This window comes from Pseudoflavitalea sp. G-6-1-2 (genome assembly GCF_012927185.1).
Classification (GTDB): domain Bacteria; phylum Bacteroidota; class Bacteroidia; order Chitinophagales; family Chitinophagaceae; genus Pseudobacter.
In genome coordinates this window covers 807400-865070 of record NZ_JABBGB010000002.1, presented here as the reverse complement: position 1 = coordinate 865070, position 57671 = coordinate 807400, and the positions used below count along the sequence as shown (strand labels likewise).

42 protein-coding genes and 1 tRNA gene are annotated in these 57671 nt (G+C 45.6%); 20 read left to right on the top strand and 23 right to left on the bottom strand.

Annotated features, from left to right (window positions below; genetic code table 11):
- Positions 1-33: 33 nt before the first annotated feature.
- From HHL16_RS13130 to HHL16_RS13120, 3 genes are read left to right on the top strand one after another with little or no spacing between them, the layout of a single operon-like run.
- Complete coding sequence (locus tag HHL16_RS13130) at positions 34-729, top strand: class I SAM-dependent methyltransferase (RefSeq protein WP_169425652.1); 696 nt, start codon at positions 34-36, stop codon at positions 727-729.
- Positions 726-1901: a glycosyltransferase family 4 protein gene (locus HHL16_RS13125; RefSeq protein ID WP_169425651.1), complete on the top strand. Its 1176-nt coding sequence runs from the start codon at positions 726-728 to the stop codon at positions 1899-1901. The genes HHL16_RS13130 and HHL16_RS13125 overlap by 4 nt, the downstream gene beginning before the upstream one ends.
- Before the next feature lie 10 nt (positions 1902-1911).
- Positions 1912-3408, top strand: coding sequence for a hypothetical protein (locus HHL16_RS13120; RefSeq protein WP_169425650.1), 1497 nt, complete (start codon positions 1912-1914; stop codon positions 3406-3408).
- Positions 3409-3417: 9 nt separating this feature from the next.
- On the opposite strand, the gene HHL16_RS13115 is transcribed toward HHL16_RS13120, so the two are convergent.
- A complete protein-coding gene (locus HHL16_RS13115; RefSeq protein ID WP_169425649.1) occupies positions 3418-4251 on the bottom strand; it encodes an FkbM family methyltransferase in 834 nt (277 codons plus the stop codon).
- 65 nt (positions 4252-4316) lie between these two features.
- On the opposite strand from HHL16_RS13115, the gene HHL16_RS13110 reads away from it, so the two are divergent.
- Together HHL16_RS13110 and HHL16_RS13105 are read left to right on the top strand one after the other, a co-directional pair.
- Positions 4317-5189 (top strand): glycosyltransferase, encoded by an 873-nt coding sequence (locus HHL16_RS13110; protein ID WP_169425648.1) that lies wholly within the window; start codon positions 4317-4319, stop codon positions 5187-5189.
- A gap of 5 nt (positions 5190-5194) precedes the next feature.
- The gene (locus HHL16_RS13105) at positions 5195-6115 is read left to right on the top strand and encodes a glycosyltransferase (RefSeq protein ID WP_169425647.1); all 921 of its coding nucleotides are present in this window, start codon (positions 5195-5197) and stop codon (positions 6113-6115) included.
- 1 nt (position 6116) lies between these two features.
- On the opposite strand, the gene HHL16_RS13100 is transcribed toward HHL16_RS13105, so the two are convergent.
- From HHL16_RS13100 to HHL16_RS13070, 7 genes are all read right to left on the bottom strand, one after another.
- Positions 6117-7298 carry a glycosyltransferase family 4 protein gene (locus HHL16_RS13100; protein WP_169425646.1) on the bottom strand — a complete coding sequence of 394 codons (1182 nt, stop codon included), beginning with the start codon at positions 7296-7298 and terminating at the stop codon, positions 6117-6119.
- Entirely contained in the window at positions 7295-7984 is a 690-nt protein-coding gene (locus HHL16_RS13095) for an NAD-dependent epimerase/dehydratase family protein (RefSeq protein ID WP_169425645.1), read from the bottom strand. Before HHL16_RS13095 ends, HHL16_RS13100 begins: the two co-directional genes overlap by 4 nt.
- Positions 7985-8001: 17 nt before the next feature.
- Positions 8002-10533 (bottom strand): YfhO family protein, encoded by a 2532-nt coding sequence (locus HHL16_RS13090; RefSeq protein ID WP_169425644.1) that lies wholly within the window; start codon positions 10531-10533, stop codon positions 8002-8004.
- 75 nt (positions 10534-10608) lie between these two features.
- Positions 10609-10887 (bottom strand): DUF1905 domain-containing protein, encoded by a 279-nt coding sequence (locus tag HHL16_RS13085; protein ID WP_169425643.1) that lies wholly within the window; start codon positions 10885-10887, stop codon positions 10609-10611.
- Positions 10884-11675, bottom strand: coding sequence for an alpha/beta hydrolase (locus tag HHL16_RS13080; RefSeq protein ID WP_169425642.1), 792 nt, complete (start codon positions 11673-11675; stop codon positions 10884-10886). The genes HHL16_RS13085 and HHL16_RS13080 overlap by 4 nt, the downstream gene beginning before the upstream one ends.
- 105 nt (positions 11676-11780) lie before the next feature.
- Positions 11781-12683, bottom strand: coding sequence for an AraC family transcriptional regulator (locus HHL16_RS13075; RefSeq protein WP_169425641.1), 903 nt, complete (start codon positions 12681-12683; stop codon positions 11781-11783).
- A 28-nt stretch (positions 12684-12711) separates the two neighbouring features.
- Positions 12712-13821: a glycosyltransferase gene (locus HHL16_RS13070; RefSeq protein ID WP_169425640.1), complete on the bottom strand. Its 1110-nt coding sequence runs from the start codon at positions 13819-13821 to the stop codon at positions 12712-12714.
- Between the two features lie 64 nt (positions 13822-13885).
- Between HHL16_RS13070 and HHL16_RS13065 the strand changes: the two genes are divergently transcribed.
- Together HHL16_RS13065 and HHL16_RS13060 are read left to right on the top strand one after the other, a co-directional pair.
- The gene (locus HHL16_RS13065) at positions 13886-14170 is read left to right on the top strand and encodes a hypothetical protein (protein WP_169425639.1); all 285 of its coding nucleotides are present in this window, start codon (positions 13886-13888) and stop codon (positions 14168-14170) included.
- Between the two features lie 14 nt (positions 14171-14184).
- Positions 14185-14961, top strand: a complete 777-nt coding sequence (locus tag HHL16_RS13060) for a queuosine precursor transporter (RefSeq protein WP_169425638.1) — start codon at positions 14185-14187, stop codon at positions 14959-14961.
- On the opposite strand, the gene HHL16_RS13055 is transcribed toward HHL16_RS13060, so the two are convergent.
- Both HHL16_RS13055 and HHL16_RS13050 read right to left on the bottom strand, forming a co-directional pair.
- Complete coding sequence (locus tag HHL16_RS13055) at positions 14958-15479, bottom strand: GNAT family N-acetyltransferase (protein ID WP_169425637.1); 522 nt, start codon at positions 15477-15479, stop codon at positions 14958-14960. The two genes, HHL16_RS13060 and HHL16_RS13055, sit on opposite strands and share 4 nt — an antisense overlap.
- 11 nt (positions 15480-15490) lie before the next feature.
- Positions 15491-16210 carry a PrsW family glutamic-type intramembrane protease gene (locus tag HHL16_RS13050; RefSeq protein ID WP_169425636.1) on the bottom strand — a complete coding sequence of 240 codons (720 nt, stop codon included), beginning with the start codon at positions 16208-16210 and terminating at the stop codon, positions 15491-15493.
- A 60-nt stretch (positions 16211-16270) separates the two neighbouring features.
- Between HHL16_RS13050 and HHL16_RS13045 the strand changes: the two genes are divergently transcribed.
- Together HHL16_RS13045 and HHL16_RS13040 are read left to right on the top strand one after the other, a co-directional pair.
- A complete protein-coding gene (locus tag HHL16_RS13045; protein WP_169425635.1) occupies positions 16271-19096 on the top strand; it encodes a hypothetical protein in 2826 nt (941 codons plus the stop codon).
- 119 nt (positions 19097-19215) lie between these two features.
- Positions 19216-20778: a bifunctional GNAT family N-acetyltransferase/carbon-nitrogen hydrolase family protein gene (locus HHL16_RS13040; RefSeq protein ID WP_169425634.1), complete on the top strand. Its 1563-nt coding sequence runs from the start codon at positions 19216-19218 to the stop codon at positions 20776-20778.
- A gap of 85 nt (positions 20779-20863) precedes the next feature.
- Here HHL16_RS13040 and HHL16_RS13035 read toward each other — a convergent pair whose 3' ends face one another.
- Positions 20864-23494 carry a valine--tRNA ligase gene (locus HHL16_RS13035; protein ID WP_169425633.1) on the bottom strand — a complete coding sequence of 877 codons (2631 nt, stop codon included), beginning with the start codon at positions 23492-23494 and terminating at the stop codon, positions 20864-20866.
- A 450-nt stretch (positions 23495-23944) separates the two neighbouring features.
- On the opposite strand from HHL16_RS13035, the gene HHL16_RS13030 reads away from it, so the two are divergent.
- Both HHL16_RS13030 and HHL16_RS13025 read left to right on the top strand, forming a co-directional pair.
- Positions 23945-25327 (top strand): exonuclease domain-containing protein, encoded by a 1383-nt coding sequence (locus HHL16_RS13030; RefSeq protein WP_240966129.1) that lies wholly within the window; start codon positions 23945-23947, stop codon positions 25325-25327.
- 27 nt (positions 25328-25354) lie between these two features.
- On the top strand, positions 25355-25831 hold the full coding sequence (locus HHL16_RS13025; protein WP_169425632.1) for a hypothetical protein: 477 nt from the start codon (positions 25355-25357) through the stop codon (positions 25829-25831).
- A gap of 360 nt (positions 25832-26191) precedes the next feature.
- Here the strand turns inward: HHL16_RS13025 and HHL16_RS13020 are convergent, their stop codons facing one another.
- From HHL16_RS13020 to HHL16_RS13000, 4 genes are all read right to left on the bottom strand, one after another.
- On the bottom strand, positions 26192-26455 hold the full coding sequence (locus HHL16_RS13020; protein ID WP_169425631.1) for a helix-turn-helix transcriptional regulator: 264 nt from the start codon (positions 26453-26455) through the stop codon (positions 26192-26194).
- A gap of 1629 nt (positions 26456-28084) precedes the next feature.
- Positions 28085-28357, bottom strand: a complete 273-nt coding sequence (locus HHL16_RS13010; RefSeq protein WP_169425629.1) for a helix-turn-helix transcriptional regulator — start codon at positions 28355-28357, stop codon at positions 28085-28087.
- Between the two features lie 329 nt (positions 28358-28686).
- Positions 28687-32862 (bottom strand): hypothetical protein, encoded by a 4176-nt coding sequence (locus HHL16_RS13005; RefSeq protein ID WP_169425628.1) that lies wholly within the window; start codon positions 32860-32862, stop codon positions 28687-28689.
- A gap of 125 nt (positions 32863-32987) precedes the next feature.
- Positions 32988-33977 carry a helix-turn-helix domain-containing protein gene (locus HHL16_RS13000; RefSeq protein ID WP_169425627.1) on the bottom strand — a complete coding sequence of 330 codons (990 nt, stop codon included), beginning with the start codon at positions 33975-33977 and terminating at the stop codon, positions 32988-32990.
- A gap of 156 nt (positions 33978-34133) precedes the next feature.
- Here HHL16_RS13000 and HHL16_RS12995 point away from each other — a divergent pair, with 156 nt between their 5' ends.
- Positions 34134-34475 (top strand): hypothetical protein, encoded by a 342-nt coding sequence (locus HHL16_RS12995; RefSeq protein WP_169425626.1) that lies wholly within the window; start codon positions 34134-34136, stop codon positions 34473-34475.
- Between the two features lie 13 nt (positions 34476-34488).
- A complete protein-coding gene (locus HHL16_RS12990; RefSeq protein WP_169425625.1) occupies positions 34489-34890 on the top strand; it encodes a DoxX family protein in 402 nt (133 codons plus the stop codon).
- 98 nt (positions 34891-34988) lie between these two features.
- On the opposite strand, the gene HHL16_RS12985 is transcribed toward HHL16_RS12990, so the two are convergent.
- Both HHL16_RS12985 and HHL16_RS12980 read right to left on the bottom strand, forming a co-directional pair.
- Positions 34989-35708 carry an ATP-grasp domain-containing protein gene (locus HHL16_RS12985; RefSeq protein WP_169425624.1) on the bottom strand — a complete coding sequence of 240 codons (720 nt, stop codon included), beginning with the start codon at positions 35706-35708 and terminating at the stop codon, positions 34989-34991.
- A gap of 29 nt (positions 35709-35737) precedes the next feature.
- Positions 35738-37954 carry a hypothetical protein gene (locus HHL16_RS12980; RefSeq protein ID WP_169425623.1) on the bottom strand — a complete coding sequence of 739 codons (2217 nt, stop codon included), beginning with the start codon at positions 37952-37954 and terminating at the stop codon, positions 35738-35740.
- 654 nt (positions 37955-38608) lie between these two features.
- On the opposite strand from HHL16_RS12980, the gene HHL16_RS12975 reads away from it, so the two are divergent.
- Positions 38609-43417, top strand: coding sequence for a RecQ family ATP-dependent DNA helicase (locus HHL16_RS12975; protein WP_169425622.1), 4809 nt, complete (start codon positions 38609-38611; stop codon positions 43415-43417).
- Between the two features lie 164 nt (positions 43418-43581).
- Here the strand turns inward: HHL16_RS12975 and HHL16_RS12970 are convergent.
- Positions 43582-43656, bottom strand: a tRNA-Val gene (locus HHL16_RS12970).
- 209 nt (positions 43657-43865) lie between these two features.
- On the opposite strand from HHL16_RS12970, the gene HHL16_RS12965 reads away from it, so the two are divergent.
- Complete coding sequence (locus tag HHL16_RS12965) at positions 43866-44165, top strand: ATP-dependent Clp protease adaptor ClpS (RefSeq protein ID WP_169425621.1); 300 nt, start codon at positions 43866-43868, stop codon at positions 44163-44165.
- A gap of 16 nt (positions 44166-44181) precedes the next feature.
- On the top strand, positions 44182-44829 hold the full coding sequence (aat, locus tag HHL16_RS12960; RefSeq protein WP_169425620.1) for a leucyl/phenylalanyl-tRNA--protein transferase: 648 nt from the start codon (positions 44182-44184) through the stop codon (positions 44827-44829).
- On the opposite strand, the gene HHL16_RS12955 is transcribed toward aat, so the two are convergent.
- The 4 genes from HHL16_RS12955 to HHL16_RS12940 form a co-directional block, all read right to left on the bottom strand.
- Entirely contained in the window at positions 44809-45543 is a 735-nt protein-coding gene (locus tag HHL16_RS12955) for an alpha/beta hydrolase-fold protein (protein ID WP_169425619.1), read from the bottom strand. The two genes, aat and HHL16_RS12955, sit on opposite strands and share 21 nt — an antisense overlap.
- Positions 45544-45695: 152 nt before the next feature.
- Positions 45696-47186: a RagB/SusD family nutrient uptake outer membrane protein gene (locus HHL16_RS12950; RefSeq protein WP_169425618.1), complete on the bottom strand. Its 1491-nt coding sequence runs from the start codon at positions 47184-47186 to the stop codon at positions 45696-45698.
- 25 nt (positions 47187-47211) lie between these two features.
- Entirely contained in the window at positions 47212-50244 is a 3033-nt protein-coding gene (locus HHL16_RS12945; protein WP_169425617.1) for a TonB-dependent receptor, read from the bottom strand.
- A gap of 195 nt (positions 50245-50439) precedes the next feature.
- Entirely contained in the window at positions 50440-51270 is an 831-nt protein-coding gene (locus tag HHL16_RS12940) for a metallophosphoesterase (protein ID WP_169425616.1), read from the bottom strand.
- An 83-nt stretch (positions 51271-51353) separates the two neighbouring features.
- Here HHL16_RS12940 and HHL16_RS12935 point away from each other — a divergent pair, with 83 nt between their 5' ends.
- From HHL16_RS12935 to HHL16_RS12920, 4 genes are read left to right on the top strand one after another with little or no spacing between them, the layout of a single operon-like run.
- Positions 51354-52820: a DUF3375 domain-containing protein gene (locus tag HHL16_RS12935; protein ID WP_169425615.1), complete on the top strand. Its 1467-nt coding sequence runs from the start codon at positions 51354-51356 to the stop codon at positions 52818-52820.
- Between the two features lie 25 nt (positions 52821-52845).
- Positions 52846-53424, top strand: coding sequence for a DUF4194 domain-containing protein (locus tag HHL16_RS12930; protein WP_169425614.1), 579 nt, complete (start codon positions 52846-52848; stop codon positions 53422-53424).
- Complete coding sequence (locus HHL16_RS12925) at positions 53396-56794, top strand: SbcC/MukB-like Walker B domain-containing protein (RefSeq protein ID WP_169425613.1); 3399 nt, start codon at positions 53396-53398, stop codon at positions 56792-56794. Before HHL16_RS12930 ends, HHL16_RS12925 begins: the two co-directional genes overlap by 29 nt.
- A gap of 29 nt (positions 56795-56823) precedes the next feature.
- The gene (locus HHL16_RS12920; protein ID WP_169425612.1) at positions 56824-57180 is read left to right on the top strand and encodes a hypothetical protein; all 357 of its coding nucleotides are present in this window, start codon (positions 56824-56826) and stop codon (positions 57178-57180) included.
- Positions 57181-57197: 17 nt separating this feature from the next.
- Here the strand turns inward: HHL16_RS12920 and HHL16_RS12915 are convergent, their stop codons facing one another.
- Positions 57198-57665, bottom strand: a complete 468-nt coding sequence (locus HHL16_RS12915) for an Lrp/AsnC family transcriptional regulator (RefSeq protein ID WP_169425611.1) — start codon at positions 57663-57665, stop codon at positions 57198-57200.
- Between the last annotated feature and the right edge of the window lie 6 nt (positions 57666-57671).

The window sequence follows — 57671 nt, the reverse complement described above, 5'->3', positions numbered from 1 at the left end:
ACCATTTCTTTGCGCAACATTATCCATTAAAGTATGCTCAGTCCGGAGTTCAGGCCATCCATATTCTTCCCATACTATTTCATCAGAAAGGGATTGATGTCTAAAATCGATCAGTACAAGCATGTATTGCATGGTAAGATGATGGATTTTGGCTGCGGCTCCAAACCCTACAAATCCATTTTTACAGTGGATGAATACGTAGGTGTGGACTTCATGAACGAAGGCCATCCCCACGATCAGGAACAGATCGATGTTTTTTACGATGGCAAATCCATCCCCCTCCAAAGCAATTATTTCGATTCGGTGCTCAGCAGCGAAGTATTCGAACATATCTTCAACCTCGAAGAAATTCTCGACGAACTGAATCGCGTACTCAAATCCGGAGGCCGGATGCTCATCACCTGTCCGTTCGTATGGAAAGAACACGAAGTGCCGCATGACTATGCCCGTTACACGCGGTTCGCACTCAAACACCTGTTCAATAAACACGGGTTCGAAGTAATTCAGGAAGACAAAAGCGGTAACTTCATCGAAGTGATCTTTCAACTGATAGTACTGTATTTTCACGACTACTGGTTTCCGAAAGTCAGCCGTATTCCCGTTGCCAGACAACTCTTCCAGTTCTTCTTCTTTGCCCTCCCCAATCTTACGGGAGCAGTACTCAGCAAACTGTTCCGCAAACGAAAAGAGGTCTATTTCAATAATATTTTCATAGTGGAGAAACGATGAAGGCAGGCAGAAAAAAAATGGTAGTGCTGGCGCACGATGCCAGTTTAAGTGGAGCGCCCGTACTGCTGTACAACCTGCTGCTTTTGCTGAAACAATCCGACGATATAGAAATTTCGCTGATGGCCATTCAGCGGCCCGGACCATTGCTGCCTCAGTTCGAACAACATTTTCCGGTGCTGCTGCTGAAGCCCGCCGGGTATGCGAAAGAAGGCAGTATCCCTAAAAGACTCATCGGCATTATCCGCAACCGCATCAGATTAATGAAACTGATGCGGAAAGCAGCTGCCGCCGACCTGATATTCAGCAATACCATCGTTAATGGAGATCTGCTGAAAACCATGTCCTTCCTCCGGAAGAAATCCATCACCTATGTGCACGAACTGGAGCAGGTGCTGGCATTTTATGCCCAAACCGGACAAACCACCAATACGCTTCAATACAGTACTTTGCTGGCTTACCCTTCCATGAAAGTGAAGCAGGTACTGCAACAGCAATATGGTGTTGCCGATCAGAAACTGGGCAGGCTGAGTTATTACATGCCCGTGAATCAGCAGCAATTGCAGCCGTCTGCTTCGAGAGCAGATTTTGTTCAGCATTTCAAAACAACATACGGTCTGCAAAATGCCGGTATGCTGGTAGTAGGCATGGGCAAGATCGGCCGAAGAAAGGGAACTGATATATTTGTTCATATTTGTGAGCTGGTAAGCAGGCAGAACAAGGATATCCGGTTCTGCTGGATTGGTGATGCAGAAAGCAGCGAAGAGCAGGAGTCCATCCACAAACTGGTGGCAGAAAAGCAACTGGATAATCAACTTGTATTTACCGGTGCACTGGCACACGATTATTATAATCTGGCAGCATTCGATATCTTTCTGCTCAGTTCGAGGGAAGATCCATATCCGCTGGTAGTGCTCGAAGCTGCATTGATGGGAGTGCCTTCCATCTGCTTCGCAGAATCGGGAGGCATTGCAGAGTTTGTAGGCGCTGATGCCGGCTGGACCATCCCCGGTTTCGATGTAGAGCAGGCCGCAGCAAGCATTCTGCAATTGTACCATCAAAAAGAGGTACGCATCGAAAAAGGAAACAATGCGCGTGAGAAAGCGCTCCGGCAGCATGTGAATCCGGAGCTGGTGAAAGAGCAATTCAACGTTTTACTGAAACAAGGCAACTGATATTTTTATTATGGGCGAGATTCGCAAACAGGTACTTCAGTCTTCTTTTCTATCGTATGTCGGCTTTCTGATCGGAGCCGCCAATACTTATTTCTTTGCCCGTGCCGGTTTCTTCACTACTGAACAATACGGTCTCACACAAGTGATTCTTAGTTTGTCCCAGATCATTGCTCCGCTTGCTACACTGGGCATGACGGGCTTCATGAACCGTTTCTTTCCCTACTACCAAAGTCATCTGGACAATAAGAAGAATGATATGCTCATGCTCACTGTGCTGGTGAGCGGAATAGGCATTGTGCTGATGTTTGTGGGCTGCTTCATCTTCGAGCCACTGGTGATCAGGAAGTTTCAGGCCAAGTCTCCTTTGCTGGTTGAATATTATTACTGGACCTTGCTCTTCGCCTTCTTCTTTACACTTTTTACCTTACTTGAATCTTATCTGTACACGCTGAAACGCTCGGTGCTGCCGAGTTTCATGAAAGAGACCTTCTACCGGTTATGCGTAACAATTCTGATTGCGCTCTATCTGTTCAGAGTGATCGATTTCGGCATATTTGTAGTACTGTTCTGTTGCACCTACCTGCTGATTGTAGCAATACTGCTTGTATATCTGGTGAAAACCAAACAGTTTCATTTTGCTACCAGTTTCAGTTCAGTAACAAAACGATTCAAAAAGAATATCAGGGTATACGTGAGTTATGTGTATACAGGGCTGGCAGTGAACAGCATTGCACGCCAGATCGATACTATTGCACTGGCTGGTGGACAAAACCTTGCAACTACAGGTATTTACTCACTCAATCAGTTTGTGGCGGCCATCATACAGGTGCCTTATCGTGGGGTAATTGCCGTTGCGGGGCCGCATATCGCAGAAGGCTGGAAGAACAAGAATTATCAGGAGATAGCGCGTATCTATCAACGGTCTTCCATCAACCTGCTGTTGATCGGTGCTTTTCTTTTCTGCAATATCTGGCTCAATTACGATGATGGACTAAAAGTGGTACATATCGATAATGATTTCGCTGCAGGCAAAACTGTTTTTCTATTGCTGGGGATCTGCAATGTTTTTGAACTCTCCACCGGCAGCAATTCTGCCTTGCTCAGCACTTCACCCGCATGGCGTTTCGAGTTCTACAGTGGCCTGTTGCTGCTTGCATTATCCATTCCTTCAAATATTTTCGCGGCCAAATTTTACGGAATGGATGGGGTAGCATTTGTTACTTCAGCCACTTTGGTTTTGTACAATATTGTGAGATTGATCTTTATCTGGCTGCGGTTCAAAATGTGGCCCTTCACTGTTAAAACCATTTACGCGATACTGTTGCTGCTGGCATGTCACCTCATCACCTGGTACCTGCTCTCGGATATGCACAGTTTGCTGGGCATCATTCTGCGTGGTTTGCTTTTCAGCACCATTTTCTTTGCCGGCGTTTTCTACCTGAAACTTACGCCGGATCTCACCCAGTTTCTGGAGGTAATGAAGAAGAGATTGATGAAAAAGAAGTAAGCCGAAGCCTTATTTTTTTCTGAAACAGAATATATTCAATTGCACATCGTAAGGCACTATTCTGTCAGACCTGTAGAATGGTGTGGGATATACATTGGCAGACTCCTTAATATAGTATACAAATCCACTTTGCTCCATCCATTGGAATATATCAGTGAGTTCATTTACTTGTTTGAATGAACCGTGATACTCCAGAAAAAACTGATCTACATTCTTTAATTCTTCCCGGCAATCTTTGAGAACCTCATATTCCGCTCCTTCAATATCCAGTTTCAAAAAATCTACTTTTCTGCCGAGCAGGTCTTTCAGTCTTCTGGCTTTTACCTGAATGGTATTGCGTTTGCTGGATTCTCCAATCTTACTGTCCTGCGTTCCATCATTGATAAAACTCAGTGTGGTATTCTCTTTCCAGATAGCCTCATTGTGCAGTCTGATTTTATTATTCGCAGGCGCATTACTTTTTAATCTGGCAAAATTCGCGGGATCTGGTTCAAACGCATCCACTTCTGCATTGGGGTAATGGAGACTGAAGTACAGTACAGACAATCCGATATTTGCTCCGCAATCCAGAATGTATGGAGTGGGGGTATCAAAACTTGTTTTGTAAACTTCATCACCAAAAATTTCGACAAGACTATGCAGCAGTTCCGGTCCATTGGTGAAATGGATAGCCTGTCCCTTCAGATTATAGATATGCTCCCTGTCGGCAGGCAGATGTTTCAGCCGTTTAATGGAAAACCAGTTAAGACCGGCTTTTTTGTAACTTCCTGCATCCTTTACTTTTAACCTGTTGAGTATTCCTTTCAGCAGATTTGATGAAAATTTATTTTGGGATTTTTGCATATTATTACGGATGTTTGCCAGATTTTATTTTCCTGTAATATATTGATTTCTAATTATTAATAAGGATGATTTCAGTTGTAATCTGCTCCATCAATGCTGATTTCGCACGGCAAGTTAAGCGAAATATTGATGAAACAATTGGAGTACCCGTTGAGGTGATACTGATCGACAATGCGATATTGAAGAAAAGTATCAGCGAGGTCTACAATATGGGAGCGGCACAGGCAAAATATGATATCATCTGTTTTGTGCATGAAGATGTGCTGTTCCGTACCAATCATTGGGGACAAATCATCGTATCTCTTTTTCAGCAGCATCCTACATTGGGCCTCGTAGGCCTCGCAGGAGCCAAATACAAAAGCCGCACTTTTTCAGGATGGAGCACCAATAACAAAGCATTAGATTGTGTGAACATCCTTCATCTCGATCCACACGGGAATGAGCAACTGTTCAGTGTAAATCCTCAGCCAGGTTCGAAGCAGCAGGAGGTGGTAGTGATCGATGGTGTTTTTATGTGCACCACCAGAAAAGTATGGCAACAGTTCCCGCACAATGAAGCACTGATCACCGGATTCCATTTGTACGATATCGATTTTTCCTTCGCCATTTCTGAGCAATACAAAGTGCTGGTGACCTATGAAATCGATCTCACGCATCTTACCACCGGAGGAAGTTTTGGAGATAACTGGCTGGAACATACGATCAACTGGCACAGGCATCATAAGAACAAACTTCCAAGAAGTATCCTGCCTGCTGCGCAGCTACCCGGGCGCATAGAAGCAACTATCCGTAAAAGTTGGATGCACAGGCTGCGCACTGAGAAGATCAGCTGGGCCAATAAATTTAAATGGATATTCGGGTCAGGAATTATTACGGATCCGTATTACTGGCCCTATGCCGGACTATTTTTCTTTTACAGAATCTTCAATAAAAAATAAGAGGGATGGATACTGTTGCCGTTTCAGTCTGCATACCTGCCTATCGCAAACCCGATCAACTGATCAGGCTGCTGGAATCCTTGCTGTTGCAGCGTTTCAGCAATTATGAAGTGATTGTTTCCGATGATAGTCCTGATAATAGCGTGCGCATTATCTGTGAGCAGTACCAGCATAAACTTCCTCTTCAATATTTTCATAACCAACCAGCGTTGGGCAGTCCTGAAAACTGGAACAACGCCATCCGTAAAGCCAAAGGAAAATGGATCAAGCTCATGCATGATGATGATGCATTTGCAACCCCCGACAGCCTCGGAGCACTTTATGCACTCACTTCCGGCGGAGCTGATTTTGTTTTCAGCGGCTACAATGTTGTGGAAGAAACTTCGATCCGCTCTTCGCATCATATTGCGCCATCATGGGTTGAAAAACTGAATCAGGATCCGCGGCTGCTGCTGTCCAATAACGTGATCGGACATCCCAGTGTTACCATGCATCTCAACAACGGCCGGCTCTGGTACGATAAACGCATGAAATGGATGGTGGATATCGATTTCTATGTCCGTTGCATGCAGCAGGGCAGCTTCAACTACAGCACTGAACCGCTCATCAATATAGGCCATCACGAAGCACAGATCACCCGCTCTGTATTCCTGGACAAAAAAGTAGTGGTTCCCGAAAACATGCTGCTGCTGCATAAACTGGGAGAAGAGCTGCTGGGGAATGTGCAGATCTACGATTATTACTGGCGATTGCTCCGCAATTACAATATCGGCAGTGAAACAGAGTTGCAGCAGTTATCGCCCGTAGCTGTTCCGGAAAAGATTAAAAAGATGCTGAAGTTTCAGCGGATGTTCCCGCAGTGGCTTCTAAAGATCGGGCCAGTATCTAAAGTATTGATGGTACTCAGCCGGATGCTGAACAGGTAGGTCAGAAATTATTATCGGTATACAAAAAGTTAGTGTACTCTCTGCAAAATACTTCCCCGCTGAATTTTTCAATGGCGATCTCGCGGCCACGTTTGCCAAATCTTTCCTTTGCTTCGGGATGTTCTGTAAGCCATTGCAGCAATGATGCGCCTTCCTCTATAATTTCCGCTTCATCGGTGGCTTTGATCAGCAGGCCGTTTTCCATATGCCGCACATAATCGGGTATTGCGTTCACTGCCGTGCTCATGATGATGCGGCCATGTGCCATCATCTGCATCACCACAAGGGGGAGTCCTTCATAGGCGGAAGTAAGTATCAGTACATCGGAGTTGTGGTAGATCTGCTGCATCAGGGCTTCATCCCTTACATTTCCATAGAATTTGCAGTAAGGATATTTTGCCGGGTCGATCACATTCTCCACGTCGCCCACAAACGAAAAATGAACAGGTGCGTTCCGCTGATGGAGTTTCTCCGCAATGCCGGCAGTAAGCGGAACCCGCTTCTGTGGCGCTCCGCGGCCGATGAATACCACTTCGAGCTGCGGATTGTGAACGGGTTCGTAAGGTCCTATCGGAATCATGTTCTCCGCAAAACGAAGGCGTTTTGCATATGTGGCATCCACTCCGTTTTGTTTGTATTGTTCTTCCACGTCGTGCATCAGCTTAATGGTGCTGAATATGCGCAACGTAATGAGATCTATGAATCCAATGGAGTAGTGCAGCCAGGTATCGAGATGACAAAGCTCTATTCTTCTTACACCGGGCTTCACATGCGCGAGCATCTTGTAGAAGAACAAAGACTCTCCACCGAAGATCACTGCATTGGGGGCACTGTTTATCCATGATGCGAGTACTCCACGCCAGAAGAAGTTTACGAAATGAAAGAGCTTGTTATCGATCTTTTTATGCAGGTCGAGACAATCGAAATCTTTGAAAAGCTCGGCATGGCCATTGTTGCGCGGCTTCTTGGAGAAGATTATCAGCGGACGTTTGTCTTTGATGCAGTCAGCGATATCTGCATTTACTTTGATGGCGCCACCGATATCGGCAGAAGGGTAGAAGAGAAAAGTACTGGTTTTCTTTTTCAGCGGAAAGAGTTTGCCATAGATCAATCCGGCCAGTACAAAGGGAAACATCCCGATGTATTCCAGTCTGCGTTTCAATACTCCTTTGCGATGGCTCATGCGCTGTAATATTTTTGCAGCAGTTGCTGCAGGTACCCTTTGCCGAAATGTATGTTCAGCGCGTCGCAGGCTGCTTTGATGGCCTCTGTGTGAATGGTTACTGCTGCGCCTTTGTCTGCAAGGGTGTAAATGCCTTTCTTTCCGCAGACGGCTTCCATACTGTCGACAATCAACTGAACCGGATAACTTTCGGTATTGGCGATATTCACTGTCTGGTTGGTAGCCTCCCCATGTTGCAACAGATAATCAGCAATGCGGAATACGTCTTCTGCATCGATAATGTTTCTTTCAGAATGTTGCCAGAGCTGAAAAGGAATGCCCTGAGAAATATGCTGGTAAAAATAATTCAGTATCGTGTTCGGGTTTTCCGATCTCCCTGCCAGATTCGAGAGCCTGAAGATCGAATAGCGGTGCGCGACAGACCTGATCAGTTCTTCCATATTCAGTTTGTGCTGAACATAGGCTGTATGCTGCAGATCGGCATCTTCCACACTGGTGGTGCTGAAGTACACGAGCTGCATATCAGCATGCGCTTTCATTGCCTGTCGCAGCATGTCTTCTTCTCTTCTGAAATCCGCATCTGTACTTGTTTTGGAGTTGGAAACTCCAGATGCGAAAATCAGAAACCGCTCATCCTGCGCATAACTGCTGAAACTCCCGGCCACTAGTCCTTTTCCGATAACCATAAGTAATGTATCCTTGTTTACTGCGCTTTTTTCTTCCAGAGCCACCAGCATCCACCCAGCACCAGCAGAATGGAAATGATTCCGCTGATCAATGTGATGGTATTGCCGGTTTTATAAGATTGCGGTTCGAATTTGAATTCAATAGTATGCTTGCCCGATGGAATGCTCATGCCACGCAGTGTATAGTTCACTTTCGCAATCTGCGCTGGTTTACCATCGATGGTAGCCGACCATCCATTGGGATAATACACTTCACTGAACACTGCAAACTGATTGCTCGCTGCATTGGTTTCGTACGAAATGGCATCGCTGGTATTGCTGATCAGTTTGATGGTTGCCAGCGAATCGAACTGCGGCTCGAATGCCACTTTGCTCTTCTCACGCTGATCCATGATCGCTGTATCTGCAGGATGGAAACTGTTGAGTGCCGTCATCTCTGCATCTGCATTGGGAACATATTGGATGCTCTTTACAAACCAGGCTGCTCCGAGTGCACCGGGATTCACCTGCGCAACAGGTTGTCTGGTCTGCGGATCGGCCACGATGAAATATTTTGTATTGAGCATATTGAACACTGCCATATTGCCCCTGTTCAGCTGATAGGTTGCAATATCATCGTAGGTAGCGAGCCTTGCAGGCAGATAACCGCCGATGGAGTGGTGGTGGTACGATGCTCTTGAGTCTGCAAAAGGATTGCCTGCTGTCTGATCGAATACACGATAATAACCAGTATCCTGCTTTATCTGAAGATCAGCGGCTGTTGCATTGAATGGCGCGAGGAAATCTTCTTTGGCAATATAGTTCTCGTCTTTCAGATACCTGCGGTCTACAGGCAGCAGATCGATGAGATTGAGCACTATGAAAATGGCCATTATGTATTCGCCTTTCAGTTTCTTTTTTGCACCCAGCCATACCAGTGCTGCTGCCAGTGCAAAAAATAGGAGCGTGCGGAGCAGATCGCCTTCGTACAAGGTTTTGCGGTCGGCAGACAGTCCGTTCATGATGCCCGAAGAAATAGTTCTGGCTTGTTGCTGCACCTGCTCATTGGGTTGACCACCCTGTGCGGCCATTTGCATGATCGCTCCTGCAATGCCTTCTCTGAGCTGGTTATCGCCTTTCGCTTTGAAGCTTCCGGTGAAATAAGTGCCGAGCAGAATAGCCACAACAACCAATACTCCAATGCCCGCAAATTTGATTTTCTTCATCAGCTCTGCTTTATCCCAGTCTTTGAACAACAGATCGTTCAGGGCCATGGTTGCCAGCAGGGCAAAAGTGAGTTGCGGTATCACCAGGGCCGTTGTTACTGCCCTGAATTTATTGTAGAAAGGAAGATAATCGAAAAGGAAATAGTTCACTGCCTGGAAATTGCTTCCCCATGCCAGCACTATGCCGATGATGCTCGCAGCAATGATCCATCCTTTGTGCGGCGACTTCACTACAAATATGCCCACGATGAAAAGCAGGCAGATGATTGCACCGAGATAAACAGTTGCCGAAGTGCCGGGCTGTGCCCCCCAGTAGGAGTTAAGTGCAGGGTAAATATAATTGGCGAATTCCTGTGGCAACTGCGATTCCTGCAATGCCTGAATAGCTTTGCCATTTTCGGGCAGTTCACGTGGACCATCACTGCCGCCATTGTAAGCGGGCATGGTGAGGGTCATGGTTTCCGCAATGCCATAGCTCCAGTTGAATGCATAATCTTTATCCAGTCCACCTTTCGAGCGGTGATCCACTCCCAGTTTTTTCCCGTCTGGTCCGATGGTGAGTTCAGATCTTCCTCCACGCATCGACTCTTTGGAGTAGGAGTTGGTAGGAAGCAATATCACTGCATAGTTGGCTACGCCGAGCAACAGCGAAGCGATGGCCAGTGCAGCTGTTAGAATTACCGGTTTGAAATCTTTTTCGCGGATTGCACGAATCAGCAAAGACACACCAAAACAACCTGCAATCAGATAAGTGTAATACAATATCTGCAGGTGATTCTGCCAGGTGAGCAGGGTACTGAAAGTGAGTGTTACCAGAAAGCCCAGCACATATTTCCGCTGGCTCAGCAATATCAAGCCAGCAAGCAATGCCGGTGCATAACCCATCGACATCAGTTTGGTATTGTGACCAATTGCCGCAATGATGGCATTATAGGAAGCGTAAGCATATCCCAGCGACCCGAAGATGCCGGTGATGCTGCGCAATCCCAATGTTTGCGTAAGAATGTAAAATCCGATACAGCTCAGAAAGAAGAAGCTGGCCGGCTCCGGCAATCCCGCGGTGAATACTATATGGAGTACTGCCAGGGTGATATTGTAACTGGCCTCAATGCCGATCTGGAAGGCAGGGATACCACTGTAACTCCAGGTGCTCCACAGAGGCCAGTGCCCGAACTTCTCTTTGTATTCCTGCGATTGTTGAATCATTCCTCTCCAGCCAAGGGTATCGTGCTGGTTAAGTATCATGCCCTGAAAGGCAGGTAAACAGAAGAGTACAGCAATGATCAGAAAAATCCCTATTGCGATTACATGCGGTTTAAACTGCTGCCAGATTGTTTTGTTCATTATACCAGGTTGTTAAAAGATGCGACAAAATAAGGCAATTATTTGGTAAGTTGAACCGATTGCAGCAGCAGGCCTTCAGATCTTGCCGATTATTTCAACGGAGACGGAATCGCCCGTTCCTTTTCCGATCAGTTTACGCAGTTTGGCGTTCACACCCATCAGATGGGTGCCATCCTTCAGCGGCAGAAAGGCGTTTTCAAATGGATGGCCATCGATCTTTCCCCGCACTTTCACGGCTTGCCTCGATCCGAATGCGGCACCTACTCCGTCCCATACGAAGTAGGTCCACGCACCTTTTCCCGGATCTGTTTTCAGTATTGCTTTGATGTTGGCAATGGATGTTTGCTTTTTCATGGCTGTTGATGTTGTGGTTTCAGAAAACCGGTTAACACTGGGAGTACCACTTCGGGAGAAGGCATATGATCCTGTCCCTTTACCTCGATATACACGGAGTGGGCAATGGCCTTGTGCAATTGGTTCCCCACTTTGTGCATCGATTCCGGACTCAATTCTCCCACCATGATGCAGGTGGGCGTTTGCAGTTTCATCGCTGCCGCCACCGGTGGCAGTTCGCTGGCCAGTTTGGTGTCGTATGTGAGGGTAGGTGCGAGATCGACCATCACCTGCCAGTCGGGAAACAAACTGTCGAATGCTTCGGCAGGTATTCCGATGCCTTCGAGAAACCCGGTGATCGCTTCCTGATTCTTACCTGCGTCGAGTTGCTGATACAGCCATGTACCGAGCGATTGAAATTCCTCCAGCGCTGCTTCATCGGCACAGTAAGCCGCATCGTACAGCACCAGTTTCTCTACTTTGCCGGGAAGTTTCATTGCTGTTTTCAATGCAAGGATGGCTCCGGAAGAATGACCGAACAGAATGGCTTTGCCACCTGCCGCATCGATCAGTGCTTCGATGTCTTCGATCTCACGGTCTGCCGACCAGGGAAGCGTATTGCTGCTATCGCCCCGCCCGCGGCGATCATAGTTGTACACGGTGAAAGCAGATGAGTAAACTTCCACATCATATTGTACAGGTTTGAACTGGCGGTGGCAGGTAGCGCCTGTAATGTAGATCAATGCCGGACCTTTTCCTGAAACATCATAGGCCAGTGTTGTACCATCTTTGGACTGTATTGTGTTCATCGTTTGTGTTTTTGTGTGTTGAATTGTTGTACGATGCAGCTGCAATACAAAAGTAGATGCCGGCATGCTGCTGGCTTTGTTCAAAAACCGCTTTGCATGGTCAATTTACCGGTTCTGCTGATGGCGGAATTCCAAAGGAGTGAGACCGGTGTATTTTCTGAAGAATTTGCTGAAGTTGGCGGGATCTGAAAAGTTAAGCTGGTAGCAGATCTCAGCGATATCCATATTGGTGTACAGGATCAGCGATTTCGCTTCTGCCATTATACGGTCGTGGATCATCGACAACGCATTGCTGCCTGTATTGGATTTGATGTATTCACTCAGATACTTGGGAGTGATGGATAACATGGCAGCATATTCCGCCACTGTTCTTTTTTCAATGTAGTTGTCGTTCACCAGCTGAACATATTGCTTCAGCAACACCGATTCGGGTCTGGTGATGCGATCTTCCTGCCTCGACTGCTGAACAAATGTTTTCAACTGATACAATACTGCCAGCATTTTCAGCGCAGCAACGGAATGCTGTTTGTCCTCTGCTTTTTCATACGCCACAAAGAAATCTTCAAACTCTGTCGCCAGCTGTTTGTATTTATCCTGCGTTAATCCGAATACCTGTGTCTGCTGCACATCGAAGAAAGGGAATTCCTTATTGAAGTCTGGCCTGAAGAACGAAAAGCAGGGCAGTTTGAAATAAACGAAATATCCATATGCGAAAGGAGTACGGTAGAAACTGGATAGCAGTCCTGGTGCCTGAAATACCAGAAAACTGTTTATCTCCATCGCGCCTTCATTATCGTATTTGATGCGGGATTGTCCTACGCCATTCATCAGTCCCATGAAGTAGAAGCTTCTTCTGAAAGGCGGTTTGTAGAATTGCTGAACATCCGGACCTTTATTGATGCGAAAGCAAAACAGATTGGGATCGATGGTTCTGTCGGCGAATGGCGTACTGGCGAAGAACTCATTGATATCATCATAAAAAGGAATATTGCTGTTTGTTTTGCCCATTGCCTTTTTGTTTGCGGGTTCTGCTCCTTTACGATTTCAATGCGGCCAATGCTTTGGCTGAAATGCTTCCCCAGTAGAACTGCGCGAAGAAGTCTGCCGGCATGGTAATTTTTATGTTGCTGAGTTCAATCACTTTTTCGCTGAATCCTTTCCAGTCGTCATCTGCCACTATCTGCAGTTTTCCTCCGCATAACGCGGCATCAACGCCTTCTGCGCCATTCACTGTTGAAACTGCATTGAGGTTATTGCCCAAAGCCTCTACCAGCTTGGTTTTGATGCCTCCTCCGGAGATCAGCGGATTAAGAAAAATATCTGCTCCCCTGAAATAGATATCGATATCTGGCACAAAGCCGGCTATCACCATATTGGGCGTGGCAGCATTAACGATATGTGCGGGAATATCCTTTCCGCAAATAAGTAGGGTGTAAGGCATTGCGGATTGCTGCAATAACGGATTCACTTTCTGAATGATCATTTCCAGCGCCTCTACATTCGGTGCATAATTGAATGCGCCATTGAACAGCAGTATCTGATGATGTTCGGGTATATGATGCTGTTGCTGCAGCCATTGCCGGCTTTGCTGATGTGCTGTTAAGGTTGGTGGCGTATCCCACTCGATACCATACGTTACTACTGTGCATTTGGAAGGCTTCAATCCGAAACGGGAAATGGCATACTGCCTGTCCTGCTCCTGAATAAAAAAACTGTGATTTGCCCTGCGGTGCACATACCGCTCATATTGCCACAGTATCTTCCACCACCATTTGTGCAGGGTTTTCCAGCGAAGCCCTTCGATATTGTGAGAATGCACTATCAGTTTCACTCCGGTAAACCACTTCAGCAATATGCCCAGCCATCCGTAATAAGGATGTTCCAAAATGAGATGAGTGATTTTTTTCCGGCGGATGATATTACGCAACGTGAAAAAATAAAATATATTCACGTATCGCAGCGGACTATTGGAAAGTATATTGAGCAGTTCGTACCCTTCGGCCAATGCAGGATCGTTACTTTGCGTAGTAACCATGCTCAGGCTGCATTCTTTTGAAAAGTATTTGTAGAAAAGGGCGATTCCTTTCTGGCCACCCATCCGGGGAGGTAAGAATTGATAGGAGGCGATACTCAACACTTTTATCATGCTATATCAGCTAAAATTGAATTCGGGTTGGACAAAATAATGCAATTTTACACCAACTTGGTTTATGCGTAAACTATTATTTTTCTGCAGGGTAGCCTTTATCTGCAATATATGTTTTCTGCTGGCATGGCTGTCTCAGTACGTTCCCGTCTCGTTACAGGGGCATGCCGGAGCCACCATTGTGGTGCTGGGAACAGGAGTAGCCATTGTGCTGAACATACTGGTGAACTTTTTCGTTATCATTTCCCTGTTGCAGAAAAAGGGCAACTGGAGTACCTTTCCGCGATGGCTGATCGTGAGCAATTTTCTGCTGTTGCTGTTTCAGATCTTCATCCTCTTTTTCAATTAATCATTTTTTGATACATGATCCACAACATTATCCGTGATAAACCTACCAGACTGTTTATCCTCCTCGGAAGTTTTTTTATTGCCAACGCTATCATTGCCGAGATCATCGGCGTAAAATTATTCTCGCTCGAAGAAACGCTGGGCATCAGCAAATTCAGTTTTTCGCTGCTCGGCGAAACGGGCTTATCCATCGACCTCACTGTGGGCGTGCTTACCTGGCCCATTGTGTTTATCATGACGGATATCATCAATGAATATTATGGAGTGAAGGGTATCCGGTACCTGAGCTTTATTGCTGCCGGACTCATCGCTTTCGCCTTTCTCGTATTCTTCCTCGCCATCAAAACATCGCCAGCCAACTGGTGGGTGCCTTCGCAATCAAAGAATGGCGTACCCGATATGCAGGCAGCTTACAGTCAGATACTGGGGCAGGGCATGAACATCATCGTAGCCTCACTCACCGCCTTCATGATCGGACAGGTAACAGATGCCACTATTTTCAAAAAGATCAAAAAACTCACGGGAGAAAAGAATATCTGGATGCGTGCTACATTGTCCACGCTCGTAAGCCAGCTGATCGATACCGTTGTAGTGCTGTTCCTCTTCCTGTATGTAAGCCTCGGCTTTCCACTCGGAAAAGTACTGGCCATCGGCATCGTGAACTATATGTATAAATTCATTATTGCCATAGTGATGACGCCGGCCATCTACCTGGTGCACTGGCTCATTGAAAGATACCTCGGAAAGGATCTTGCCACCGAGATGAAGAATTCCGCGATGTCGAAAGGCTAATCAGCTTTGCTGATTGGCTTCTCCATCACGTAGTCGTTCATCTGATAGCCATTGCCAATTTCGATATCAACTTCTTTGGTAACGGTAAAGCCCAGCTTTTCGTAGAAATTCCTTGCCTTGTTGTAACGGTTTACATTGAGTCGGATAGCGGCAGCGCCTTCTTCGAGAATCTGTTCAATCACAAAATCGAGTAATGCACGGCCAACGCCGCTGCCCTGTGTTTTGGGATGAACATAGATTTTGTGGAGATGGAAAACGCCTTCGTCTTCAGTGGGAGCATAAGAGGCATATCCAACAGCATCTTCGTCGAGTTCGGCAATGAGAAAACGCTGGCCTTCCTTTGTCATTTGATCGGTTAGGGCTTCCGGATTGTACATCATGTCGAGCATATAACTCAACTGTTCCGGAGAAAGGATAGCTCCATAGGTTTCGGGCCAGATCTGCTGCGCAAGGTAGCCGATGGTGGGTATATCTTCCAGGTCCGCAAAGCGGATAACCAGTTCTGCACTTGTATTCATGGGCGACAATATTATGGATTTTCAAACACTTCTTTTGATAAATTCTGATGAATGCGAATGGCGCGCCAGGCGAGTCTCATCGCAATCCAGTAACAGACCAGCGAGCCGAAAGCCAGCATACCGGTAGAAATGTATCTTGTAACATTGGGGTTTTTCTGAAGGAATAAAAAGAAGTCGAATGCTCCGTGGAAAACCACTGCCAGCAACACTCCTGTGAGCAGCCGCAGTACAGGTTTATGTTTGTCGAATTTGGCAAGCCCAGCATGGAAACCCATCAGTACGCCGAATGCTGCATGCGCAGGAACGGAAAGGAACATGCGCATTACGCCGGTGGCAAATCCGTTCTCCAGCACATACCATATATTTTCAAATGTGGCGAAGCCCATCGATACCATCACGGAATAAATGATGCCGTCGAATGGTTCATCGAATGCCGGCTGCCGGTAGGCATAAAGTCGCAACATCATGAACTTGCTGCCTTCTTCACTCATAGCCACCAACACAAATGCCAGTAAAACATAATAACTAACGGAGTAAGGAGAGAGCCATGCATCCAGCACCGGTTGCAGGCTGGTCTGGATAAGAATGGCGGGCAAGGTACTTACAACGCCCAACAGAAAGGAGAATGCCAGATTGCGCAGCGGCTCCCTGTCGTACTTATCCCTGGTATAAATAAAAAATGCAATAGCTAGTCCGGGTGCCAACGCTAATGCCAGAAGTGAAAGGACCATAATCCAAAAATAAACAAAAGGGCGAATGGTGTAAATGGGAAATGGTGTAATTTTCCCTTCATGTATAAATCTCTGTTACTGGCCGCCGCCATACTCACTGGTACTGTTGCCACTGCGCAGCAGTTTGGTGGCCATCCCCCTTCAACCCGCTGGCGTCAGGTAAACACCGATTCAGTACGTGTAATCTTCCCTGCCGGACAGGAACGGGCAGGGCAGGAAGTGGCAGGCATCATCCATCGTATCGGTCAACAGCCGCAGGGCTTGCTGGGTAAAGGATTCAGAAAAATCAGCATCGTACTTCAACCCAATACCACCGTTTCCAATGGATATGTGGGCTTAGGTCCATGGCGGAGTGAATTCTATCTCACAGCACCGCAGAACAGTTTCCAGCTAGGAAGTCTGCAATGGCATCAGAGCCTTGCCTTGCACGAGTACCGCCATGTGGAGCAATACGCCAATTTCAGAAAAGGCATTTCAAAACTCGCTTACATCTTATTTGGTGAACAGTCGCAGGAACTGGTGAACAGTGCTGCCATCCCTAACTGGTTCTGGGAAGGCGATGCGGTGTATCAGGAAACCATCCTCAGTCAGCAGGGCAGAGGCAGAGTGCCAGCATTCTTCAACGACTACAGAAGCCTCTGGGCAGCCAATAAAAAATATTCATGGATGAAGCTGCGCAACGGATCGCTGCGCGATTTCGTTCCCGATCATTATCGCCTCGGATACATGATGGTGGCCTACGGCCGCGAAAAATACGGAGACGACATCTGGGCAAAGATCACTAATGATGCTGCACGCTTCAACGGGCTGTTCTATCCGTTTCAACGCGCTGTTAAGAAGTATACCGGAGAATCTTATCGTCAGTTCCGGGCCAATGCCATGGCGCATTTCAGCGATGTGTTCAAAAACGATTCAGCCTCCGATGCTGAAAAATTTGCAGCTACGCAAAAGCATTTTGTGGGAGATATTGCCTTTCCGCAGTTCCTCGACGATCATACGCTCGTGTACGTAAAAAGCAGTTACAAAAAACTGCCAGCTTTTGTGGTGCGCGATATGAGCAACGGAAAAACAACACAACTGCGTATCAAAGATATTTCGCTCGACGCCAGCTTCTCGCTCCGCAACGGAAAAATAGTGTATGCCGCTTACGAACCCGATATCCGCTGGAACTGGCATAACTATTCCGTGATCAAATGGCTCGATGTAAAAAGCAATGAGCAACGCACACTCACACATCGTACACAATATTTCTCCCCGGATATCAGTGAAGATGGATCGCGCATTGTGGCAGTGAAAATTGAACCCGGACAAACACCGGCGATTCATCTGCTCAACAGCAATGATGGATCGTTGATCAGTGCATTGCCCAATACCGAAAACTATTTTTATACCTATCCCAAATTCTTTGGAGATAATTCCATCATTACAGCAGCACGCAATAATAAAGGTGAGATGGCTTTGCTGCAAATAGACCTGAGCTCGGGAAACCCACGCCAGTTAACGCCTTTCACGCATAATGTGATCGGATATCCTGCGGTTCACAAAGATACCATCGTGTTCTCCGCCACGCATGGAAGACTCGACAGGATCTTCATGATCGTTCAGGGAAAAATGTACAAACTGAATCCCGCACAGGCATCCACCTACACCGGGCAATACATGCCGCAGATAGCGCATGGCCAATATGTGTACACTGCTGTAACGGCAGTGGGGGATCGCCTGCAACAGGCAGCAATAAGCAACAATGAGCTGCAACCTATTGCTGAAAGCGAGTTCGCTCAGGCGCCCGTTGCGTATGATGTTGCAGAAATGCAGGCAGGAAAATACCAGCCGGTGCAAGCCGCCACCTCCGATACGGGATTTGCTGTAAGCCGTTACTCCAAAGGATTCCGGCTGCTGAACTTCCATAGCTGGAGACCATTTGTAGATGATCCTGATTACACGCTTTCCATCATCGGAGAGAATGTGCTGAATACGTTGCAATCGGAAGTGTATTTCAATTACAACAACAATGAGCGCAATAAAGAATTCGGTGTGAACCTTACGTATGCGCAGCTCTTCCCGTGGATCAGAATCGGAAGCAATTACATCATCGATCGTCCGTTTACGTTCCGCAATCAGCAGTTGTTTTTCAGTGAGTGGAACTCATCTGCAGGTTTACTGGTGCCGCTCAATTTCAGTAAGGGAAGGTTCAATACGCGGCTCACAGTGGGGTCGGACATCGCTTACAAAAAACAATATGTGCAGGGATCGATGAAGAATATGTTCAACCTGAAAGGATTCGCTTTTGTGCGTCCGTATATCAGTTTTGTGAATCAGGTGCAGACGGCGCAAATGCATATACTGCCGAGATGGGGACAGAATATTCAACTCAGCTACAATCGTGCTGTATCGCGGGTGGAGAGCAATCAGTTCCTTGCAACAGGCTATTGGTATTTTCCGGGATTGGCGCTAACGCATAACCTCGTGATCAATACATCCTTCCAGAAAAGAGATACGGTAGAGAAATATATTTTCGGCAGCAGTTTTCCTTTTTCGCGCGGCTATACTGGCGTTAATTACCCGCAGATGTGGAAGCTGGGAGCAAACTATCACCTTCCCTTGTTGTATCCGGATCTTGGAGTTGGAAACATTGTTTACTTCCTGCGCGTGCGCGCGAATCTTTTCTATGATCATACCAACGGAAAATTCTACAACAAAGGCAAAGCGTATAACGATGAACTTCGTTCCTATGGAACCGAGATCTATTTTGATACCAAATGGTGGAACCAGCACAATGTAACATTCGGCTTCAGGTATAGCAGACTGATGGATGGAAACGTGCAGCGACTGAACGCCAATCAGTGGGAATTCATTATGCCGGTGAACCTGCTGGGATCGAGATAACAGTTCTCTTAAGATATTATGCATACAAGCGGTTGCTCATCACGGCAACCGCTTTTGTTATTAGCATGCGCCAATAATGTAGTAAATTATGGTATCGTTCACCCCAAAATTGCTGAGATATGGCCAAGTCGAACAAAGCAAAAACAAAGGAGAAAGAACTGAGCGTGAAGATCAGGCAGCTGACGATCGATGATTTCGATGCAGTGGTAACCATGCAGCTCGCTGCCTTCCCTGAAATGAAGCCCTGGAAGAAAGAACAATGGGAGCAAACGGTCACCACTTTTCCTGAAGGACAAATGGGCGTGCTGCTGAATGATGTACTGGTAGCGAGTTCCAGCTCCATACTCCTGAACTTCGATGAATTCTCCATCAATCATTCGTGGGCTGAGATAACGGGCAACGGCACCATGAGCACGCATAACCCGCTGGGCGATACACTTTACAGCATCGAGATAATGGTAGACCCTGCCTACCGTAACATGAAACTCGCACGCAGGCTATACGAAGCACGCAAGAAACTCGCGCGGGAAATGAACCTCAAACGCATTGTGCTGGGAGGCAGACTGCCTAACTATCACACCGTAGCCGACAAAATGAATATCCGAGAATATGTGCAGCATGTAATGGATAAGAAACTGTTCGATCCGGTGCTCACCACGCAATTGTCCAACGGTTTTGTGCTCAAACGCATCATCAAAGATTATCTGCCCGGAGATGCGGAAAGCTGTGGCTACGCCACATTCATGGAATGGGTGAACCTCGATTATCAGGCAGAAGGAGAACAGGTACTGAACCCATACGTGCGCGTATGTGCCGTACAGTACAGAATGCGGCTGGTGAACAGCTTCGACGAATTCGCGAGATACTGCGAATACTTCATCGATGTGGCAGCAGATTACAAAAGCGATTTTGTGCTCTTTCCGGAAATGATCACCATGCAGCTGCTTTCTTTCCTGCCTAATCAGCGACCCGGACAAGCCGTGCGTCAGCTGGCCGACTTCACCGGACAATACATCGATTTCTTCAGAGAGATGGCCATACGGTACAACACCAATATCATAGCCGGTTCGCATTTCAGTGTGGAAGATGATAACGAACTCTACAACATATCTTTCCTGTTCAGGCGCGATGGCAGTTTCGACAAACAATACAAACTGCATATCACTCCGCACGAAAAGAAATGGTGGGGCGTAAAGCCGGGAGAAAAAGTTGCGGTATTCGATACGGACTGCGGTAAGATCGCCATCTCCATCTGTTATGATATTGAATTTCCTGAGCTGGCGAGAATCGCTACCAGCAAAGGTGCACAGATCATCTTCGTTCCGTTCAATACAGACGACAGAAGATCGTATAACCGGGTACGTTATTGTGCGCAGGCGCGCGCTATCGAAAATCAGATCTATGTGGTGCTGGCAGGTTGTGTAGGTAATCTGCCGCAGGTGGATAATCTGGATATTCAGTACGCGCAAAGCGCCATTCTCACTCCATCGGATGTGGAGTTTCACAGAGATGCCATTGCTGCCGAAGCAGAAGCGGGCGACGAAACACTTATTTATCAGGATCTCGATATGCAATTGCTCAAACGCAACAGGGTAGCGGGTAGCGTGCGAACATGGCTCGACAGAAGGAATGATCTCTACCGCATTTTGTATTTTGAAGATGATCAGGAGAAGATCCTTTAATCATCATCTTCGACTTCATAAAACTGAAAGAGGATGCCTCAGCTGAGACATCCTCTTTTATTATTTTCGACAGATCGCTTTGCATTTATTGCAGATGCGCAAGGCTCTCTTCGATGATCTTCATTTTTTCCAGTGCATCGGCTTTCTTTTTCTGCTCGTTTGCCAGAATCTCTGGTTTGGCATTGGCAACGAATTTCTCATTGCCGAGTTTCTTCTCAACAGAAACGAGGAAGCCTTTCAGGTATTCCAGATCTTTCAGCAATTGCTCTTTCTGATTGCCGGTTTCGAGCGGCTTCTCCGTTGCAATGCAGTATTTATCTTTCTCCACCACAATAGTGAGTGTGCCTGCTACCGTTTCGTTTACGAAGAGGATCTCCGTTGCATTCGCCTGTTTGGCGAGAATCGGGAGGATGCCTTCATATGCCGCCTGATCAGTAGTTTGGATGTACACTGTGATCGGATCTTTCGGCTTCATCTGATTCTTCTGACGAAGGTCGCGGATGCCTGAGATAGCCTGTTTCAGCAGATCACCCTGACGGATGAGCTTTGCATTTACATCGCCTGCTGCGGTGAATTGCTTCACACAGAGATCGTCTGTACGCTCTGCCAGCAGATGGTAAATTTCTTCGGTTACAAATGGCATGAAAGGATGCAGCAACTGCATCAGTTCGCTGAAGTACTCTACCGTTTTGTTATAGATGCCTTCGCTCATTGGTTCTCCGAACGGTGGTTTCACCCATTCGAGGTACCAGCTGCAGAAATCATCCCAGATCAGTGAGTAGATGGTTTTCAGCGCCTCACTCAGTTTGAAGTCGGCAAATTGTTTTTCAACAGTTGCTTTAGCTTCCTGCAGGCGGTTATTGAACCAGTTGATAGCGAAATGATCGGTATCGCCGGAACCCTTTGCCAGATTGGCTTCCCAGAGTTTCAGCAACTTAAGGGCATTCCAGATTTTGTTGTTGAAGTTGCGGCCCTGTTCAGGTGATGTTTCATCGAACAGCAGATCATTACCCGCAGGAGCGGAGATCATGATTCCGAAACGAACCGCATCTGCACCCGATGCCTCGATCAGTTTCAACAGATCGGGAGAGTTGTTGAGCTGCTTGCTCATCTTCCTTCCCAGTTTATCGCGCACCATTCCCGTGAAGTACACATCACTGAATGGTTTCTCGTTCATATATTCCATACCCGCCATAATCATGCGCGCCACCCAGAAGAAGATGATGTCTTGTCCGGTTACGAGCACAGCCGTAGGGTAGTAATAATTGATGTCGGGGTTACCGGGATTGGTAATTCCTTTGAACACTTCAATAGGCCAGAGCCAGCTGCTGAACCAGGTATCGAGTACGTCTGCATCCTGAGTAAGTTTTGCTTCGTACCCGAACTGTTGCTGAAATGCTGCATAGGCAGCTGTTTCGTTTTCGGCAACAACAAAGTTTCCTTTCTCGTCGTACCATGCAGGGATCTGCTGACCCCACCAGAGCTGACGGCTGATACACCAGTCTTTTACATTCTCAAGCCAGTATTTGTAAGTGGCGAGAAATTTATCTCCCGGATGGATGCGAACCTCGCCGCTGGTTACGGCATTCAGTGCTTTATCGGCCAGTGAACGCATGCTCACGAACCATTGCGTGGAGATGCGCGGCTCAACCACGGCATTGCTGCGCTGGGAGAATCCGGTTCTCGTTTGGTATTCTTCTTCTTTGATAAGCTGACCTGCATCACCCAGCATTTTTACGATGCTGATGCGTGCCTCGAAACGATCCTGACCCACACAGATCTCAGCAGCAGGGCTAAGGGTGCCGTCGGCATTCAGGGTATCGATGGTAGGCAGGTTATGTTTGAGACCGAGGTTGTAGTCGTTGATATCGTGTGCGGGCGTTACTTTGAGTGCGCCGGTACCGAACTCTTTGTCTACATATTCGTCCTGAATAATAGGAATGGCGCGGTTCACCAGCGGAACCAGCACTTTCTTTCCATGGAGGTGAGTGTAGCGGTCGTCTGTAGGATTTACGCACACTGCCGTATCGCCCATGATGGTTTCGGGGCGTTGTGTAGCGATGGTGATGAAATCGGCCGTTGGTTTACCGTTTTCATCAGCCACGAAATATTTTACGTAGTAGAGCTTGCCCTGAACATCGCGGTATTCCACTTCCTCATCGCTGAGGGCGGTTTTTGCCGCGGGGTCCCAGTTGATCATGCGCGCGCCGCGATAGATCATACCCTTGTTATAGAGGTCTACGAATACCTTCATCACCGAACGGTAATAGTCGGGGTCCATGGTGAACGAAACCCTGTCCCAGTCTACAGAACAGCCCAGTTTGTCTATCTGGTGATAGATGATGTTTCCGTATTTTTCCTTCCACTCGAAAGCATGTTTGAGAAATTCTTCACGGGTGAGATCACTTTTTTTGATGCCCTTTTCTTTTTCGAGCATCTGAACCACCTTGGCTTCTGTGGCAATGGAAGCATGGTCGCTGCCGGGAACCCAGCAGGCATTGAACCCGCTCATGCGGGCCTTGCGGACGAGGATATCCTGAACGGTTTCGTTGAGGGTATGCCCCATGTGCAGAACGCCTGTGACGTTGGGTGGAGGTATCACCACCGTGTACGACGGGCGACTATCGGGTTTGCTGTTGAAATACTTTTTCGATTTCCAGTGCTGATTCCATTTGTCTTCTGCAGAAGCCGGGTTGTAATTCTTGCTTAATTCCATAAAAGTGACTACATCTTTAAAGGATGGCAAAGGTAAGCAATACGGGGCTGGAAAAGAAAAAACCGGCATCATGGGATAGATGATTGCCGGTAAAGAATTTGATATGGCGGTCAGGTAAGCACTTTCGGGCCTAAAGGCCGTACCAGTACAGCCAGGTGAGAAACATGATCAGGGCTAAAAAACCTACTGCGATCAGGAATACTTTAAAATTCTCCCCTAATTGATTCTGTTTTTTCATACTCTAACACATTTTAGGTAAAACCGGAAAAAATTGTTGTTTTTAGCGGTTGTCATGGGATACGGTGCCAGGAGTGTCTGTACGTGTAAACTGCGGTCGTGAGGTTCTACCAATCAATAATATACGGGGTTCTTCAGGGATGGGTTGGATACAAAGTTAGCATAAGGATTTTACAGGTGCAAGCCCCAGTTTTACGGGTTCTTCCTAACTTTATGCCCGCTATGTACGCCATTGTCGATATTGAAACTACCGGGGGATATGCAGCCAGCAATGATATTACGGAAATTGCCATTGTATTGCATGATGGAGATAAGGTGATAAGGCGTTTTGAAAGCCTTGTGAAACCAGCCATGGCCATCCCGTATTATATCCAGAGCCTCACAGGCATCTCTCCGGATATGGTAGCCGACGCCCCCAGATTTGAAGAACTGGCCGAAACCGTGTACGATCTGCTGAAAGATCAGGTGTTCATAGCACATAATGTAAATTTCGATTACAGCTTCATCAAACATCATCTTTCCGCCGCCGGGTTCGAACTGGAAACACAGAAACTCTGTACCGTAAGACTTAGCCGCAAAGTTTTTCCGGGATTGCCCAGTTACAGTCTGGGTAACCTGTGCAGGCATTTCGGCATCAGCAACGAACATCGTCACCGCGCCGGTGGTGATGCCGACGCTACCGTACAGCTCTTCGAGCACCTGCTGCAGAACGATGCTGCGCCGCATATTGCACAATTTATAAAGAAGAAATCAGCTGAACAATCGCTTCCACCGCATCTGCCGAAAACGGTTATCGACAAGCTTCCCTATACTCCCGGAGTGTATTATTTCCACGATCAGAAAGGTAAAGTGATCTATGTGGGCAAGGCCAAGAATATCAAGTATCGCGTGCGAAGTCACTTTACACATAACGGAACAGGCAAACAGCGGCAGGAGTTTCTTCGGAATATTCACGATATCAGTTTCGAACCCACCGGCACGGAACTGATGGCCTTCATTCTCGAAAATGTAGAGATCAGAAGGCTCTGGCCGGAATTCAACAGAAGCCAGAAGAAGTTCACACCTGCGTTTGGGCTATATCGTTATGAAGACAGGAACGGGTACATCCGCCTCTGCATCGAGAAACAGAAAAAACACCTGCAACCGCTGTATACCTTCAATCTGCTGATAGAAGGGCATCGCCTGATGCGGAAGATGATGGAAGCCTATCATCTCTGTCCCAAATTGTGTTTTGTGCAAACGGATAATGCAGCATGTGTTGGTGTGGAAGGACATGCATGTCTAGGTGCCTGCGAGCAGAAAGAAACCCCCGACCAATACAATGCAAGAGTGGAAGATGCTATTGCATATCTGGAACAATTATTGCCGAGCTTTGCCGTTGTTGGGGAAGGAAACAATACCGGCGAGCAGAGTTGCATCCTCATCGAAAAAGGACGATTCTATGGAATGGGCTATCTGCCCGGAGATGCAGGTGTTGCGGATCTCGATGCGCTGAAAGATCATCTCACCAGATATCCTGAGAACGATTATATCCGGGGGCTGGTGTATCAGTACGTGGACAGATATCCTCAGAAAAAAGTAAGTTTCCCGGCATAGCAGGTTTACTAAAAGTTGAAACAGTATATGAAGAAAGTAATTGCGACCCTTATTCCTTTTATGGCATTAGCGTGTGGGACAGAGCCTGCGAAAGATGCAGCAACCGGAGCAACAGAGAAAAAAGAAGTAGTGAATGCAGCCACCAAAGTGCCTGATGAAAGAACGGAGATCAAAAAGGAAGCGGCGGCTGAATATCGGGTGAAGACCGACAATCCGCTGAACGACTGGTATTTTTCAGTACAGCTTTTCGAAACGAAAAAAACATTTCATTATCTGATGAAACTGGAGTTTGAAGAGATCACCGGAACGGATACACTGAAGCTGCCGAATTTCGGGACCATGCCGGAACCGGTGATAAAGAAAGGACCTGAAAAGTATTCGGCCATCATTGGTTTTTTGGATAAGGACAAACAATTCCGTGAGTACAAGAAAGTATATGTGGCAGGAGAGAAGCTGAAAGTAACTGCGCTGAAACATTATGGCGTGGCTACGTATCAGCAGTAGGGGCGAAGCGCCGGAGCGCTGATACAACTGAATAATGGTGAATGAAAATACGAAGCAGAGCAATGTCTCTGCTTTTTTTATTGGCTGTCTGCGGAGAAGTTGAAATAGTGCAGTTTAACAGGGGCGAAGCAGTATAATGCAGAGGTATTGAGCTTTGGAAGTCAGGCAAAGAAATGAGGTGCGATAAAATGTGCGTATCTGATGAAATGCTGTACAGTCAAGGGTTACAGAGGAATGGAGGAGGACGTTTTCTTCTTGATCCCAGTCAACTTTTGCGAAGAATTAGCTGAATGAAATAATCGTTGCGGTTAACTTTGCCTGCATGGTTCCGAACGAAATCTGCGATGTAATCTGAGGGGATTATTTTTTGAAGCTGATCACCTGATCGATACTGAGGCCGAGGCTGTAGACTACTTTAAGCAGGTTACGAACATTTACCTCTTCGCCTTCGAGCATACGGGTGAGGGTGCTGCGCGATACGCCGCTTTCGTAGGCGAGATCGTCGAGTGAGATGCCTACCTGCTTTCTGCGTTCTTTCAGATTTTTTCCGATACGGGAAAATATCTGATCGATGTCAGTGTCTGTTAAGTGCTTTACCGTAGGTTGTTTATCTCCCTTACCCATACCACGAATTTGCCCAAATAAACCAACCTGTAAAATCCTATGTTTGAAGCGTTATTATTGAGAATTCAAAAATAAAGAGTCATATATGACACTATACTTGCGTTGTTTTATTATTTTTACTTTTCTAAAACATGAAATAAACAGACAGAACATTTCGGGAATCGGATGTTCTTAATAAAATTTTGCGACCATCAATAGTAGAATAGTATTGACGTGTTCGCTATGATCTTGCCGGGAAAAGTCGGAAGCTTCACCAGGGGCAAGTGATAGTGTAACGCGCACCACCAGCATATTGCATGTATGGGGTGCGCTCCTATCATCTACCTCCAGACAGGCAGCTTCCGCGCCTTCCCAGGTAGTGGTAGGGGTACACCCCGTTTTCTTTCTCTTCTGTAACGACTTAATCTTTATCTGAACGCAACCTTCTGCTGCGGTATTGCAAACATCGCGCCTCTAATGCATTGTAAAGTGTATGGGTATTCCTGTGGAATACAATATGCTGGTGTAAGATCGATGAAAATTTGAAAATGATATTAGTTGATCAGTTGCAACTTGAGAGATAGTCTGCTGCGTATACCTGATACAGTGAGCCTTATCTTTTTGACCTCTTTGAGGTTTTCTTCGCAGCCTTTTTGGGCTTTTGTTTCAATTTATCTCTTTTGGCTATATCCAGTTCGCCCTGAGATGGGCCGGCAGGCCATGTTCTGGTTGCAATTATGTCCCGCGGATCACATTTTAAGTATCCTGCTATTTTGTGAATAGTCTCCAGGTCAGGTTGAGCTTTGTTGGTTCTCCATAAGGAAATCGAATTCACACTCATGTCTAAAAATTGCGCAAGTGTACGATTGTCCATGTTATGTTGAACCATAACAACCTTAAGGTTATTGTATTTCGGTTTCGGCGCTGACATATTTTGTCGGAAGCAAATATAAGGGCCGCTAATTATTTGATTTTCAGTGCAAAAACACAAGCAAATTATATAAAAACAAAGTATTAATGTGAAAAAACATAAATGAATTGTGTTTTCAATATAATATTTACTATTTTCGCCAAGGTTAAGGTTATTATAACTGATTAGAGCACACTACAATAAGTGATGCTCTTTTTACTGTATTTTTGCGACCTTCAATAGACTAGTTCTTCATTGTCGTGTTCGCTATACTCTTGCTGGATAAAGTCGGAAGCTTATACAGGGCAAGTGATAGTAGAACGCGCACTTTCATCATATTCAAAAATGATGGGGTGCGCTCCTATCAACTCTGTACTGGCAGCTTCCGCGCCGTTCCTACAGAGATGGAGCCGCCCCATTTTTTTATTGCAGCTCACTCTCCAAAATTTTTTTATAGGATAAGGTTTAAGAGTTAATGGTTCTGACTTAGTTCGTTCCTGGTAATCCTGCTGGGAACCATTTATTAAATATGCTCCTTTATGGAGTTGCTATAACATTAAATTTTTTTCAATTAGGATAAGTTTAATGAGTTAACGGACTTGATTAGTACGTTGCCGGTATTCTTATCGGGAATAGTTCAATGAATGAAAGGCCCCATGTGAGCATGGGGAGTGATTAGATTCGCCGGTAGTCTTGCCGGTGATTTTTTGAAAAAATCGATAAAAAGGAGAGAGGCAGTCCTATTTTCCGGTTACTGTGCGGAAGAGCTCATCTGGCGTAATATTCAGTCCACGCAATACTTTCAGCAGACTGCGAATGGTAAGATCCTGCCCCTTTTCAATTCTTATCAAACCGCTTCTGGAAAGATTTACCTGATAGGCAAAATCGTCGATGGTGGAGTCCAACGCCTCCCTTTTTGTTTTGATGATTTTTCCAATTGCCAGATGGATGGAGTCGATTTCCTTTTCGGATATGGTAGGTACAATAACTCTTTTCTTTGCCTTACGTCCCATGCTACGAATTTGCCTAATAAATTTCGTCTTTAAAATCCTTTATAATCAATCTATTAAAATGTACTGTAAAAATATTCGCACACATCTTTCTTTATCATCGTACACTATTTTCATTTTAGGATAAGGTTAATGAGTTAACGGACTCGATTAGTACATTGCCGGTATTCCTGCCGGGAATGGTAATTTGAATGAAAGGCCCCAGCAATGGGGATATGATATCACGGGTAGTCTTGCCCGTGATATTTTTTTGAGATATCCCAATAAAAATAAGATGGGCAGAACATTCGAGTTCCGCCCATCTTATTTTGTGTCATTCATTCTGTTATCGCTTAATCCCCTCCATAATACGTTTCACCCGTGAGTAGATAATAATAAGTGGATATATAGTCTACCTCACCTGAACCATGCTGCTCGCGGCCTATTGCAACCTGTTCAAACAAAATGGTTTCAGAGCCATTACACAAAATTGTATATGGGTTCGATTCAAGTGTGCAGTTGCACAGACTGCCAGATACTTCTTCCCTGAACTTCAAAGAAATATTTTTCGCTTCGTAAGGAATGGTCAACGCCTCATCATAGTAAAATCTTACAACAAGGTCTGCCCGATGCTCTGATCCGTATTGAGTATAATTCTCCAGCCCGAATTTTACATAGGGTTTGGGCAGTGGACAGGCTGAAAGGTTGATGCCCAGGTCAATCCATCTTGTTTGGTTATAGGTAGGACTGCAGGGGTTCAAATCTTTTTGTTCTCGTTCCTGAACCCCTGTATTGTATATGCCTGCATACTTTTTGCAACGTGCAGCAGTAGCCGTATTCTGCCAGTCTGCGGTTATTACACAGTTTCCTGCCGTGCCATCGATCCATCTGGTTTGATTATAAGTGCTGCTGCCGGGGTTCATATCTCTTTCCTGTTTCTGCGTAATGTTCAATACATAATTGTTGTTGGCTTCACAGGGTTTGCATCTGGTGATGCCCGTGCTTTCCCATATAGGGTTCGTGTGCGGATATGATTTATAAACGTATTGATATTGCTTCAGAATGTTTTTGTCCGCATCTCTGATCCGAAGCAACCGAAGCAGGTCGTCATATTCATAATAAGAAACTGCATTTCTTGCATCACACTGGCTGGTGGTGCCTACCAGCGGATCGTAGGTGAGCGTTGTTATCATGGCTCCTGCTGGATATAATCTAAGTTCGTCTATCAGAATATTGCTGCCTGCAATTGTTGCAGTTGAAGCGCCTGAAAGATGATGCTGATAACAGGTCCAGCCATTTTTTTGCAGCACTGCTGAAGCTGCTGTTCCGTTTACATTTGCAGCCCCGTTTTTCGACCAGTAGCTGATGATGTATTTGTCTGTTGCGGTCAATCTTGTTTTGGATATTGGTGTTCCGCTGGTGAGTTTGTACGATTTGTGGCCGGTAACTGCTTCGGTGGTTGTACGCGTTGCATCAGTAAATTGCCAGTTACCGTTTTCACTTGTCTCGAAGGATGTATAGGCAATGTCATTCACTTTGGCATTCTTTACTTCTGCGATAGGTATGGTGCCACCGTATGCCCAGATATAACTGGTGGTTGGGGCGTTTTTGGGGGTAAGTTGAAGAATATTGCCCTGATTGTCATATTTGTCGAATGTTACATCAACAGTTGGCGTATTCCCTTTGGTGGATGAACTGGATTGACTTGGTTTGATGAATGTGTTTCCCGGAACCATCTGGAAATCGGTTCTTTTTAAAGTCAGCTCTGATGATGGTTGACCGATCAGTGTTTTTTGTTCTACTGGAACCAGAATTATGTTTTGTGCTTTCATCTGGTCATAGATTCCTCCGGTGAAATCTACCGGGTATTTTGTCTGGCTGAGAATGGTTTGCTTCTTGCTGTTGGTAGTTTTTACTTCTTTGATCTGTAAGTTATCCAGATTGTACCTGTACTCCGTTACGTTTTCCAGAAATGACGTTTGGTCATTGGAGTTATATATTCTTTCAGTTTCCGATTTTTTTGCCACGAATCGGGATGGGATTAGCGATCTGGACGAGGCTGTAGTCCCTTCCGGAGAATTGGTGCCGGAGGCGAGGAAAATGTATTGATTGTCCACCATTCTTCCCATATATTCGTTTTGGCTCCAATCGTAGTCTGTGGAAACTGATTTTACTATATTCCCTGCATTGTTATACACATATGTATTGGTAAGGAGGCCTCTCATTGCATCGTTGTTGATTGTTGGCCCATATTCCATCTTGAATATTTCATACGGCTTCCCATCAGCATGATCTGAATAGGTGGTAAAAAAATACACAGTCTTGCTGCCGTCTTCCAGTTTTTCAGTTACTTCTGAATATCCGATATGACTGCCTGCCGGCATACCCTTTATAGGATACGATGCCAGTGTCCATCCAGCTATTGCTGCAGGAGGAGCACCAATCAGTTGAAAGGTCAGATCGGGTTCCATATAAATGGGCTCTTTATTTAATACCCCACTCGATGAATTGCCGCTTAGGTATTCGTAGGTTTTTACCAAAGTGGTTTTGATGCCATCAAATGATCTGATCTGACGGATTCTTGCGCCACCTGTGGGGCGACTTACTATGCCTGAGCCGGGACCATCAGTGTTATAGGTATTGGGAACAAAAAGTGCGTATCTGGTGTGGTCAAGGCAGATCAATTCATTGTTTTCTGTTACAGGGTCGGTTGAGAGTCCGGCACAATCGGTAGATATTCGATTGCCAAGTACCTCATTGAGATTATAAGTACCTGCCTGCAGGTAATCTGTCACGTCCATCTGAAATGTTTCGTATTCTGTTCTGCACGAAGGCCTGAGATCGCTTTGAACCCACTTGTCGGAAATAATCTTTCTGATAACGGTAGGCTCGGGGAGGGTAAAAGTTATATTGGCATAATCCCCCGGGCACGACATGTATCCGTTTGTTCCGCCAGGGCCGCTCATATAGTAATCAGCGAGAAGCTTCCACGCCTGCTCAGGTGGTCTGGGGTTTGGGTCTATTTCTACCACTGTGCCAAACGAATGTGGTTCAAAATCAAACTCAGTGAAACCTCCTGTAGGCCAGGTGATTTTGGTTAGCAGGCTGGCTTTTGCCAAATTAGGATTGGCTGCTCTGTTTGCAGTACCCACTTTTTGGTTTAGATTTCTTGGGTTATAGTGAACAGGTATCTTATTAGCTGTGCCCATTCCATTGAAATACCCCCAATGATCGACCGAATTTATGTCGTATGGGTTAGGATAAGTGGCATCTCCTGTATGCCCTTCAAATGCTGTAGGGTCGTACTCCAATGACGTAACTTCCTCAGCCGTTTCTGCGTTGCCTGTTTTAGTGATTGATGTAAGTTTTAACCGGTTGTACTCGTCGTAAGTGAATTTCCATGATAGCAATTTTTGAGGTGCATTTTCCGCATTTGAAAATAAGTCAATGCGATCAAGTTTTTGTTCTTCCAGTGTGCTGGGCGTAACACCCCGGGGCAGATACATTGGGTCATTGCGTTTTACCGTATTGAACGTCATGTATCCATTGCTGAAATTTATCTTTTTCAGATAGATTACCTGATCGAGACTTTCGTTTTTGGATTTCTGTGAAAGATCAATGAAATTGTTGTCGCTGCCACTCGGAATCAGGTATCCTATTTTTTCATTTCTTGATTCTTTCGCGCGATATTTCCCCGGCGTATTGGTATATTCCAAAGTAACGGTTTCGCCTGTAGGAGATATGATGGATGTGAGATACCAGCTGGAAATATAGGCCATATGTCCCTGCCCCACCTGGGAGGCAGACCATTCATGAGCGTCGAAATAATATTTGACGCCCTCACCTGTTGTAATGATCCATCGGTTGATGTGATTGCTTGAACTCACTCCAAGTATTCCGGTTTCAGGAACTTGTGCCAGTTCAAATTCAATTTTTAGAGGCTGCTGAGATCGTTGATGGATTTTTGCATCCTGACCGAAAAAAAACTGCCCTGAAAAGTTTGCAAAATTGAAACTAAAATCATCCGGTTTCTGATCATTTTCTCTTCCTTCATTGGCCCAGAAAAATGCAGTAGTTCTCGAAGGAGGTGGATAGGTTGCTAAGTCATCAAACACATAATGGAACTTGGGGTTGTCTGCAATGAGATCATAATAAAATCCTGTTCCCGAACCTGTGCTGAATCCATATGAATCATCAGGTATATCCTTCACTGTTCTGGTTATCACTCCACCTGCAGACAATGACCAACCTAGCCCGACCCAGCCTGGAATATCATTGGGTCTTACACTTCCTGTATGATATGAGACACCTACAGGAATTGATAAACTTCCCGATTGAATATTGTAAACGGGTATTGAAATATTAGGTGTTCCTGTGTAAAGCGAAACAGGAATCTCTCCATATTTTCCCAATGACGCAGCAGTAGGAGAAGGAGGGAGAATCCTGTTGTTTTCTTTTGGATTGTCTTGTGCAATAACAGAAACGCCGAAGAATAATGTGCAAAGTGACAATAGGAAAAGCCATTTCATAGCAGTAAAAGGCCGGCAATGGAAAGCTCCATGCAAGCGGATTTAGGGTTTCAATAAAACTAATTGTAGGGCTGGAAAACGAAAATACAGATTCAAATTGAGTTTGAATGAAATAAAAGATTGTTTTATACTTTCTCTCCTTTCAGCAGCGAATACTTCTTCGGCTTAATCCCAATATGCTTATCAAACAATCTCGAAAAATGACTCAGGTTTGAAAATCCCAACCTATATCCCACTTCCGAAATTGATAGATTATTTTTCCTGATCAGGTAAGCCGCCTCATTCATTCTCGCTGTCTGGTAATAGTTATAGATGCTGTTGCCGAAAACCTGTTTGAATATCCGCTTCAGCTTCGACTCGCTCATGCCCGTCATGGTTGCCAGTGCATGGAGTTCGGGAACTATGCTCAGGTCGGAAAGGATATGGTCTTTCACCTCGTGCACCTTGCTCAGATCATCCTTGCGGATTGAAATGCAAGGTGTGTCCATTCTTTTGGCGAGATTGTAAAAAAGCTGATAGATCAGTTCGGTTGCTTTTATTCTGTAATATAAATTCCCGAACAATTCGTTGTCGTTTGTTTTGAATATCAGGGCCAGCACGCATTGTATCTCCTGCGTCATGGCCTCGTTGTAGAAGTGAGGACCTTTATTGCAGATGATATGTTTAACAAGCGCATGATCGTTGGTTCCCAGTAAACTTTTCAATAAATCGCGCTGCACCAGAATAAGGGTAGCGAAGATGGTGGAGCCCGCTGCAAATCTTATATCGGAGGCTATATCGTTTGAAGCAAGTTGTATCAGTGTATCCGGCTGCGCGTACTCATTCAGCTGAAGTTTAAAAGGGATATGATGGCTGGCTGCTGTGCTTACCTGCAGTCTGATGGAAAGCACATCAGGTCTTGATTGCGATACGTTTCCTCTGAATACAAGATCCTCTTGAAGAGTAAGATGAAATATCGCCATCTTCAGTCCCGCTTCCATATCGGCCATAATGATCGTTCCCTTTCCAGGAGATCCCGAAATGGCGATCTGATTATGCGTTATTTCTGAACCAGTCCTTGCTGCAAACGCTTCCAGAAAATTCAGTGTGCCATCTTGCATGTATTCGAAAATCATAGAGAGTCGAAGTTGATGATTGTGATTGCCGATGCCCTGTAAAATTAAGAAGAAGAAAATAAATGAATGACCGGAATGGACTATTTTTTGCTCTCAGAGAGCTATTTTGCTTGATACGGTCATAATAATTTTGAAGGGTAATTTCAAAAACAATTTATGACAACGATTTTAGAGAGCTTTCTCATTCACATTCACAGTGACACTTTCTGTGTGTACTGGCTGTTTTATCTGGGGTATATTTTTATCGCAGGCTGGATGGGTTTCAATAACCTGTCTGCCGGGAACAAAATTTCAGGAGTTCTGCTGTTGCTCGGAGCTGCTGCGCTTTTTATCGGAATTTTCTATGCGCCGTTTTCGGCCATTCCTTTTATCTGGCTGGTTCCGGTAACTGTTATTTCGTTATTCAGAAAACAAGATCAGCAGTTTTACAACCTGCTTTATTGTTCTCTTATTCCCGTGCTCTTGCTGGCAATGAACAAAACATATGGCATTATCTAGAAAATCAGAAATTATGAAAACGAAATTATCGAACCTGTTGAAAGGAGATCTGAATATTATCCGCGGCATATTCTACACCGGTTTTGTGTTTATCTTCGGTTATGCTGCACTGTTTAAGGTTTTTGAATGGCCACGCATGATGAAAGGAATGGCCGGATTTGGTTTCAATACCAACTGGACTTTATTTATCGGGTATGCAGAGTTAGTGGGGACGATAGGATTGCTGATAGGGCTTGCGTATCCGAAAATTCTGCGACTGTCCATTCTCTGGCTGTTTCCATTTGCGATAGGAGCGTTTACGGTACATATGGCGAATGAGGAATATCATCACTATTACAATTCGCTTTTTTGCTGTATTGCTGCGGTGGTACTATTTCTCACAGACAAGAAAGTGAAAGTTACTTATACACCTTGATCGAATGGGTTCAGAAACCCGAACTTCGGTTTATGCAGTACAATCAAAGCCCCGCAACTGCGGGGCTTTGAGATCAATAAGATCAGTGAGTGTATTCCTTACGAGTTGCTGACTGTTGCTCCCTTAATGCAATCAATTACCTTTTCGGCCTTGCAGTTATTTAGTCCGGCGCCCCAGCAGGCGTTGAACTCAAGAACGAACCATCCGGTTTGTTCACTGTATGCAATATCCACCACTACAACTCTGGGCAGGAGTGTGCCATTGTGAGCGATGAAATCTGCGGCAAACGCTTCTCCTGTTTTTACATCGGCGGATCCTTCGTAAAGAGCAATATCCAGCACTGCTCCGTCTTTGATGTAACACCTGGCTTCGGCCTGAATATTATCGATGATGGTTGAAATCAATATTTCTTCCGTTGTCTGCAGTCCTGCCGTATTCTTACTGAATTCTTCCAGGGTTCCAAAAACACCTGCAAGAAACATTTTTGGAATCACTGGTTTGATGAAAGTGGGGAAGTCTGATTCTTTAAGATCACCGAGCTGTTCTAATTGAATATGTCTTTTAGTGTATTTTTCATCCAGTCTTGCAATTAAAGAATCATCTGGCGATAGTAGCTCTACATTGTACAGTTGAGCTACAACCAGCGCAAATGCCTGATTGCCGTATATTGCTATTCTTTGTTGGCTGAGATCTTCCTCTTTGATCCAAAACTTATCGAGTCTTCTGATCTTCCCGCCATTCTTAACCCATGCATCGAATATTTGCTCATGCTCGATATCGGTTTTTTTAGGGATTAGTAGTGTTACTGGAGTATCCATATTGATTAATCGGTGTTCAATTTAATAACTCAGCGGTTGTTCTGCTGCCGTTTGCGGCTGACATACGTTATAGCCTCATTAAACGTAATGCCAAACTTTGCAGCATTTCGGGGAATGATATAGTTAACAGGCTCTTTAATAAATTTCACATGCTTCACAGCTGGTTTTGCTTCAATCATTTCTCTGATGCCATACTCAACCACTTTTTTTGCTGTATCATCGAACCAGTTCGATAGCGTCATAATAGCGCCTCTTTCCTCATCGGATTCGTAACAGCTTATGAAAGGCTTATTCTGATAAAAGAAACCGCCGTTAAGGTGAACGAATAACCGACCGGTCAATACTTTGCAGCTGTGCATTTCATTTGTGATAGTTGGGCCCGATACGTCGATTCGCACTAACTCAAATGCGTCTTTATGCTCGGCATGATTGTGAAGGCAATCGGCCATTTTTGCAAAGAACTTGATATCGAAAGGGAATTGACTGTTGCATACGAATCCTATCCGTTCGCCGGGGAATGCAAGGGCAATGTATTTTATTACTTTATCCATTTTTATTTTCTGGTAAATTCCTAAAATGGACAGCGCCGGAAATTCTTCTTTCAATATAGGATACTCCAGGTTCATCGATCTGCTGCCGCCGATCATGATGAGGTTGCGTTTATTGCTCAGTATCTCATGTCCCAATGCCAGGCAATTGGAGGAAAGCAAGATCGATATTTTCGATTGATCTGATTGCAGGCAGGACTTTATATGATCTACGTTTGAGGCAACGCCGGTAGGGGAAGCCTCGATATGGTACTCGGCGAATGCGAATCGTGAACCAATATGTGCACCTAAGGCTCTTATCTCTGCTGTAATATGAGATACGTGCTGCCTGTAATTTTTATGCCTTTTATCGTAAAATATCGATATCCGAACTTCTTCGTCTGCGGGTAACGTGTGCTGAAAAAAATCAAGTTCAGTTTCCCAGAGCTTGGTTTTGCAAAGCTGATTCAGCAAATCGTCGGGGTCTGATGTTTTCGGCGGCACAGTTTTGAAAAGTGTTGAGTAAGCGGGAACAGGTCCGCGTCTGTCGATTACATGGAACTCTTCACTTTCCAATTGAATCTTATCGTTTCTGTCGAATTTTTTTTGATGATATTCAATGCTTCCGTTACGAAGCAGAATAAAAATAAAGTATCGGTTGATCAGTGCTGTATCCAGTGACAGCGGATACTTCGATAAACCATACAGCTTCACTGGTTTGTCGTTTCTTCGGCCTCCTTTCAGCGTTTTTTCGATGAGGCCCGGTTCGATATAGATTTCACTGTATTGTTCATAAAGGAACTCGCTCATTTCAAATGGTTCGCCGGAAGCAGGTGGATCACTTTTGTGTTTCATCTCAGCTTCCAGTGCCGACTTGTCGATCCGGGCCATTTCATGTACAAACTTCAGTATGTGATGATCTGCCAAAGTAGCTTTTATGAATTTGCCCTGATCGAATGCATTTGAATAGGCACGCGCGCAATCAATGGTGCCCCCATCGCCCGTACCGACAATGGCGTAACGTTTTCCATTTTCAGTAGGTATCAATTGCTCCTGGTGCAGTGCTTCGCACCTCCAGTATGAATTTTCGGGATTGGTTGAATATTTTTGTTGTTCAATGCCAAAACCTCCGGCATAGATAACGGTCTTGAAATCTAATTTCGGATATGTTTTTTTCGCAAATTCTCCTGTTCCGATAAAACTGAGTTCTACTTTATTGCTTTTTTCCTGCACCTGAACTACTTCGCGATTGTTAAAGATCCTGATACGGTCCTTGAATTTATTGAACTCTACGTCCAGCTGGCGAACGATATGATCTCCGGAGCCGGCACTCCAGTTCATAAAAGGCAGTTCAGTGGCATCATCCTTATATTCATCATTGAGCGGCCAGTCGTAAATATTCGGGTGAATATACCTGTTATTGTCTCCACGCTGAAGATAACAGAGGTTGTTCATTCGTTCGAATAAGAACACGTTGGTATCTGCACACAATGCTGCGGCAATCGTGATGCCTGCAATGCCTCCTCCGATAATGGCTACAGAAGAATCTTTTTTTACAACCTGTTCTTTGATTAATGCATAAGCCAGGTTGAAAGCACGTATTTGTTGGGAGTAAATTGTAATGCGTTTATCAAAACATCCTATGGCATATGTCCATCGATGATTAGGCACCAGCATTGCCTGTAGAATATCCTTGTCCGCCAATTTATTATTGATCATATTCTATTTCCTGTTCAATATAAAGGACCTGATTGCAGCTTCTTAATCTATTAAAAATAGGAGATAAATACTAAATCAAAAAGACAGATCGGGAAATGTTTGCGCTTCAAAAAGATTGATAAATCTGGGTTTTTTGCGTAGGTGGTGTAACGTATAGGAGCGCGTTTCAGCTACACAAAACAACAATATTTTTTGTGGGGTTACTCTGTTGAATAATCGGGAAATGATCAGGCGCTATCGGTCTGCTCTGTACGCAAAAGGGAGAGGGGAGGACAATGAAATAATTGCAACCGGGCATGGAGATGCTGAAATTTCAAAGTCAATACCTAACGAAGATGGAAGAGGAGAGTAGTTAGTTGCGTTAACTGCGCCTGGAATCTTAAAGCAGGAATAGAAGGAATAAAAAAAGCCCCGCAAATTGCGAGGCTTTTTCTGTGGGAGTCTGCCGGAGATTTGTCGAACCAGATAAGGGGGCTTCGGCCTAAATATCATCTTAAGTCATTAATGGACAGCTACATATTGAATCTGAAATAAAGTAAGGTGAAAAACACTTCGGATTTGGGTGTTTTTCACGGAACGAGTGAATTGTACTTAAATCTTTGAAAATGAAAAGATTTAAACTATTTTAGGATACCTAAAACAGGTCTGATTTCAATGAAGAGCCTTATTGCTTATTTTGATATTGAAGTTAACCCGGCAAGCAAACAGTTGCTTGATATAGGTTGTGTTTTGTCAGATGAATCTAGCTTCCATAAAAACCAGCCCAACGAATTCAAGAGTTTTATTGAACATTCAACGTTCATTTGTGGGCACAATATTTTAGTCCACGACCTAATTTATTTACAAAAATATTTCGGGAATAATGAATGGGGACTGGATAAGGCTATTGACACACTGCTATTTTCTCCATTATTATTCCCTCAGCAACCTTATCACCACCTGTTGAAGGATGACAAACTTCAAACAGACGAATTAAATAATCCGTTGAATGATGCTATAAAAGCAAAGCACTTATTTTTTGATGAAGTAAGAGCTTTTCAAAATCTGGATGATGAGTTTAAAGAAATATTGTACCTGCTTTTATGTGATAAAAGAGGGTTTGGTAATTTCTTCAAGTACTTAAATTATACTGCTTCAACTGGCAAAGAGCAATTGCTGGTTACCATCCGGAAAAGATTTAAAGGCAAAATCTGTGATGCAAGCGATCTTCAGTCACTCATACATACCTCACCCATCGCTTTCGCGTATGCATTAGCATTGTTAAACTGTAATGACCGATATTCAATTACTCCTCCTTGGGTGTTAAAAAATTACCCGGATGTGGAACGATTTCTTTTTTTAATGAGAAATAACCCGTGTATACAAGGATGTGAGTATTGTAAATTGGCGCTTGATCCTATTCCTGCATTAAAAAAACATTTTGGTTTTTCAAGCTTTCGCACTTACGGAAGTGAACCATTACAAGAAGATGCAGTAAATGCTGCCATACGTGGCGAATCGATACTAGCTGTATTTCCAACTGGTGGAGGAAAGTCAATCACCTTTCAGGTTCCTGCATTAATGAGTGGTGAGAACGCCAAAGCCTTAACTGTTGTAATTTCTCCTTTGCAGTCTTTGATGAAAGACCAGGTAGATAACCTGGAAAAAAAAGGTATTACAGAAGCAGTAACAATTAATGGACTGCTAGATCCTATTGAACGTAGTAAAGCTATTGAAAGGATAGAAAATGGTTTTGCCAGCCTGTTGTATATATCTCCAGAATCGCTTCGGTCAGTTACAATTGAGAGACTATTATTAAAAAGAAAGATCACAAGGTTTGTGATTGATGAGGCGCACTGCTTCTCTTCCTGGGGGCAGGATTTCAGGGTTGATTACTTGTATATTGGCGATTTTATCAAGGCGTTACAGCAAAAGAAAGGGCTCGATTATACCATACCCGTTTCCTGCTTTACCGCCACCGCTAAACAAAAAGTAATTGAGGATATTAAATCTTATTTCAAAGAGAAATTAAATTTAAGCTTACAAGTATTTCGTGCTAATGCTTCAAGAACCAACTTGCAATACAGTGTTTATCGGAAAGATAATGAAGAAGAAAAGTATAACCAACTAAGGAGCATCATTGAAACGAAGGGCTGTCCTACCATTGTTTATGTATCTCGTACAAAAAGGGCGTATAAACTTGCTAAACGACTAAGTGATGATGGTTTTATCGCCAAGCCCTACCATGGGAAAATGGAAAAGGATGAAAAATCTCAGAATCAAAATAACTTCATGTCCGGTGAAGTAAACATTATGGTTGCTACCTCGGCCTTCGGTATGGGGGTTGATAAAAGCGATGTAGGGGCCGTGATACACTATGATATTTCTGATTCACTCGAGAACTATGTGCAGGAAGCAGGAAGAGCGGGCCGTGATGAAAATATTAATGCTGATTGCTATGTATTGTTTAATGAAGAAGACTTAGATAAACATTTCATTTTGCTGAACCAGACAAAAATCAGCAGTAAAGAAATCAATCAAATCTGGAAAGCAATTAAAGAGTTAACGAAAACAAGGGATAAGGCATCCAATTCTGCGTTAGAGATTGCCAGGAAGGCAGGATGGGATGATGGTGTCGTCGAAATCGAAACAAGAGTAACTACAGCCATTGCAGCCCTGGAAGATGCCGGTTACTTGAAGCGTGGGCAAAATATGCCTAGAATTTTCGCTAACAGTATTCTTAGTAAAAATGCGCAGGAAGCCATTGGTAAAATCAATTCCTCCGAAAAATTTTCAGATATACAAAAAGTAAAAGCAGTTCGCATCATCAAAAAATTGTTTTCAAGTAAAAGTAAAAGACTTTCCACTGACGAAATTGCTGAATCTAGGATAGACTATATCTCTGACCAGTTAGGAATCGTAAAAGAAGAAGTGATCCGCATCATTGAATTGATGCGGGAAGAAAAAATATTAGCACAGGCAAGAGATCTCACCGCATTCATAAAAAAAGCAGATTCGGTTAATAAGTCATTAACCATTGTGGAAAGCTTCAGAAAGCAGGAAGAACTTTTACTGGCACAACTAAAAGACGGAGAAGCAGAGTATCATTTAAAAGAAATCATCGAATTGTTTCTTCAATCAGGTGTCAAAGATAGTTCTCTCAACAAGCTTAAGACTATCATTAACTTCTGGTCGATCAAAAACTGGATTAAGCGACAAAATCTCGAATATTCCAGGAATCATGTACAGATATCTTTGTTTATTGACAGATCTGAGTTTCGGGAAAAACAGGAGAAACGTCATTTGTTTGCAAAGCTGGTTACAGAGTACCTCTACAAAAAAGCGACAGAATTATCAGGTGCGGATAATAAACAAGAGGAGGTGTTAATTGAATTTTCGGTACAGGAATTAAAGGAGATGGCAGAAAAAGAGCTGGGAATGTTTTTTTCAAAAGCTACTTTTGACGATATAGAAGACACCCTGTTTTACCTCTCAAGAATTGAGGCCATTAAGATTGAAGGCGGATTTCTGGTAGTCCATAATAAACTCACCATTGACCGAGTAGAAAAGAACAACCGGATACAATATAAAGAGAGTGATTATGAAAAGTTAAAGCAGTTTTACCAGCAAAAAGTTCAGCAGATTCATATAGTTGGGGAATATGCTAAAAAAATGATTCGCAATTATAATGAAGCATTGCAATTTGTAGATGATTATTTCAGGCTGAATTATTCGTCTTTTTTATCAAAATATTTTCCGGGTAGTCGTCAAGATGAAATCAAACGAACCTTAACGCCGGAAAAGTTCATGAAATTGTTCGGAGCTTTATCCCCGGCTCAATTGCAAATTATTAATGACTCGGCTAATCAATATATTGTAGTTGCTGCCGGTCCTGGGAGTGGTAAAACTAGGTTGCTGGTGCACAAGCTGGCTTCTCTTCTGCTAACCGAAGATGTTAAGCATGAGCAATTACTGATGCTTACTTTCTCAAGAGCCGCCGCCACTGAATTTAAAAAGCGCCTTATTGAACTCATCGGCAATGCGGCTAACTTTATTGAAATAAAAACTTTTCACTCTTACTGTTTCGACCTTCTTGGAAGAGTTGGGACCCTGTTAGAAGCAGGAAACATTATCAATACGGCTGTAGAAAAAATAAGATCAGGTGAAATTGAAACTTTTCGGATTACCAAAACCGTGTTGGTGGTAGATGAGGCACAGGATATGAATAAGGAAGAGTATGAACTGGTAAAGGGACTGATGGAACAAAATGAAGAAATGCGGGTCATACTCGTGGGGGATGACGACCAGAACATCTATGGATTCAGGGGCGCGGATGCAGTATACATGCAACAACTGATTACCGAAAAAGCCGCAGTTAAATATGAGTTAACAGAAAACTACCGGAGCAAAGAAAATATCGTTTCATTTGCCAACACCTGGGCTACGACAATTAATAACCGGTTGAAAACCGAGGCATGTTTTGCGAAACAACGGGGAAACGGACAAATCGAAATAGCGGCATATGCAACTAACAACTTGATTGTTCCCGTTTCGGATCTTATCAGCAAAGCGGCACTTTCAGGCTCCACCTGTGTGCTTACCAAAACAAATGAAGATGCCATGTTACTGGCTGGTTTGTTATTGCTACGGGGTGTGCAGGCAAAAGTGATTCAATCGAATGATGGATTTAGTTTGAGTAATTTATATGAGCTGCGTTATTTTTCGGATATCATCAACGGCAACACTGACACTCCATTGATAACAGAAGAGGACTGGATAAATGCAAAACGCCAGTTAAATGCACATATCAATGCCAGTGCAAAGAAGGAACTGGTGAATGCATTGATCAAATCTTTTGAAGTTGTAAATACGGCGAGGAAATACAAGAGCGATTGGAAGTCTTTCCTATTTGAATCAAAAGTGGAAGATTTTCTGAGTATAGATTCTGAGGTAGTATATGCTTCCACTATTCATAAAGCGAAAGGAAAAGAGTTTGATAATATTTACCTGTTATTAAGAAACTTTAACCCAGAAACCGATGAGGATAAACGACAATTTTATGTAGCCATCACCCGAGCCAAGACAAATTTATCGATACATTACACTGGCAATTATTTAAAGCCTTTTTATTCAGAAGAACTAGTCTATAAAGAAGATCGAAACTCTTACCATGAACCTCAACAAGTAGCCATTTTTCTCACGCACCGGGATGTGCAATTGGGCTATTTTGAATTTGTACAACATCGAATAAACAATCTTCATAGCGGGGCATCCCTTCAAATACTGGAAGAAGGACTGGGAAATTCCCATGGCGACCTGGTTTGTAAATACTCCCAAAAATTCAGGGTTGTTTTGAAAGAGCGTGCTGATAAAGGATTCTATATTGCCGAAGCCAAAGTAAACTTTATTGTGTACTGGAAAGATGATGCAAAGGACAAGGAATCGAAAATAATCCTACCTGAATTGCTGTTGAAAAAAGTGTAAGTCCTTATGTAGCATTCCCATTTGCCCCTATGCGGGAATAATCTTCTCCAATGGTTCGACCTTCCTGGAAAAATTCACTTTTAAAGGGAGAGCCTCTATTCGCACCGAACGCGGCTTTTCGTCTAATAAAAAAAGGAAGCACAATTCTGTACTTCCTTCTTCTGTGGGAGTTGACGGGTTCGAACCGCCGACCCTCTGCTTGTAAGGCAGATGCTCTGAACCAGCTGAGCTAAACTCCCTTTTTTTGTATCCCTTTGTTCGTTTGGGAGTGCAAAGATAGGGATTGGAATATTTCCACCAAATTTTTGGCAAAAAAACTCTACATTTTTTTTCTCAACCCCATCAGTATGAACCGATAACATCCCCATATCCCGGAATAATTCCGGTTTTCCCTCTCTTGCAGCCTTGTCTTATTTTAATAACTTTGTACCACCTATAAACAGATACTATGGCATTTGACGGACCTACCAGGCCTTATGAAGAAGATGATTCGGACGTATTGACCAGTGCAGAAGAGCCCTGTAACCTGATTGTGTGGAATGATGAAGTGAATACTTTCGAATGGGTGATCGAAACCCTCATGGAAGTTTGCGGCCACACAGCTGAACAGGCCGAGCAATGCGCCTACATCATTCACTTTCAGGGAAAGTACGCTGTGAAAAACGGAACCTACGAGGAGCTCAAACCCCATTGCGATGCCATTACAGACAGAGGTATCGGCGCCACTATCGAAGTAGCAGCTCAATAACTTCCTGCAGCCAGCTATGCCCTTATTTGCACTGGACAGTAAGCTCTATTTTCCACCGGTCCATATGGCGGAACCGGATGGATTATTGGCCGTGGGTGGAGATCTTTCACTCGCAAGGCTGCGGCTTGCCTACCGGTCGGGCATCTTCCCCTGGTACGAAGGACAATACATTCTCTGGTGGTGTCCCGATCCACGTTTCGTGCTCTTTCCCGAAGAGCTCCGCATCAGCAAAAGCATGCTGCAACTTTTCAGAAAAAATACATTCGAGTTCAAAACAAATACTGCTTTCTGTGAAGTGATCCGCAACTGCCAGCAGATCTCGCGCGAAGGCCAGAACGGCACCTGGATCACCAGCGATGTACTCAATTCATATACCGCGCTTCATCACGAAGGCCTTGCTCATAGTGCAGAAGCATGGAAAGATGGCGAACTGGTAGGCGGACTGTATGGCATCAGGATGGGAAATGTTTTCTTCGGCGAAAGCATGTTCAGCAAACAAAGCAATGCCAGCAAGTTTGCGTTTCTCAGTTATGCGCAGCAACTGATCGGTGAAGGAGTGAAACTGATCGACTGCCAGGTGTACACTGCACACCTCGAAAGCCTTGGTGCGCGCATGATTCCCCGCGATCATTTTCTGCACCTGCTAGAAGTGAATGGCGTGTAGGTCGTTTGGTAGCATCGCTCTCCAGGTAGGCCAGTCGTGCGACCATTCAGGCCCCCAGATATTCAGTTCGTGCCCGATCCCTTTGCTTTGCAATATTCCCGCCAGCTGCCTCGCAGCATTCGGATCTTCATAGGCACCGCTTCCCGACAAAATATGGATATGATTGCTCTTCCTGATCTGTTCCAGTATCGCATGATCGTTCAGGTTAGGAAGGTAGTGGGCAGGACTATTGAAATAAACATCATCATCAAAATACCCGCGGGTATATTCAGTGAGTGAATACACGCCGCTCATGGCGATGCATCCGTTTATCAGATCGGGTCTTTTGAAAAACAGATTGGCGCTGTGCAATGCCCCGAAAGATGCGCCACAGGTGAGGATGGGTGTCTCTTCGCTCGTCTGTTGCCGGATGTATGGGATCACTTCTTCGAGCACATACTGGTTCCACTGCTGATGGCGTACTGCTTTATCGCGCGGTTCCATCTGTTGATTCATCCAGCTTTCGTTGTTGATGCTGTCGATGGAAAAAACCTTTACCCTGCCTGCATCGATATGCGGCGCCAGCGAGTCTATCAGCTGAAACCGCTCATATTCAAGATAATCCGCTGCCGCCGTTGGAATCAGCAGCAAGGCATAGCCATAGAAGCCATACGTTGCAATGGGCATGCTCTTGTTCAATGCCGGACTATGCCAGGCAGAAAGTTTACGATCCATAGTGGGTTTGATTGCAAAATGAATATAGGAAAAATTATTCATGTTCGGCGCTACCGGTAATCTTTGCACGATGCAGGTGTGGCGGTTATCCGCAAATGAAAAAACCGGAGCAGCTCAATGCTGGTCCGGTTCTCACTCAAATATAGCAGGCTCTATTTTCCCGCTGCCGGATTATTGGCCACTTCAACATCGGGAATGAGGAATGTTGTTCTCGTGGGAGTTGGTTTGCGGTTCGGATGAAGAATATTGGCTCTCACTTCGGTAAGGATGGAATTTACCCTGTCGGTTCTAACGAGATCGAACCAGCGCTTTGCTTCTCCGATGAATTCGTATCCTCTTTCGCGGAACACCATATCATCGAATTGAGTCTGGTCTAATCCGCTGAGATCCGATACATTGCTGGGCGTATTCACCGGTAATCCGTAAGCTCTTCTTCTCACCTGATTGATGGCATCGTACGCAGCTGCTGTAGGGCCATTCACCTTGTTCTCCGCTTCTGCAAAAATCAGCAGCACATCCGGATAACGATACATATACAAGTCGTTGCCATTGCCGGTATCGATAGGCGCATTAGGATCTTTGAACTTACCCATGCGGAGATCGTAATCCGTATCCAGCTCTGCATTTGTTACCACTCCGTTGATCAGGTAAGTATTGTACAAACTGAATTTCTTACGGAGATCATTCGGGTCCCAGTTTTTAATTAACGGTGCATTGGATGTGACGCCTCCAAACTTATTGCCGCTGATGGAATATCCGGCCTGTTTGGCTTTGGAGTCTGCCCAGTAAGAAGCCATGAAATTCCCGCCATTGATGATCTGTGAGAATTTAAGCGAGAATACATCTTCTTTATTGGTGGGCAGAGTAGGTGAGTACACGGTTGCAAGTGATGCTTCAAGATCATAACCATAATCTGCTTTGCTGTCCATCACTTCTTTTGATTTGATCCTCGCATTCGGGTAGTCTTTCATGGTGAGATATACATCGGCCAGCATTGTTTTGGCTGCTCCTGCAGTGGCACGGCCTGCATTGGCAGCAGGTACTGTTTTGGGCAGCACGTTCTCCGCGAATTTCAGGTCTTTGATGATCTGATCGTAGATCACCGGAATGTCTGAACTGGAAAGAGATACATCACGCGCATTGAGGATCGGTTTCAGCCGCATCGGGAATTTCCCGAATGTGCGCACTGCAAAATAAAAACACAGCGCCCTTACGAAATAGGCCTCTCCATATGCTCTGTTGCGGAGATCTTCTGTGAGGGCTTTGTCTTCATCCAGCGTTACGATCAGCGAATTGGCCCTGCCGATTGATTCGTACAGTGTTGTCCATGGCTGATTCAGCGCTGTATTGCTGTTCATGAGATTGTTGTAATTGCTCCAGCTTTGCTGGCTGCTGCCGCCGGCATCGGCATATTCTGCCATCAGCTCGAAACCCAGTCCGATGGTGGATTCCCAAAGCCTGCCGCGACTGCGTGTAAGCGGCTCATAGATGCCGATAAGTGTTTGTTCGAGAACACCGGGATCGAGTTTACCCAGACTGATGGAAGACTTCGGACTCTCATCCAGCATCTTCTCGCATCCGGTCTCTGCTATCGATGTGATGAGCAGCAGTATAACTGTGATGATTATGCTATATCGTTTCATAAACTTCTTTTTAATGTGTTGCCAATCAGAAAGTGAGTCCTATTCCGAGATTATAGGTTTTAGCGCTGGGATAAGATCCGAGATCCACACCCTGCCTTCTGTCGTTGCCGTTGAACGAATTCACTTCGGGATCGTACCCTGAATAGTTCGTCCACGTAAGCAGATTCTGCGCGCTGATATACACATTCAGATTCTTCACCGCTTTCGATTTCAACGGCACATTGTAATCGAGGCGAATATTCCGCAGACGGAAGAAATCTCCGCTCTCCAGAAAACGATCCGATGTTCTGTGTTCATTCGCCGCCAGCAGGCTCGGTCTTGGATAGTACTCCAGTACGGCCTTCATTTTATTGAACTGATTGGCAGGGCTGGGATTCACCATCTCCACCAGATTACGGTTGTTGATCAATGATCCGCTCACGCCTGCCCACACTGAGCTGAGCGTAATGCGCTTGTACTTCACTGTTGGACTGAACCCGTAGATCAGGTCCGGGTAGGGACTGCCGAGGATCTGGTTGTCCGAAGCATTGATCACAGGGCGGCCCTGCTGATTGAAATCGTTGTTCAGGTTTTCGTACTGTGGCACGCCATCTTTATCGAGACCAGTGAATTTGGGCCCATAGAATACAGAGAGCGGATAGCCCTGGCGAATGATGCTCACAGCTCCTGAGGCATCATCGCCCCCGGCTGCTGTTGGCACATCTTTTCCATCCAGCGTTTTTGTTACGAGATTCTTGTTGGTAGAAAGATTCACGTCGATGGTCACGCTCCAGTCTGCTGTGTTAACGATGTTTGCACCAAGTGTGAATTCCCATCCTTTATTCTCGATCTCACCTACGTTGTCGATGATCTGGCTGGCGCCTGTTCCGATTCCCGCACCCACACCTGCTGAAGGTGGCAATTGCACCAGAGCCAGCAGGTCTTTGGTTGTTTTCACATAATAATCTACACTGAAACGAAGCCGCTCATTGAAGAAGCCGGCATCGATGCCGAAGTTGGTTTGCGCAGTGGTTTCCCATTTCAGATTCGGGTTAGGGAATGTTGGTGTGAGACCCACTACCTGTCCTGTACCGCCACCCTGACTCGTATTCACCGACCGGCCCAGCAACAGCGATTGATAAGGTTTGATGGCCGGGTTGCCGGACTTACCCCAGCTTGCTCTCAGTTTTAAATTAGATACCCAAAGCAATTCTTTCATGAAAGCTTCTTCTGAAACCCGCCATGCGGCTGATACAGATGGGAACACACCAAATTTGTTATTCTCTGCAAACACCGATGCGCCATCTCTGCGGATGCTGGCAGACACGAGGTATCTGTCCATATAGTTAAGTCGCAATCTTCCGAACCCTGATACGATCACCGATTCTGTAACCGCTGTAAGGGGTTTGCTCACCGTATTCGCTGAATTGAAATTGTAGTTCTTCTGCTGATCGTTCACAAACCCGGATGCCAGCAGATCGGTGGTATTGTATCTTTCTTTCTGATAGCTCATACCTGCGATGGCTTCGAGGGAGAGTTTGTCTGTAAGATCTTTTTTGTATTCGAGGAAGTCCTCTACGAGTACAGATGTTTTATCGTAGTTGCCTAATTCCGCTACACCTGCGGCCTGCCCAAGTCTTGGCAGGATGCGCGGATAGTAGAGATCCCTGCGGATAACGTAGTAGTCGGCCGATACGCGGGTTGTGTTCACCAATCCTTTGATGATCACAGATCGCAGATCAACACCGCCCTGAATGCGCGTATTGGTATTTCTGTCGAGCACTTCTTCTGCCATCGCTACAGGGTTCTCTGCATCGATGCCATTGAATTTATAGGGAGTAACATCTGTGTATGTTCCATCAGCATTGCGCACCGGAACCGTAGGCAGGGCGCGGAGTACAGAGCCCATGCCGGATTTTCCGAAGTTGCGGGTATTGTCTCCGAGAGAAGGAGAGAAGCCATCCTGCACACCGCGGGAAACGGTGAGCCGGGTGCTGAGATTGAAACGATCACTGAGTTTGTTATCGAGGTTCACGCGCAATGATCCGCGTTTGTATCCGCTGTTGCGGATGATGCCTTTCTGATCGAAGTATCCTCCACTCACGTAGTAACGGCTGCGCTCGTTGCCGCCGCTTACGCTGAGGCTGTTGTTGAGCAGCAGACCAGTGGTGAACACTTCATCCTGCCAGTCGGTACTTACCGATGGAGTGGTTTTCGGAAAATCATCCGGCAATGCATCGCCATTGTTTACATAAAATGCTTTTGTGTAACTGAGGTATTCTTCACTGTTCATCATCTCCATTTTCTTTCTCAGTTTCTGAAAACCCACAGAGCTTTCAAATACAGTGCGGGCAATGCCTGCTTTACCGGTTCGGGTGGTAACCATCACTACGCCATTGGCGCCGCGTGAACCGTAGATGGCAGTTGCAGATGCATCTTTCAATACCTCGATCGATTCGATGTCGGAGGGGTTGATGCTTGCCATTCCGTTTGCACCACGAACATCATCATTGAACTGCGGCAATCCATCGATCACATACAGCGGTTCATTGCCGCCGGCTATGGAACTCACGCCACGGATCCTGATGCTGATGCCTGCGCCGGGCTGGCCGGAAGTCTGCTGCACCTGCACACCGGGCATGCGCCCACTCATGGCCTGTTCCACTGATACCACGGGCATTTCGCGGAGTTTGTCGCCGCGCAGTGATGCTACGGAACCGGTGAGATCTGTTTTCTTTTGCGTGCCATATCCTACCACCACAACATCGGTGAGATTTTTGGCATCCGCTTTTAATTGTACATCGAGTTTTTCGTTGTCGGATACAGTCTGTTCCTGTGTTTCAAATCCTACGGAAGAGAAAACCAGTACAACTTTTCCGGAGGATGGAACACTGATGGCGTAGGAGCCGTCGTCTGTTGAAGTGGTAACCTGCGATGTGCCTTTCAGCTGAATGGTTACGCCTGCGAGGGGAGCTTTGTCGGTTGAGGTTATCTTTCCGGTGATCCTTTTGTTCTGGGCAAATGCAGTAAATGAACATGCCAGTAACAGAACCAATACCGGGAATGGTAGTAATCGCATAGCAATCATTTTGATTTTCGCAAAGAAGAAATTCTAAGTATACTACGCAAAAAAATCAGGATTGAACAGATTACTTACGGAATCGTTTCCGGGAAGTCTACCATGGTAATAGAATACCCTCGCCGGCTGTAATGCCCGCCGGACGGTGTTTTTGATGTTCTTGCGCTGATGAGTTTATCGTGATTGTTTCACTGTTCAGATGGTATTGCTGTTCACCTGCACAGATGCCGTTGCGTTCATCTGGTAAGTGAAAATGCTTCCGTCTTTCAGTACCTCCACAATGCGGTAGCCGTTGTAGGGAGTACCCCAGTTGCCGCCGATATGTGAGTCGAAGAAATAGTGTTTGCCACCGAGTTCCTTCATGCCATCCTGATCGTGATCATGTCCATGGAAAATGCCTTTGAGGTTCGGTTGCTGTGCAAACAGATCGGTGAGTCCCTTGCATTCGATGGCATTGGGCGTCCATTTGGCGGGAGCGATATGCATGAACACAAAGCAATGTTTTTTGCCGGCGTATTGTTGCAGTTGGTGTTGTGCGAAGCTGAAATCCGGACAAATATATTTTCCGTCGATATCGGCGGTGTTGAGAATGAGGAATCCGCAATCTTTGAGATCGAAGGCGTGATGCCAGCCGTATCCGAAAGTATTTTTCCACATTTCTTCGGGCACTTTGTCGTGGTTTCCGTGCGAAACGTAGTAAGGCATGCTCAATCCATCCCAAACCTGCTTCACCTGAGGCAGCAATTCGGGTTTGTCGTGGAACAGATCGCCGTTGATGACGGAGAAATTCAGGCCGCGATCCTGCTTTTCTTTATTCAGCCATTGCACCATATTGGCGTGGGTTACAGCGAAATCGGTCTTGGGTTGACCATAATGCCCATCAGATGCCAGGGCAAAGCGGAGCCTGATTTTTTTTCTGTCGGGAAGCAGAAAAGTTCCGGGAAGAAAGGAGGTGAGGGTGTTTCCGGCGCTGATAAGGATTGCTGCCCGGATAGTCTGACCAATGAACCGCCTGCGGGTGAGCATGTGTATAAGTTTTGGGGATGAAGATAGTTTTTTTGCCGTTCGGATAGAATTAATAAATTGGGCGCCTAATCTCGTGTAACCCGATGCAGCAATCCGATATTTCTGAACTGTTGAGCTCGTCGCCCGCTGTACAAATGATCCGGATGCGCAATGCCCACTGGGTTTTGCCATTCCTGTACCAGACCTTCAAATCAGAGAATACGCTTTCTATCGCCGAGCCCGTACTTACCTCAGTACTGGCCGAAGAACTGCGTACCCATGCCGAAGGAATGGAAGATCTCGAAGAAGCGCGCATCGAATTTGGGGAGGATGAAGAAAGCCGGGCAAGGAAGTATCTGCTCAACTGGGTACAGAAAAGACTGCTGCAGGATTTTCCCGATTCCGAAGCCGTAACCCAATACCAGCTCAGCTCCCATACCGAAAAGGTTTTTCAGTGGCTGCAAAGTCTCGAAAAAAGACAATTTGTAGGTACCGAAAGCCGTTTCCGTTTTCTCTTTCAGACACTGAAAGAAATGGTGGAGTATACGCAGGATAACCATGCCACACGCCTCGAAGAACTGAAGAACAAACGCGCTGAGATCGATAAGGAGATCAAGAAACTCGAAATGGGTTATCAGCCCGAAGTATTCAGCAACGCGCAGGTGAAAGAGCGGCTCGACTGGTTCATCCGGCTCAGTTACGAACTGCTCAGCGACTTCAGAGAAGTGGAAGATAATTTCAAAGGCATTCACCGTGCTATCGTTGAACAACATACGAAAGCGGAAGCCAGCAAAGGAGCCATCGTTGGTTTCGCCTTCGGCGCTTACGACGAATTGCGCAAAAGCGATCAGGGTAAGAGCTTCTACGCGTTCTGGGACTTCCTTATTTCGCGCAGCGGACAGGAAGAATGGAAAGGGATGACGGACAGCCTGCTTCATCTGTTGCAGGAGCGCGAGATCGATACCAACAGCCACTATGTTCGAAATATCAAATCGCTGCTGCTGCAACAGGGGCGCAGCGTGTACGATGCCAACGATAAAATGGCGGAGAAACTGAGCCGCATCATCACAGAAAAAGAAATTGCGCGGCACCGAAGGTTGCGCCAGCAGATCAGCAGCATCAAAGAGCTGGTGTTTCAACTGATGGACGAACCCAATGTAAAAGCAGGCCTTCACACCAATGCTCCTGCTGAAATAAAAATGAGCATGGAGCGGAGACTGACCCTGTTGCCGAAGCAAGCGCCCGCAGCTGTGAAACAGCCCGCCAATGCATCGGAAAAAGTAGAAGACCTGGAACGTTTCAACCGCATGCTCAATACGGCATTCATCGACAAAAAGAAACTCTGGAGCCAGGTGGAACAGGTGCTGGAACAAAGGCAGACAGCCACTTTGCGCGAGATAATCGATGCAGTTGGCCTGCAGTTTGGAGTGGGAGAAGTGGTAAGTTATTTCAGCTTCCTCAAAGAGAAAGCCAATCGGGTGCAGGCGATGCCGGAGATCACGGAACTGATTCCCATCGACGCTGCACAAACAAAATTTATCGAAGTGCCTTACCTGCTTTTCAGCCGTTAACGCTGCGTTTCATTAAAAGAATATTATGCTTCCATATACAGGATTATTTATCAAACTGCTCAAAGGCCCGGTGGAATACTTCGAGAAATCTACCTGGGAGCAATTGCTTACCTATCAAACCGAGCTTACGCAGTTTCTGCAACAGCTGGGACTGATACTGGTGCTCGACAAAGAAGATGGCTATGCCTATCTCGAGCAGATGAAACTCGATGAAGAAGAGACCACCGCCGGATGGGTTCGGAGAACAAGCATCAACTACGAAGAAAGTGTGCTGCTGGTACTGCTGCGCGATATGATGGCTGAGTTTGAAGTAGGAGAGGTTACCAGTCGCGAACTGATCCGAAAACGCCGCGAGATCAAAGAATTCGCAGAGCTTTTCTTCCGCGAAAATGCCAGCCGGGTGAAGTTCATCAAAGAACTCGATCGCCTGATCGATCGCGTGGAAGAACTCGGCTTTCTACATCGCATCGAAGATCATGAGATCTCCGACGAACAGAAGTTCAGAGTGAGAAAGATCATCAAGTCAAAAGTAGATAACGACGTATTGGAAAATTTTAAACAACAACTTTCGGCACATGCAGTTAACGGTATTCAGCACGGATGATCGCAAGAGTGGATTTCGATTGCAGTACATGGAGATCTTCAACTGGGGCACTTTCGATGAGCATGTGTGGAAGATCAATCCCGGTGGCGAAACTTCGCTGCTCACCGGCGCCAATGGCAGTGGCAAAACAACTTTTGTGGATGCGCTGCTGACGCTCATCGTTCCCGAAAAAAAATATCGTTTCTATAATCAGAGTTCCGGTTCGGAAAAGAAAGGTGACCGTACCGAAGAATCCTATCTCATGGGTGGATACGGAACCGTAGCCACCGACAATGGACAGGGCACCAAAACGCTCTATCTCCGCGAATCTAAAGAAACGGCGTACAGCGTGCTGCTGGCGCATTTCGCCAATGAAGCGGAGCAGTTCGTAACACTGTTCCAGGTTCGCTATTTCAGTGGGAACGAAATGAAACGAGTGTTTGCCATCGCGCATAAACCATTGCATATCGAAGACGATTTCAAGCCCTTCGATTTCAATGGCAACTGGCGCAAACGCATCGATGCGCAACACAATAAGGGCAGCCGCAAAATGGTGGAGTGGTTCGACAGCTCCAGCCGCTACGCACAACGAATGGTAGATGTGCTGGGCATGCAGAGCATTCAGGCACTCGGCCTCTTCAACCAGACGGTGGGCATCAAAGTGCTCGGTGAGCTGAACGGCTTTATCCGTCAGCATATGCTGGAGCCACGCAATATGGAAGAGCAGTTTCAGGATCTCAAAAAACACCTCGGCACGCTGCTCGATGCACAACGCAATATCGAAAAAGTAGAAGAGCAGATCCGGTTGCTTAAACCTTTGCAGAAAAGTTTTCAGACGTACAAAGAGCAGGCAGTGGCGCTCGAACAGGCAAAGCAGGAGCTCGATACCGCCCGCCTCTGGAACGTATACACCAAATACAATCTTCTCGACACCGCAATAGTTCAGGGCAAGAAAGAAGTGAAGTTGTTGCAGGATAAACTGCAACAGGCCAAACAGGAGATCAGCCACTTCATGGAAGAAGAAAGGCAGTTGCAAAATCAGCTCGATGGCAACAAAGCCGGACAGCGATTGCTGCAACTCGAAAAAGACATCGAGTCCCAGCAACAGCAGCTCGAACAAACTGAACAGGCGCTGGCACAATTCACGGAATGGTGTAAAGACATTCATGTAACCGATCAGCCTGTTGATGAAGCATCTTATCAGCGCATACTCAAAGAAGCGGAACGCAACGGAAGAAAAATAGAGACCGAGATCCGCAACAACGATGAAGAGCGATGGGAGGCAAAGGATCGCTTAAAAAATGCAGACCGCGAACGGATACGCATCGAAGAAGAATTCAATATGCTGCAACAGAGCAGACACAATATTCCCGGCTATCTGGTACAGGTGCGCAAGGATCTCTGTGCTGCGCTCAAACTCGAAATAACCGACCTGCCATTTGCAGGAGAATTGATGCAGGTGCGCAACGATGCACAGGAATGGCAGGGTGTTCTCGAAAAGCTGCTGCGCAGTTTCGCCATCCGGCTGCTGGTGCCGCACAAACATTACAAGAAAGTAAGCAAATATGTAAACCAGACCAACCTTCGTGCGAGACTGGTGTACGAGCATGTGCAGGACATAGCAGTACCGCGGCATCCGGAAGACGGAAGTATTTTTCATCTGCTCGAATTCCATCCGGATCATCCGCTCAGCAGCTGGGTGGAGCAACACGTGATCGTGCATATGGATTACTTCTGTGCCAACAATGAAAAAGAACTGGAACGATACGATAAAGCCATTACGGTATACGGATTGATCAAGAACCGTGCGCGTCACGAAAAAGACGATCGTGCGCAAAGCAATGATCCCGGCAACTACGTAATGGGATGGAACAATGAACGCAAACGCGAAGCGCTGCAAACGCGCAGACTGCAATTGCTCAGCGATCTCGAAAAGGCCGGAGAATCCGATCAGCGTACCGAAGCAAAGAACAAGCGGCTTCAAAAGCAAGCCTATGCAGTGTTGCAGCTGAAAGAACATCCGAAGTTCGAACTGATCAATACCGCTGCCATTCAGCGCGCCATCAAAAAAACAGAAGACCAGATCGCTTCACTGAAAGACAGCAGCGATCAACTGAAAGAACTCACCAAACAGGTAGATGGCATCGTTAAAAAAAGAACCAAAGCAGAAACAGAGCGCGATGAATGTGTAGGCCAGATCCGTGTAGACGAAACCCGTCTGCAGGAGATGGATGCACAGCAACAGCAACTCGAACCGTTGCTCAATCAGCTTACCGCCGACGATAAAGAACTGCTGCTGCAATTTCAGCAGAAGCACAGCGGCATTTTAGCAGACGTTCAACTCTCCAATATCAACGATCTCTTTCAGCAGCTCCGCGACAAAATGGAGAAGCTGGCACATCAGTACGAAGAGAGCGTGAACAAAGAAGGACGTGAGTTGGATCGTGCGATCCACAAGATCAAGAACCCTCCCATGGAGATATTGCAGAAGTTCACGGACTGGGCGGCAGATGTGCAACCACTGGCCAACGACCGCGAGTTTGCCAACGAATATCTCGAATGGCTGGAGAAACTGGAATCCGACAATCTTCCCCGGTATAAAAAAGATTTCGAGCGCTACCTCCACGACACCATGGTGTACAAAATGGGAGAGCTCAACGAAGAACTCGATAACTGGGAACAGAAGATCCGTTACAGCATTCAGACGTTGAACCAGTCGCTGGGCGCCATCAACTTCAACAGGCTTCCCGATACTTATATTCAGCTCGGCATCAAAGCTGTGTCCGATGCCACTATCAAAGAATTCAGAAGCATGCTGCTGTCTGCATTGCCTCAGGGCGTAAACTGGCAGCAGAGCAGTTTTGAAGATAAGGCAACACATTTCAGAAAGCAGGTGCAGCCGCTGATCAGCAATCTCGATGAGAGTGATGCGTACCGCGCGCGCGTGCTCGATGTGCGCAACTGGTTTGAGTTCTGGGCCGATGAAAAATACCGCAATACAGATGAACTGAAGAAAACCTATCGTCAGATGGGGCAGTTGTCTGGTGGAGAAAAAGCACAGCTCACGTACACCATTCTTTGTAGCGCCATTGCGTATCAGTTCGGCATTACACGCGAAGGAAAGAATGCGCGCAGCCTGCGTTTCATTGCAGTGGATGAGAGCTTCAGCAATCAGGATGAAGAGAAAGCCACCTATCTGATGGAGCTCTGCAAGCAGCTGCATTTGCAATTGCTGGTGGTCACGCCGAGTGATAAGATCCAGATTGTGGAAGATTTCATTGCGCATGTGCATCTGGTGCAGCGCGTGAACAACAGGCAGAGTATTTTGTATAATATGACGAAGATGCAATTGAAGGAAAAGCAAAAAAAGAAGACTGCAAAGGCAGGTTGATATATCCCCCCTGAATCAATGATAATTTTATGTTCGGCTTATTCAACAAGAAGAGAAAAAAATCAAGACTGGAAGATTGGCAGATAGAACCGGGAGAACAATTTAAGAAGATCGTACTTGCCGACTCCGTGCAATACGTAGATACCAAAGGAGGAAGAACCCTCTACTTTTCTATATTGGTTTTCATGGAAACTCCTGATAGGAACAATGCTTCATTATCCCAGGAGCTTTCTGTGAAGGAGGTTGATAAAATCTGGCAGATAAAAGGCATTAAAGTTGCGCTGGATCATATTCTTATTTGTGTGGCTTCAGTACAACATCAGGATGATATTGAATGGGCAAAAGCTTTTTTACATTCCCTTAAATTCAATAACTCCGTCGATTAGAAGAGCTACTCCTGCACCTAAATAGGATAGGCCGTTACACTCTTCGTTTCACTCAATACAAAAAAACTCTGCACTGTAGTAATATTGGGCAGCCTGGCCAGTTTATTGCGGTAAAAATCGTGATACGCATCCATATCACTGGTGGCAATGCGCAGAATAAAATCGAAGGTGCCCGTCATCTGAAAACACTCCATCACTTCGGGGAATTTGCTCACTTCCCTTTCAAAAGTTGCCAGCGTCTCCGCCGTGTGATTGTGCAGCAGCACCTGCGAAAATGCAATCAGACTTTTATCGATCTTCTTTCTGTCGAGTATCGCCACGATCTTTTTGATGAATCCCTGTTCTTTCAATCGCCTTATCCGTTCGTGAACGGTGGCCACAGATTTGCCCAGTTCGGCAGCGATCTCTTTATGGGTGAGTGAGGCATCCCGTTGCACCAAACGCAATATTCTGATGTCTAACGGGTCTAATTCTTCCTGGGCCATATTGAA

Coding starts and splice junctions, on each gene's coding strand:
- HHL16_RS13130 (WP_169425652.1), top strand. CDS start 34: ATGCTCAGTCCGGAGTTCAGGCCATCCATATTCTTCCCATACTATTTC.
- HHL16_RS12995 (WP_169425626.1), top strand. CDS start 34,134: ATGACAACGATTTTAGAGAGCTTTCTCATTCACATTCACAGTGACACT.
- HHL16_RS12975 (WP_169425622.1), top strand. CDS start 38,609: ATGAAGAGCCTTATTGCTTATTTTGATATTGAAGTTAACCCGGCAAGC.
- HHL16_RS12920 (WP_169425612.1), top strand. CDS start 56,824: ATGTTCGGCTTATTCAACAAGAAGAGAAAAAAATCAAGACTGGAAGAT.
- HHL16_RS13075 (WP_169425641.1), bottom strand. CDS start 12,683: ATGGGCAAAACAAACAGCAATATTCCTTTTTATGATGATATCAATGAG.
- HHL16_RS13105 (WP_169425647.1), top strand. CDS start 5,195: ATGGATACTGTTGCCGTTTCAGTCTGCATACCTGCCTATCGCAAACCC.
- HHL16_RS13125 (WP_169425651.1), top strand. CDS start 726: ATGAAGGCAGGCAGAAAAAAAATGGTAGTGCTGGCGCACGATGCCAGT.
- HHL16_RS13065 (WP_169425639.1), top strand. CDS start 13,886: ATGCGTAAACTATTATTTTTCTGCAGGGTAGCCTTTATCTGCAATATA.
- HHL16_RS13120 (WP_169425650.1), top strand. CDS start 1,912: ATGGGCGAGATTCGCAAACAGGTACTTCAGTCTTCTTTTCTATCGTAT.
- HHL16_RS12925 (WP_169425613.1), top strand. CDS start 53,396: ATGCAGTTAACGGTATTCAGCACGGATGATCGCAAGAGTGGATTTCGA.
- aat (WP_169425620.1), top strand. CDS start 44,182: ATGCCCTTATTTGCACTGGACAGTAAGCTCTATTTTCCACCGGTCCAT.
- HHL16_RS12990 (WP_169425625.1), top strand. CDS start 34,489: ATGAAAACGAAATTATCGAACCTGTTGAAAGGAGATCTGAATATTATC.
- HHL16_RS12950 (WP_169425618.1), bottom strand. CDS start 47,186: ATGAAACGATATAGCATAATCATCACAGTTATACTGCTGCTCATCACA.
- HHL16_RS13100 (WP_169425646.1), bottom strand. CDS start 7,298: ATGAGCCATCGCAAAGGAGTATTGAAACGCAGACTGGAATACATCGGG.
- HHL16_RS13020 (WP_169425631.1), bottom strand. CDS start 26,455: ATGGGTAAGGGAGATAAACAACCTACGGTAAAGCACTTAACAGACACT.
- HHL16_RS13030 (WP_240966129.1), top strand. CDS start 23,945: ATGCCCGCTATGTACGCCATTGTCGATATTGAAACTACCGGGGGATAT.
- HHL16_RS13115 (WP_169425649.1), bottom strand. CDS start 4,251: ATGCAAAAATCCCAAAATAAATTTTCATCAAATCTGCTGAAAGGAATA.
- HHL16_RS13055 (WP_169425637.1), bottom strand. CDS start 15,479: ATGAATACAAGTGCAGAACTGGTTATCCGCTTTGCGGACCTGGAAGAT.
- HHL16_RS13080 (WP_169425642.1), bottom strand. CDS start 11,675: ATGAACACAATACAGTCCAAAGATGGTACAACACTGGCCTATGATGTT.
- HHL16_RS13025 (WP_169425632.1), top strand. CDS start 25,355: ATGAAGAAAGTAATTGCGACCCTTATTCCTTTTATGGCATTAGCGTGT.
- HHL16_RS12980 (WP_169425623.1), bottom strand. CDS start 37,954: ATGATCAATAATAAATTGGCGGACAAGGATATTCTACAGGCAATGCTG.
- HHL16_RS13095 (WP_169425645.1), bottom strand. CDS start 7,984: ATGGTTATCGGAAAAGGACTAGTGGCCGGGAGTTTCAGCAGTTATGCG.
- HHL16_RS12930 (WP_169425614.1), top strand. CDS start 52,846: ATGCTTCCATATACAGGATTATTTATCAAACTGCTCAAAGGCCCGGTG.
- HHL16_RS13110 (WP_169425648.1), top strand. CDS start 4,317: ATGATTTCAGTTGTAATCTGCTCCATCAATGCTGATTTCGCACGGCAA.
- HHL16_RS13050 (WP_169425636.1), bottom strand. CDS start 16,210: ATGGTCCTTTCACTTCTGGCATTAGCGTTGGCACCCGGACTAGCTATT.
- HHL16_RS13090 (WP_169425644.1), bottom strand. CDS start 10,533: ATGAACAAAACAATCTGGCAGCAGTTTAAACCGCATGTAATCGCAATA.
- HHL16_RS12985 (WP_169425624.1), bottom strand. CDS start 35,708: ATGGATACTCCAGTAACACTACTAATCCCTAAAAAAACCGATATCGAG.
- HHL16_RS13035 (WP_169425633.1), bottom strand. CDS start 23,494: ATGGAATTAAGCAAGAATTACAACCCGGCTTCTGCAGAAGACAAATGG.
- HHL16_RS13010 (WP_169425629.1), bottom strand. CDS start 28,357: ATGGGACGTAAGGCAAAGAAAAGAGTTATTGTACCTACCATATCCGAA.
- HHL16_RS13005 (WP_169425628.1), bottom strand. CDS start 32,862: ATGAAATGGCTTTTCCTATTGTCACTTTGCACATTATTCTTCGGCGTT.
- HHL16_RS13045 (WP_169425635.1), top strand. CDS start 16,271: ATGTATAAATCTCTGTTACTGGCCGCCGCCATACTCACTGGTACTGTT.
- HHL16_RS12955 (WP_169425619.1), bottom strand. CDS start 45,543: ATGGATCGTAAACTTTCTGCCTGGCATAGTCCGGCATTGAACAAGAGC.
- HHL16_RS12940 (WP_169425616.1), bottom strand. CDS start 51,270: ATGCTCACCCGCAGGCGGTTCATTGGTCAGACTATCCGGGCAGCAATC.
- HHL16_RS13085 (WP_169425643.1), bottom strand. CDS start 10,887: ATGAAAAAGCAAACATCCATTGCCAACATCAAAGCAATACTGAAAACA.
- HHL16_RS13060 (WP_169425638.1), top strand. CDS start 14,185: ATGATCCACAACATTATCCGTGATAAACCTACCAGACTGTTTATCCTC.
- HHL16_RS12915 (WP_169425611.1), bottom strand. CDS start 57,665: ATGGCCCAGGAAGAATTAGACCCGTTAGACATCAGAATATTGCGTTTG.
- HHL16_RS12945 (WP_169425617.1), bottom strand. CDS start 50,244: ATGCGATTACTACCATTCCCGGTATTGGTTCTGTTACTGGCATGTTCA.
- HHL16_RS12935 (WP_169425615.1), top strand. CDS start 51,354: ATGCAGCAATCCGATATTTCTGAACTGTTGAGCTCGTCGCCCGCTGTA.
- HHL16_RS13040 (WP_169425634.1), top strand. CDS start 19,216: ATGGCCAAGTCGAACAAAGCAAAAACAAAGGAGAAAGAACTGAGCGTG.
- HHL16_RS12965 (WP_169425621.1), top strand. CDS start 43,866: ATGGCATTTGACGGACCTACCAGGCCTTATGAAGAAGATGATTCGGAC.
- HHL16_RS13070 (WP_169425640.1), bottom strand. CDS start 13,821: ATGATAAAAGTGTTGAGTATCGCCTCCTATCAATTCTTACCTCCCCGG.
- HHL16_RS13000 (WP_169425627.1), bottom strand. CDS start 33,977: ATGATTTTCGAATACATGCAAGATGGCACACTGAATTTTCTGGAAGCG.